Annotated in this window: 45 protein-coding genes and 3 tRNA genes (1 of these 48 running past the window's edge); 44 read left to right on the top strand and 4 right to left on the bottom strand. The window is 44.3% G+C overall.

Annotated elements, in window-relative coordinates:
* Positions 1-788, top strand: partial view of a gluconokinase gene (locus F9K33_07320; GenBank protein ID KAB2879970.1) — the 3' portion only. 745 nt of this gene lie to the left of the window's left edge; the window shows 788 of its 1,533 coding nt (coding positions 746-1,533); its start codon lies off the left edge, out of view; the stop codon is at positions 786-788.
* A gap of 72 nt (positions 789-860) precedes the next feature.
* Here the strand turns inward: F9K33_07320 and F9K33_07315 are convergent, their stop codons facing one another.
* Complete coding sequence (locus tag F9K33_07315; GenBank protein ID KAB2879969.1) at positions 861-1,199, bottom strand: DUF4234 domain-containing protein; 339 nt, start codon at positions 1,197-1,199, stop codon at positions 861-863.
* Between the two features lie 163 nt (positions 1,200-1,362).
* On the opposite strand from F9K33_07315, the gene F9K33_07310 reads away from it, so the two are divergent.
* Positions 1,363-1,788 (top strand): hypothetical protein, encoded by a 426-nt coding sequence (locus tag F9K33_07310; GenBank protein ID KAB2879968.1) that lies wholly within the window; start codon positions 1,363-1,365, stop codon positions 1,786-1,788.
* A gap of 53 nt (positions 1,789-1,841) precedes the next feature.
* Here F9K33_07310 and F9K33_07305 read toward each other — a convergent pair.
* Positions 1,842-1,915, bottom strand: a tRNA-Arg gene (locus F9K33_07305).
* 44 nt (positions 1,916-1,959) lie between these two features.
* Positions 1,960-2,033, bottom strand: a tRNA-Arg gene (locus tag F9K33_07300).
* 174 nt (positions 2,034-2,207) lie between these two features.
* On the opposite strand from F9K33_07300, the gene F9K33_07295 reads away from it, so the two are divergent.
* A complete protein-coding gene (locus tag F9K33_07295) occupies positions 2,208-4,109 on the top strand; it encodes an acyl-CoA dehydrogenase (GenBank protein KAB2879967.1) in 1,902 nt (633 codons plus the stop codon).
* A 136-nt stretch (positions 4,110-4,245) separates the two neighbouring features.
* Here the strand turns inward: F9K33_07295 and fdhD are convergent, their stop codons facing one another.
* Positions 4,246-5,064: a formate dehydrogenase accessory sulfurtransferase FdhD gene (fdhD, locus tag F9K33_07290; GenBank protein KAB2879966.1), complete on the bottom strand. Its 819-nt coding sequence runs from the start codon at positions 5,062-5,064 to the stop codon at positions 4,246-4,248.
* Between the two features lie 233 nt (positions 5,065-5,297).
* On the opposite strand from fdhD, the gene typA reads away from it, so the two are divergent.
* The 41 genes from typA to F9K33_07085 all read left to right on the top strand — a co-directional run bounded on the left by typA (position 5,298) and on the right by F9K33_07085 (position 57,547).
* Positions 5,298-7,169 carry a translational GTPase TypA gene (gene typA / locus F9K33_07285; protein KAB2879965.1) on the top strand — a complete coding sequence of 624 codons (1,872 nt, stop codon included), beginning with the start codon at positions 5,298-5,300 and terminating at the stop codon, positions 7,167-7,169.
* Positions 7,170-7,181: 12 nt separating this feature from the next.
* Entirely contained in the window at positions 7,182-8,519 is a 1,338-nt protein-coding gene (locus F9K33_07280) for a signal recognition particle protein (protein KAB2879964.1), read from the top strand.
* A gap of 9 nt (positions 8,520-8,528) precedes the next feature.
* Positions 8,529-10,109 (top strand): hypothetical protein, encoded by a 1,581-nt coding sequence (locus tag F9K33_07275; GenBank protein KAB2879963.1) that lies wholly within the window; start codon positions 8,529-8,531, stop codon positions 10,107-10,109.
* A gap of 120 nt (positions 10,110-10,229) precedes the next feature.
* Positions 10,230-10,652, top strand: a complete 423-nt coding sequence (gene rpsP / locus F9K33_07270) for a 30S ribosomal protein S16 (GenBank protein KAB2879962.1) — start codon at positions 10,230-10,232, stop codon at positions 10,650-10,652.
* A gap of 80 nt (positions 10,653-10,732) precedes the next feature.
* Positions 10,733-10,963, top strand: coding sequence for a KH domain-containing protein (locus tag F9K33_07265; GenBank protein ID KAB2879961.1), 231 nt, complete (start codon positions 10,733-10,735; stop codon positions 10,961-10,963).
* Between the two features lie 12 nt (positions 10,964-10,975).
* Positions 10,976-11,491: a 16S rRNA processing protein RimM gene (gene rimM, locus F9K33_07260; protein KAB2879960.1), complete on the top strand. Its 516-nt coding sequence runs from the start codon at positions 10,976-10,978 to the stop codon at positions 11,489-11,491.
* Positions 11,492-11,530: 39 nt separating this feature from the next.
* On the top strand, positions 11,531-12,265 hold the full coding sequence (trmD, locus tag F9K33_07255; GenBank protein KAB2879959.1) for a tRNA (guanosine(37)-N1)-methyltransferase TrmD: 735 nt from the start codon (positions 11,531-11,533) through the stop codon (positions 12,263-12,265).
* A 38-nt stretch (positions 12,266-12,303) separates the two neighbouring features.
* On the top strand, positions 12,304-12,693 hold the full coding sequence (locus tag F9K33_07250) for a 50S ribosomal protein L19 (protein ID KAB2879958.1): 390 nt from the start codon (positions 12,304-12,306) through the stop codon (positions 12,691-12,693).
* 69 nt (positions 12,694-12,762) lie between these two features.
* Positions 12,763-13,605, top strand: coding sequence for a hypothetical protein (locus F9K33_07245; protein ID KAB2879957.1), 843 nt, complete (start codon positions 12,763-12,765; stop codon positions 13,603-13,605).
* A 27-nt stretch (positions 13,606-13,632) separates the two neighbouring features.
* Positions 13,633-13,944 carry a hypothetical protein gene (locus F9K33_07240; GenBank protein ID KAB2879956.1) on the top strand — a complete coding sequence of 104 codons (312 nt, stop codon included), beginning with the start codon at positions 13,633-13,635 and terminating at the stop codon, positions 13,942-13,944.
* 92 nt (positions 13,945-14,036) lie between these two features.
* Positions 14,037-14,738, top strand: coding sequence for an SDR family oxidoreductase (locus tag F9K33_07235; protein ID KAB2879955.1), 702 nt, complete (start codon positions 14,037-14,039; stop codon positions 14,736-14,738).
* Between the two features lie 16 nt (positions 14,739-14,754).
* A complete protein-coding gene (locus F9K33_07230) occupies positions 14,755-15,759 on the top strand; it encodes a diguanylate cyclase (protein ID KAB2879954.1) in 1,005 nt (334 codons plus the stop codon).
* Positions 15,756-16,031 (top strand): acylphosphatase, encoded by a 276-nt coding sequence (locus tag F9K33_07225; GenBank protein KAB2879953.1) that lies wholly within the window; start codon positions 15,756-15,758, stop codon positions 16,029-16,031. The genes F9K33_07230 and F9K33_07225 overlap by 4 nt, the downstream gene beginning before the upstream one ends.
* Before the next feature lie 2 nt (positions 16,032-16,033).
* Positions 16,034-16,555, top strand: coding sequence for an adenine phosphoribosyltransferase (locus F9K33_07220; protein ID KAB2879952.1), 522 nt, complete (start codon positions 16,034-16,036; stop codon positions 16,553-16,555).
* Between the two features lie 9 nt (positions 16,556-16,564).
* Positions 16,565-17,200: a hypothetical protein gene (locus F9K33_07215; protein KAB2879951.1), complete on the top strand. Its 636-nt coding sequence runs from the start codon at positions 16,565-16,567 to the stop codon at positions 17,198-17,200.
* A gap of 3 nt (positions 17,201-17,203) precedes the next feature.
* Positions 17,204-17,746: a hypothetical protein gene (locus F9K33_07210; GenBank protein KAB2879950.1), complete on the top strand. Its 543-nt coding sequence runs from the start codon at positions 17,204-17,206 to the stop codon at positions 17,744-17,746.
* Positions 17,747-17,952: 206 nt separating this feature from the next.
* Entirely contained in the window at positions 17,953-19,794 is a 1,842-nt protein-coding gene (locus tag F9K33_07205; protein KAB2879949.1) for a 2-oxoacid:acceptor oxidoreductase subunit alpha, read from the top strand.
* Between the two features lie 40 nt (positions 19,795-19,834).
* Positions 19,835-20,869: a 2-oxoacid:ferredoxin oxidoreductase subunit beta gene (locus F9K33_07200; GenBank protein KAB2879948.1), complete on the top strand. Its 1,035-nt coding sequence runs from the start codon at positions 19,835-19,837 to the stop codon at positions 20,867-20,869.
* Between the two features lie 98 nt (positions 20,870-20,967).
* Complete coding sequence (locus F9K33_07195) at positions 20,968-21,936, top strand: hypothetical protein (GenBank protein ID KAB2879947.1); 969 nt, start codon at positions 20,968-20,970, stop codon at positions 21,934-21,936.
* Positions 21,937-22,000: 64 nt separating this feature from the next.
* A complete protein-coding gene (gene hrcA, locus F9K33_07190; protein ID KAB2879946.1) occupies positions 22,001-23,062 on the top strand; it encodes a heat-inducible transcription repressor HrcA in 1,062 nt (353 codons plus the stop codon).
* A gap of 21 nt (positions 23,063-23,083) precedes the next feature.
* Positions 23,084-23,647, top strand: coding sequence for a nucleotide exchange factor GrpE (locus tag F9K33_07185; protein KAB2879945.1), 564 nt, complete (start codon positions 23,084-23,086; stop codon positions 23,645-23,647).
* A gap of 63 nt (positions 23,648-23,710) precedes the next feature.
* Positions 23,711-23,784, top strand: a tRNA-Arg gene (locus F9K33_07180).
* Between the two features lie 45 nt (positions 23,785-23,829).
* Complete coding sequence (locus F9K33_07175; GenBank protein KAB2879944.1) at positions 23,830-24,504, top strand: tetratricopeptide repeat protein; 675 nt, start codon at positions 23,830-23,832, stop codon at positions 24,502-24,504.
* An 82-nt stretch (positions 24,505-24,586) separates the two neighbouring features.
* Complete coding sequence (locus F9K33_07170; GenBank protein KAB2879943.1) at positions 24,587-26,725, top strand: glycoside hydrolase; 2,139 nt, start codon at positions 24,587-24,589, stop codon at positions 26,723-26,725.
* 21 nt (positions 26,726-26,746) lie between these two features.
* A complete protein-coding gene (speB, locus tag F9K33_07165; protein ID KAB2879942.1) occupies positions 26,747-27,634 on the top strand; it encodes an agmatinase in 888 nt (295 codons plus the stop codon).
* Complete coding sequence (locus tag F9K33_07160; GenBank protein KAB2879941.1) at positions 27,627-28,208, top strand: TIGR00730 family Rossman fold protein; 582 nt, start codon at positions 27,627-27,629, stop codon at positions 28,206-28,208. Before speB ends, F9K33_07160 begins: the two co-directional genes overlap by 8 nt.
* Before the next feature lie 199 nt (positions 28,209-28,407).
* Complete coding sequence (locus tag F9K33_07155; protein ID KAB2879940.1) at positions 28,408-31,239, top strand: tetratricopeptide repeat protein; 2,832 nt, start codon at positions 28,408-28,410, stop codon at positions 31,237-31,239.
* The gene (locus F9K33_07150) at positions 31,239-36,473 is read left to right on the top strand and encodes a tetratricopeptide repeat protein (GenBank protein ID KAB2879939.1); all 5,235 of its coding nucleotides are present in this window, start codon (positions 31,239-31,241) and stop codon (positions 36,471-36,473) included. Before F9K33_07155 ends, F9K33_07150 begins: the two co-directional genes overlap by 1 nt.
* 13 nt (positions 36,474-36,486) lie before the next feature.
* Complete coding sequence (locus tag F9K33_07145; protein KAB2879938.1) at positions 36,487-36,972, top strand: hypothetical protein; 486 nt, start codon at positions 36,487-36,489, stop codon at positions 36,970-36,972.
* A 219-nt stretch (positions 36,973-37,191) separates the two neighbouring features.
* On the top strand, positions 37,192-37,986 hold the full coding sequence (locus F9K33_07140; GenBank protein KAB2879937.1) for a MotA/TolQ/ExbB proton channel family protein: 795 nt from the start codon (positions 37,192-37,194) through the stop codon (positions 37,984-37,986).
* Positions 37,987-38,073: 87 nt separating this feature from the next.
* Positions 38,074-38,652, top strand: coding sequence for a hypothetical protein (locus F9K33_07135; protein ID KAB2879936.1), 579 nt, complete (start codon positions 38,074-38,076; stop codon positions 38,650-38,652).
* 23 nt (positions 38,653-38,675) lie between these two features.
* Positions 38,676-39,188, top strand: a complete 513-nt coding sequence (locus F9K33_07130; GenBank protein KAB2879935.1) for a biopolymer transporter ExbD — start codon at positions 38,676-38,678, stop codon at positions 39,186-39,188.
* A 74-nt stretch (positions 39,189-39,262) separates the two neighbouring features.
* Entirely contained in the window at positions 39,263-40,318 is a 1,056-nt protein-coding gene (locus tag F9K33_07125; protein ID KAB2879934.1) for an AgmX/PglI C-terminal domain-containing protein, read from the top strand.
* An 85-nt stretch (positions 40,319-40,403) separates the two neighbouring features.
* Positions 40,404-42,191, top strand: coding sequence for an aspartate--tRNA ligase (gene aspS / locus F9K33_07120; GenBank protein KAB2879933.1), 1,788 nt, complete (start codon positions 40,404-40,406; stop codon positions 42,189-42,191).
* Between the two features lie 118 nt (positions 42,192-42,309).
* Entirely contained in the window at positions 42,310-47,982 is a 5,673-nt protein-coding gene (locus F9K33_07115) for a hypothetical protein (protein KAB2879932.1), read from the top strand.
* A 13-nt stretch (positions 47,983-47,995) separates the two neighbouring features.
* Positions 47,996-48,241, top strand: a complete 246-nt coding sequence (gene moaD / locus F9K33_07110) for a molybdopterin converting factor subunit 1 (protein KAB2879931.1) — start codon at positions 47,996-47,998, stop codon at positions 48,239-48,241.
* 159 nt (positions 48,242-48,400) lie between these two features.
* Positions 48,401-48,856 (top strand): molybdenum cofactor biosynthesis protein MoaE, encoded by a 456-nt coding sequence (locus F9K33_07105; protein ID KAB2879930.1) that lies wholly within the window; start codon positions 48,401-48,403, stop codon positions 48,854-48,856.
* A 136-nt stretch (positions 48,857-48,992) separates the two neighbouring features.
* Positions 48,993-52,040: a T9SS type A sorting domain-containing protein gene (locus F9K33_07100; GenBank protein KAB2879929.1), complete on the top strand. Its 3,048-nt coding sequence runs from the start codon at positions 48,993-48,995 to the stop codon at positions 52,038-52,040.
* A 61-nt stretch (positions 52,041-52,101) separates the two neighbouring features.
* Positions 52,102-53,310 (top strand): hypothetical protein, encoded by a 1,209-nt coding sequence (locus F9K33_07095; protein KAB2879928.1) that lies wholly within the window; start codon positions 52,102-52,104, stop codon positions 53,308-53,310.
* Positions 53,311-53,598: 288 nt separating this feature from the next.
* Positions 53,599-54,219 (top strand): hypothetical protein, encoded by a 621-nt coding sequence (locus tag F9K33_07090; GenBank protein ID KAB2879927.1) that lies wholly within the window; start codon positions 53,599-53,601, stop codon positions 54,217-54,219.
* Positions 54,220-54,547: 328 nt separating this feature from the next.
* Complete coding sequence (locus tag F9K33_07085; protein ID KAB2879926.1) at positions 54,548-57,547, top strand: hypothetical protein; 3,000 nt, start codon at positions 54,548-54,550, stop codon at positions 57,545-57,547.
* Positions 57,548-57,671 lie beyond the last annotated feature (124 nt).

The raw sequence follows: 57,671 nt of genomic DNA, 5'->3' as shown, positions 1-57,671 counted from the left end.
TTCCCTGGTTTCCCGCAGTAGGTGACGGTGCGAGTTCCAACGTCGGCACGGGATGCGTTGCGAAAGATCAGCTTTGTATCGTGATGGGCACATCGGGCGCTTTGCGGGTGTGCTGGGAAGCTGACTCGGTAATTATTCCGCCGGAATTGTGGGTTTATCGCGTAGACAAAAAAAGATTTTTAATGGGCGGTGCCTTAAGCGACGGCGGGAATTTGAGGAAATGGATCGTGTCCCATCTCGGAGTTGAGGGAGGGAAAAAAGGCGTGGATAAAGCTATGAACGAATGTAAACCGGATGGCCACGGACTTACCGTTCTGCCCTTTTGGGCGGGCGAGCGAAGCACCGGATGGCATGAAAATGCCCGTGGTATGATATATGGACTCAATCTGAACAGTTCAAGGGAGGAAATCGTCCGCGCAACAATGGAAAGCGTGAGTTATCGTTATGCGGCGGTGTATGATATTTTTAACCGTCAAAATATGCCTATCAAAAAAATTATTGCTTCAGGAGGAGGGTTCATTGATTCGGAAGTGCTGACGCAAATTATGTCCGATGTCATGGGATTACCTGTAACGCAATCAGGCGAGCAGGAAGGTTCTGCCCGTGGAGCTGCGATATTGGCTTTGGAAGGTATCGGATCAGTTCGGAACGCTGCAGAAATTCCGATGCCGCTGGGCCGCACCTTTAATCCTAACACGCAGAATCATGAAATTTATAAAGCAGCAAGAGAGCGGCAGAACAATATGTACAATCTCATCGCTCAGCGTTGGTGGGAAAAGGGAATGTAAGAGTTGCTTATTAGTATAAAATAAAAATCCCCGGTTCAATTGAAGCGGGGATTTTCAATTATATACAATTTATCAAACAGAAGTTGCAGGGATTTCAGCGCGCTTATTAAGATCCATCTGCACGAGAAACCAGACTGCCGGCGAAAAGACAAGCCATAACACAAAAAGTAACCAGCGGTTCATTTTTTCCGTGGACACCTTCTCATATAATTCGCCGTATTTATAGTAGGAATAAAAAGCGCCGAACGGAATAAATAGTAATACAGTCCACAATCCCGGAGACGCTTCAGGATCATTGGCAATTCCTTTTAGTTCACTCGCCGTTTGATAGAACCAGTAAATCGCGTAAATACCCAGCGTGATAATCACCAGGAACACCTGAGCTACCATATTTCTTTTTTTGACCTGCATAATTACTCCTCCTTTTGGGTGGGATATCAATTTAGAAATAATATGTATCTATAATTTAGACGTTTAGCGACGCAAAATCAAAAAATATTCATTATTTCCAATTTTTTTTGTAATTTTTATGAGGCTGCATGAACTATACTCCTTATAACAGAAGGAGGAATACATGAGACACTTAATCCTAACTCTTTTGGTTTCAGTTTTGTTTGGCTGCAGCCACGATAGGGCGCCTGTAGAAAACTCAACAGTATACGGGGTAACGGTATTTACGGACAAAACGGATTACATTCGTAATGAAAAAACCATTATTACAATCTATAACAATACGAATGAAAGCGTGGTTTTTCAGGGATGTTTGAGTAACGTATATTATTACCGGGACAAATGGGTGGAAGATCAATGGGTTCAGTGGACCAGTTTGGTGTGCCCGGATTCGCTTATGGAAGAAATGACAATTGATCCGTATACGAACATGTCTGATTCACTTGTCGTTCACAAGCCGGGAACGTACCGATTCCGATACCCTCTTTTTTGGAATGGCGACATAAATGATCCAGATACCATTACCTCAAATAGTTTTACGATCCATTAAGTAGAATCCGGCGCAAAAATAAAAAAGGACGAATCTTTTCTCGTCCTTTTTAGTACGCCCTACAGGATTTGAACCTGTAACCCTCGGTTCCGAAGACCGATGCTCTATCCAATTGAGCTAAGGGCGCATGCAATAAAAACCTCGGGGTAGTTCTTGAGGAATTTTCATTCGTAGGCCCGACAGGACTCGAACCTGTTACCCTCTGCTTAGAAGGCAGATGCTCTATCCAGATGAGCTACGGGCCCATAAATATATTCAGCGTCGCGAATATAACAGGAATGAGGTTTCAGTGCAAGGTTAATTTTTGATAATGGCCAATGATTTTGATTGAATTTCTGCTTACTATTTATCTATATTATTTAGTAACTTGCTATTAAAGCAATATCTTAGACCAAATCTATTTGCCGGAAGGATTTATTATGTCACAAGATATACCTGCCAATGGAAAGAAAAAACATCTGACTGAAGATGAAGCACGCGAAGTTGCCGAAGCTGCGCGTGAGAGTAAATGGGATCGCCCTAGTTTTCTTCGTGAAATTTTTCTCGGAAATTTAAGGTTAAACCTTGTTCATCCGTTCCCCCAAGCGGAAGGGATTAACCGGCCGGAATTCCAGGAATTCTACGCCAAGATGAAAAAGTTTCTTGAAGAAGACGTGGATTCCGACAAGATCGACCGGGATGGAAAAATTCCTGACGAGATTCGACATCGATTGGCGAAGCTGGGCGCCTTCGGTATGAAGATCAAAAAAGAATATGGCGGGTTGGAATTTACCCAGGCGGAATACAACAAGGTTATGCAACTGGTTGGAAGCCAGGACGGGAATGTAGCCGCACTTTTATCGGCGCATCAATCGATCGGTTTGCCTCAACCGCTTAAGACATTCGGCACTGAAGAACAAAAGAAAAAATACCTGCCCCGTGTTGCACGCGGTGAAGTGTCGGCATTTGCATTGACCGAAGCGGAAGTCGGCTCTGATCCGGCGAATTTGCATTCCACAGTTGAAGATACGGACAACGGCCAGGCGTTTATTCTCAACGGCGAAAAATTATGGTGCACTAACGGAACTATCGCTGACCTCATCGTGGTCATGGCAAAACATAAAGAAGACAATGCGATCAGCGCATTCATTATAGAAACAAGCTGGCCTGGCGTTAAAGTCGAACACCGTTGCCATTTTATGGGACTGAAAGCATTGGAGAACGGGGTAATTTCGTTTAAGAATGTCCGTGTGCCAAAAGAAAATTTGCTTTGGCAACGGGGTAAAGGCCTGAAACTTGCTCTCATTACTCTTAATACGGGACGACTGACTATTCCCGCCATTTGTGCCGGCACTGCAAAAGCGTGCGTCGAAGTGGTTCGTAAATGGGGACGGTCGCGCGTGCAATGGGGACAGCCGGTGGGCAAGCATGAAGCGATCGCGCAAAAGATTGCCGATATGGCGTCAATGACTTTCGCAATGGAATCCGTTTCAGATATTGCAACCGCGATGTCGGATAAGGGATATGATATTCGCCTTGAAGCGGCCGTTGCTAAAATGTATAACACGGAAGCCGGCTGGAAGATTGTTGACGATACCCTGCAGGTTCGCGGCGGACGGGGTTATGAAACAGCAGATTCTTTGCGCGCGCGCGGTGATGAACCGATTCCGATCGAGCGCGCCATGCGCGATTTTAGGATTAACTTGATCTTTGAAGGTTCCAGCGAGATCATGCGCCTTTTTATTGCGCGGGAAGCCGTCGATAAACATCTGGATGTCGCATGGAGCATGATCAATCCGAAATCGACCATGGGACAGCGGTTGGGCGCATTGCCTAAGGTCATAGCCTTCTACGCCGTATGGTATCCGTCGCGCTGGTTGGGCTGGTCTTTCTGGCCGAGATACAGTGAGTTTGGCAAATTGGCGCGTCACATGCGATTTGTTAATCGCACGACGCGAAAATTATCCCGAGAGATTTTTCACGGGATGATGCGTCATCAGGCTAAATTAGCTTATAAACAGGCCTTCTTATTTCGTGTAGTGGATATCGGAGCGGAACTTTTTGCGATGGCTTCAACCATGAGCCGCGCCCTTAAATTATCCAAAGAAGGGAATCATGACGCCTGCGAGCTGGCCGATCTTTTTTGCCGCAATGCCCGTCGACGCGTAAAGATTTTACTTAAAGGTCTGTGGAATAATGATGATGTTTTTAAATATGGAATTGCCAAGAATATATTGAACGATAAATATACCTGGATGGAAGAAGGTATTTCTGGATTTATAAAGCCGGAAAAAAAGACGGTCTCAGTCCAGGGGATGAAAGCGGAAAAAACGTTGGCGTGAGTTAAAAATAATAGGACACTCGAAAACCTCGTCAGCATTGTGCAGACGAGGCTTTTTTTATTCAGTGATTTCGCGGAAAGTTTTTCCTCGATTAGTAAGCATTAGCTTGGAAGAAAATCAGTTATAGTATTTCGATTCATCTTATTCGTTCCGCGTTTGTATAAACATTAAACCGGTCGTCTCGCAAAAATCCTATCAAAGTGATCCCAAATTCGTGCGCTACTTTTACCGCTAAATGGGAAGGCGCGGATACGGCTGCAAGAATAGGGATACGCGCGCTTAATGTCTTCTGAACAATTTCATAACTCAAACGGCCGCTGACCATAAGAATCTGTATAGGCAAAGGCAGAAGCTCTCGCAGCCAGGCATCTCCGATGATCTTATCTACGGCATTGTGCCGCCCGATGTCCTCTCGCAAACAAATGGATTCACCTCTTGCATCGAATAATCCCGCCGCATGTAAACCGCCCGTATAATGAAAAATTTTCTGCGCTGATCGCATTTGATTTGGGAGGTCAAGCAGGACATGCGGAGGAACGGTCATCGTGGACTCAATTCGTGTAAATCCCTTTGCGCGAAGATCCTCGATTGACGTTCTGCCGCAAATACCACAGCTGGCGTTAACAAAAGAATAACGGTTAAGGCTTTCTGAATGCTTGATCTTTGCAAAAGTTCCGGTATCGACCTGTATGAAAGTAGAGTTCGGAGTTCTTTGTTCAATGCTGCGAACCTGAGAATAATTAGTAATAAGTCCTTCTGAAAAAAGAAAACCAATACCGAGTTCATCGTCGTGGCCTGGTGTGCGCATAGTAGTCGCTAGCAGTCTAGTGGTTTCATCATCGTCTTGCCAGACATGAATCTCCAGCGGTTCTTCTACTGTGAGCGTATCTCCTGCCTCATGCCATTTACCGGAACGATAGGAGTGAATGACAAATTTTTCAGTAGACTTTTTCATCGGATTTGGAAAAATTACGTATATGTTTATAATTCAAAATAGGCAATCTAAATTAAAAATAAAAGGGAAGTATTCGCCCAGTCCTGCCTTATATTAAAGAAAGGATCACTGAATATTTGAATGGCGAAATAATTAAAAAACCTTGTTTTTATAGGTGTGTTGCTATATATTTGGCGCACTTTGGTAAAAACAGCTAATGTGTTGATTTTTTTACGTTATAAGAACGGAGAAGTATGATCGAAGATGCGGACGTTATTGAAAAAAAAGAAAGTGAATCGATTGTGGAATTAAGAAAGGATATTCGAAATATTGCGATCATCGCTCACGTCGATCATGGGAAAACCACATTGGTTGACAAGATGCTGCAGCAAACCGGCGCGTATCGTGACAATCAGAAAATTACCGACCGCGTGATGGATTCCAATGACCTCGAACGTGAGCGCGGCATAACGATTCTTGCAAAAAACACGTCCATTCGTTATAAAGATACTAAAATCAATATCGTTGATACGCCTGGTCACGCGGATTTCGGCGGCGAGGTGGAACGTATCCTGAAAATGGTCGACGGCGTATTACTGCTCGTAGACGCGTTTGACGGACCGATGCCGCAAACAAAATTTGTTTTGAAGAAATCGCTAGAACTGAATCTGACCCCGATCGTAGTGATCAATAAAATCGACCGTCCCGGCGCCCGTCCTCACGAGGTGTTGGACGAAGTGTTCAGCTTATTTCTTGAGCTTGGTGCCAACGACCATCAGTTGGATTTTACGACAGTCTATTCTTCCGCTAAATTAGGTTACGCAAAATATGAACTGGATCAGGATAGTGATAATTTAGATCCGCTTTTTGATTCCATAGTTTCTACCATTCCTCTGCCGCCGGGCGATAAAGAATCACCGTTTCAAATGTTGGTGACGAATATTGATTACTCGGATTTTCTCGGACGGATTTCAATTGGCCGTATCACGCGCGGTTTGGTCAAACTGGGCCAGCAAGTGACCGTGATCAAGAAAGACGGGAGTCAATACAACGGAAAAGTGGTTAAGTTGTATGCATTTGAAAAGCTAAAACGCGAAGAAGTGGATGAAGCGTATGCCGGCGAAATCGTATCCATTGCGGGGCTAGAAGAAATACAGATCGGCGAAACGATTGCCGATCCGAAAAACCCGGAGGCGCTCGAACCGATTCATATCGATGAGCCGACGATCTCGATGAACTTCATCGTAAATAATTCTCCGTTTGCCGGGCTGGATGGTAAGTTTGTCACTTCCCGCCATTTGCGCGAGAGATTGTACAAAGAACTGTTATCCAATTTGGCACTGAAAGTTGAAGACACCGAAAGCATGGATACGTTCAAAGTTTCCGGACGCGGTGAACTTCATTTATGCATCCTGATCGAAACTATGCGCCGCGAAGGGTATGAGTTTCAGGTTTCCCGTCCCGAAGTGATTTTGAAGAAGATGGACGGTCAGATGATGGAACCGATGGAGTATTTGGTCATTGATGTGCCTGAACAATATATGGGCGTCGTAATCGAGAAACTCGGAAAACGCAAAGCGGAAATGAAAAACCTCATTCATCTTGAAAACGGGCAGGTGAAAATCGAGTTCGTAATTCCGGCGCGCGGCTTGATCGGGTATCGCGGTGATTTTTTGACCGATACACGCGGAACGGGCGTGATCTATCATAATTTTCACGATTATCAGCCTTATAAAGGCGACATACCGGGACGCAGCAATGGGGTAATGATTTCAATGGAAAACACGGAAACGTCCGCGTTTGCATTATGGAATTTGCAGGAACGCGGCATGCTGATCGTGGGCCCGACGATAGCCGTATACGAAGGTATGATCATCGGTGAACATTCCCGCGACAATGATATTGTAGTGAATGTCGGGAAAGGAAAAAAATTAACGAATATGCGCGCATCGGGCACTGATGATGCCGTTCGACTCGATACGATCCATCCGTTGAGTCTTGAAGATTACATCGAATTTATCAATGACGATGAATTGGTCGAGATAACGCCGTTAAATTTGCGTCTGCGAAAGAAGTTGCTTAAAGAAACCGACCGCCGCAGAGATGAAAGAAGAAAAAGGGATTAAGAAAATCAGAGTATGTTCAACGATCTGTCACTAAAAATCGAAAGCGTCTTTCGCAAACTCGGCGGGCGCACTTCGATCAACGAGAAAAATATTTCCGATGCGTTGCGTGAAATTCGTGTTGCGCTCCTGGAAGCAGACGTTAATTTCAAAGTTGTCAAGGAATTTATCGAACAGGCGACAACCAAGGCATTAGGACAAGACGTTCTTCACAGCGTTAGTCCCGGCGAGCAATTTGTCAAAATTATCCATGACGAATTGGTCGCCATGCTGGGCGGCGAAAATGCTCCGATCCGGCATGCGGGGATGCCTCCGACTGTGATCATGATCGTCGGGCTTCAGGGTTCAGGTAAAACAACCTTCAGCGGAAAGTTGGCTCAGTATCTGATCAAACGAGGCAAACGGCCAATGCTCGTTGCCGCCGACGTATATCGTCCTGCTGCGGCGGAGCAACTCCAGGTGCTTGGGCAGTCGCTTGGCGTTTTGACTTTTACGCCGGAAGAAGCCAAAACAAACGATCCGGTAAAAATTTGTTTCGACTCCATTACGTATGCACGTCAGCACACAAAGGATGTGGTTATCCTCGATACCGCCGGCCGCCTCCACATTGACGACACGCTGATGAAAGAACTTGAGCATATCAAACTCAAGAGCAAGCCGAGTGAAATTCTCTTTGTTGCGGACGGTATGACCGGACAAGATGCGGTTAATACGGCGAAGGAATTTGTTAGCCGCCTGGATTTTGACGGCGTGGTGCTGACGAAACTTGACGGCGATACCCGCGGGGGCGCTGCGCTTTCCATTCGCAGCATTACGGGCAAGCCGATCAAGTTCATTAGTACCGGCGAAAAAATGGATGCGATGGAAGAATTTCATCCTGAGCGAATGGCATCGCGTATATTGGGAATGGGCGACATTGTAAGCCTCGTTGAAAAAGCTCAAGAAACCATTGATATCGAAAAAGCACAGCAACTGGAAGAAAAATTCCGTAAAAACGAATTTACGCTCGAAGATTTTGCCGACCAACTTAAACAGATAAAAAAATTAGGTTCACTTGAAAGTATTCTCGGTATGATCCCGGGTGTCGGCAACAAGATAAAAAATTTGAATATTGATGATAAAACGCTTGTTCGGATGGAAGCGATCGTGTCTTCCATGACGCCGAAAGAGCGCGTACGACCGCAAATTTTGGACGGGAGGAGACGCATGCGGGTTGCAAAGGGCAGCGGATCGTCAGTGCAGGATGTCAATCGGCTATTGAAACAATTTGGCGATATGCAGAAAATGATGAAAAAAATGGGCAAAATGAATCCAGCGGATATGATGAAAATGATGCCGTTCGGAAAAATGTAGGGATTTTCCATGAGAATTTTGTTTTTGACAATTGCTGTTTTGTCTGGTACCAACTTATTTTCTCAGGAACTTAATTATTCTTCGGATGAAGAAAAAACAATTCTAGTAAACAAAGCCTTCCGCGATTCAACGGACATTTGTAAATTGATAATGGTATCCGAGGGCATTAATGATTCGGTCAAGTGGGTTCATTGGCAGTCTAGTCTCAAAATGACAAATGATTACTTGAAGAGTGAAATAAAACCTAAATACAATATTGAGAAAAAGGCACGCATAATTTACGCATTCTTGCACAAAAACATTTTTAGAAAATATATTGAAAATACCCGTCTTTCGAAGATCTTTATAGACAGAACCTATAATTGCTTTACAGCGAGTGTTTTGTTTTATCAATTATGCGGATCCTTTTCAATTCCCGTAACCTTGTATGCTTCTCCAACTCATATTTATCCGGTTGTAACGACCGAAGACGGAAACCAAGTAAAAGTTGAAATGACAGATGCGGTTTCGGGATATGATTCGAAAGAAGATAAGGAAGAGACCATTAAATTTCTTTTACGTTATAAATTCATAACAACAGATGAACTCAAATCAAAAGGGATAGATGCGGTTTATAATGAATTCGTTGATCGTTCCGAGCCGGCTCACAAGGATAAAGTACTCGCTATATCATATTCAAATTTAGGAGTCTCTTATTTGGATGAACAAAAGAATTCAGATGCTCTGAGTTCTTTTGAAAAAGCAGTTTTTTTGGATTCTTCAAATCAAAAATTTAGTCAATTGTACAGGCTAACCTTCGGAGAATGGTGTGATCGATTGTCATACAAAAACCAATTTGTTGAACTCGAATCCGTGCTTACAAGAGGTTTAGAAATGATGCATCGTGATACTGTATTTGTTGCGGCTGTTTTACCATTGTTGGGCAACGTTATTAATTACTATGTTGCAGATCGTTTTGATTTTGTAAAAGGTCAAAAAGTGTTAGAAAAAACAAGGTTAACCATTCCGCAAGATTCAAGTCTTCTGAAGCAGTTAGCAAATTACGATAGAACTCTCTCTTATAATTGGGCAATTTCAGATTATAACAAAGGAAATTACAAGAAGGCCTTTGAAAAAATAGAATCACTTTATTTACAGAATGTTGAAGATTCAAAAGTAACCGAAACCTACGTGAATTTTGGTTGTCATTACGCAAATAGTTTATCACGCTCAGGTAACTCTAAATTTGCATTGTCGCTCATGGATTCGCTTCTTATGAAGTTTACTGAATATGCAATTGTTAAGGAAACTTTTTGCACAATAGTTACATTCAATGTACTGAATTCTGACCTAATGAAGACGAATGCTAAATTAGCAAAGGAGCAGTTGTTAAGAGCCTATGAAATTGATTCATCCAATGCATATATAAACAGAGCTTTGGCTTACGTTTACCACGAAACTGCCATGGCGAAAGTTAGAGAGTTCAATTTGTATGCAGCACGTGAGATAATTCTGGAAGGCCTGAAGCATTTACCTAACAGTGCAGAATTAAAAGAAGATTTATCAATAATTGAAAAACAAATAAGAAACAATAGGAGTAATAAAAAGTAATAAAAAGCAATAAAAATATTGATTATGAACGTTGAATTTAATAAAATTATGACCCTTAGAGAATATCTGGAAATTTGTTAACTTTATATATTTCATTATTTCAAACGGAGGATATCGAACTTGGTTAAATTAAGAATGCAAAGAGGCGGGAAGACGCACAGACCTTTTTACAAAATTGTTGCGACTCACGGCACGCGCAAACGCGACGGCGATTATATTGAACGTATCGGCAGTTATGATTCTATCGTGACGCCGCCCAAAGTCACCATCGATGAAGCAAAAGCGCTGAAGTGGTTGTCTCAGGGCGCGCAGCCCTCTGATACGGTCAAAAGCCTTCTTCGTAAAGCCGGTATTTTGCACAAGTGGAGATTGACGGCTAAAGGAATGGCAGCGGAAGAAATTCAGGCGGAAATGGAAAAGTGGCGCGCCAAGCAAGGCGAAAAAGCTGCGGCCAAACGCGTAAAAAAGACCAAAGCGTTGAAGAAGAAAACGGAAACAAAAGCAGAGGTTAAGACCGAACCGGCTGCACCGGCGGCCGAATAATAAATTGGGCGTCTCCCGCTCATCGGAACTATATCGAAGTGCGACAGAACTAGAAACTCTAACTTGAAGGAGGCATCGCGATGCAGAACTTTATTGAGTTCGTAGTCAAACACCTGGTTGACAAACCGGAAGAGGTAGTGGTATCGGAAATTGACGGAGAACGAGTAACGGTTTTCGAACTAAAAGTTGGACAAGGCGATCTCGGCAAAGTGATTGGGAAACGCGGTCAAAACGCCAAAGCGCTCAGGACACTTTTGGCTGCCGCTTCTGCCCGAGCCGGGAAACGCGCCGTTTTGGAAATATTAGAGTAAGTAAGACAGTTCGTGGATGATTTAAATCTGTATCGTATTGCAAAGATACTGCGCGGGCATGGAATAAAGGGCGAATTGAAGTTTACGCCGGTGAATAAGCACTTTGATAAGATGAACACCGGGATCAAATTATATCTGGCAGATCGGTTTAACAAAGTCCAGGAAGTTCAGATAGAGAAAATTCGGATTACGCAAACGGAGGGAATTGTAAAGTTTAAAGAGATTGCGGACCGTACGGAAGCCGATAAGTTTTCCGGCGGTTATTTGCTCATTGACAAATCGGATTTGCCCAAGTTACCGAAGAATGAATTTTATGTGGAAGATCTCATCGGCATGGATATCGTTGATGAGACCGGAAGAAAAAGAGGCGTTTTGAATGATATCTATTCGCAGTCGGCTTATGATATCTACGAAGTGCTTCACGACGGGAAAAAAAGCCTTATTCCGGCGGTAGAGGAATTTGTCACGTTTATTGACAAGAAGAAAAGGACAATAACTGTTCATGTTATTGACGGGTTGATAGAATAGTCCCATATGGGACAAATGTTCATTTAAAATAATAAGACTATGGCGCTCCGGATCGACATCATTACCGCATTCCCAACGATGATGGAAGAAGCATTTTCTTACAGCATGGTCGGACGGGCGATGAAGCGTGAATGTGCTGCAGTGGTCAATCACGATCTGCGGAAATACGCAACGGACAAACACCGAACGATCGATGATACGCCCTACGGCGGAGGCGGCGGAATGATACTTCAGGCCGAGCCGATATTTCGATGCGTGGAGGATCTGTTTCAGATACCGCCGATCACGGGCGATGGACACATCCGCCAACATCTCGACGATTCGACTGAAGTGATCATGTTATCGCCGCAAGGTGAAGTTTTCACCCAGAAAAAAGCGGTGGAACTTTCCCTGAAATCGCGGATCGTGTTTATCAGCGGACATTATAAAGGTATTGACGAACGCGTGCATGAGAAACTGGTTACGCAGAGTATCTCGATGGGTGATTTTGTCTGCAGCGGCGGCGAATATCCGGTCATGGCCATGGTGGACGCAATCGTGAGGCTTATTCCGGGCGTGCTCAGCGATGCCGCGTCGGCGCTGTCGGATTCGTTTCAGGACGATCTTTTGGATTGTCCATATTACACAAAGCCGGAGGAATTTCGCGGCATGAAGGTTCCGAATATACTGCTGTCAGGCAATCATGCGGATATTCAGGATTGGCGTGAAAAAAAAAAGAAGGAAATAACGCAAAAATTAAGACCCGATTTGTGGAATCGGAATAACCAAACTTAAAAAATAATAATTCATTTATATTATCGGAGGTAAGTTACATGAACAAGGTTGATGCAGTCACGGCATTCCAGATACGGAATGATATCCCGGAATTCAGTCCAGGGGATACTGTTGCCGTGCAGGTCAAAGTTATCGAAGGCGACAAAGAACGTGTTCAGACATTTGAAGGCGTTGTCATTCAAAAACGCGGCAGCGGTATTCACGCCAGTTTTACAGTTCGCAAAATTTCAAACGGCGTAGGCGTTGAGCGTATTTTTTTGAAGAATTCGCCCCGCATTTCTGCGGTTAGTCTGGTTCGAAGAGGCCGAGTCCGGCGAGCCAAACTTTTCTATCTCAGAGGACGAACAGGGAAAAGCGCGCGAGTGAATGAACAATTGGATGCGGCAGCCACGCCTGCGGTTAAAACGGCTGAAGTTGCTCCTAACTAAGTATCAATTCTTAAGAATCAAAAAGGGTATGCAGCGCATGCCCTTTTTTTTTAGCTGCCGAAGCGATATATGTGGAAGAAATTATATTCTTATATCAATATTCTTCGACCTGTCAATGTGATCATTTCCTTTTTAGCGGTATATCTCGTTCTCTTCATCTCGGGAGGCCAGCAAAATCCCGGATTGTGGCTCCTCGCGCTGTATGCCGCATTGTCCGCAAGTTTGATCTGCGGCGGTTCGAATATTATCAATGATCTATTCGATATTGAGATTGACAGGATCAATAGGCCGGAACGGGCTCTGCCGCAGGGGCACATTTCCACACGCGGCGCATGGGCGTATTGGGCGGTCATTAATATAATTGGACTGTATTTTAGCAGTTTGATCGGGATAGCGTGTTTTTTGATAGCGCTTTTTTCCACTGCCTTATTATTTGTTTACAGTTGGCATCTCAAGCGAACCTCGTTCATGGGAAATATTACGGTGAGTTTTTTTACCGGACTGGCTTTTATTTATGGGGGAGTTGCTGTTGGCCAGTGGAAACTGGCAGTGGTTCCCGCGGTATTCGCTTTCTTGTTTCATTGGGGCCGTGAGATTTTGAAAGATATAGAAGATATTGAAGGTGACCGGCGGATGTCAGCCCGAACCTTCCCGATCGAGTACGGCATTCGCAACGCATTAATTTTGACCACGTTTATTTTTCTGGTTTTAATCGCCGTTACGCTTTGGGTTTTTCTGGTTGATTTTTATAATCTGATTTACTTCTTGATCATAGTGGTTGGTATGTATCCTGCCATCTTATTTACGTTAATTTCGATGTGGCGTGACCATTCAAAAAATAACATAAGCCGCTTGAGTTTTTTGTTAAAAATTGAGATGTTTATCGGATTGCTTGCGATTTATTTTGGATAGGGGCGCAACATAAACCAATATGATACTATGAGCATTATTTTTGATGACAGCGAATTAATCTCTTTTCTGGATGCAGGTGAAGAAACTCATGTTCAAGAAAATGTGCCCTCCCAGGGTGTAGTAGACGGTAAGGAATCATCGGATAATGAAAAACTTTTATTGTCGCTGTACCGTCAGCTCTCTGCAGATCAACAACGAAAGATTTTAAGCCACCTACGCCATGTTTTGGAATCCGTGCAATGCACAAAAAAAGTCAACCTACTGAAGGCAATTGAGGACTCAAAACATTCGGCGGCCCAGGAGGCTCTTGCAGATATTATCAAAGATATCGTAAAATAGACTGATATCAATTAACAGAAAAAAATATTGAAAATACGGCTGTTTTTTATTACAATGCTAACCACCGGCCGGTACATTAAACACCTATCCAGATGAAAACCGTTGTGTTAGTTACCGGTGCCAGCAAGGGAATAGGTGCCGCGAATGTTGATCGTTGGATACGTGACGGCGCTTTTGTGATTGCATTATCGCGGATAAAAAAAACCTTAGAATTATCAGTAAAAAAATATCCCAAAGGAAAAGTCTTCCCAATTGTCTGTGATGTAACGTCGCCGGCGTCGGTTGAGGAGTCATACCGCATTATTAAAACAAAATTTAAGCGGGTAGACGTTATTATAAACAATGCAGGAACCGGTTATTTTGAGCCGATCGAAAAAACTTCGCTGGAACATTGGCAAACGACGATTAATACTATTTTGACCGGCACATTTCTGATGACCAAAGCAATGTTGCCTTTGCTCAAGAAAAGTAAGAAAGCGCATATTTTCAATATTTGTTCCACCGCGAGCAGGAAGGGATTTATTAACTGCGGCTCTTATGCTGCAGCCAAGTTTGGCCAACTCGGTTTTACTGAAGTGTTGCGGGATGAACTAAGGCCGATGCGCATTAAAGTAACGGCCATAATTCCCGGTGCCGTGAATACACCGTTTTGGGAAAAGCAGGCATCCGGTTTTGATCTTTCCAAAATGCTTCATGCAAGCGATGTAGCCGATGCCATTGTTTATGCTTACACGCAATCGAAAAATAATTTAATTGAAGAGATAGTTCTTAAACCGGCTTGCGGTGATCTATAACATTAAAGAGGTTATAATGACAGAACCCATCACTACGACAAAAACGACGGAAGTGATCGACGACGACGCGCCGAGACGCCAGACGCGCGTATTGGTTGTGGATGACGATGACGACGGGCTTTATATCCTCAAGCTTCTGTTATCAAAGATGAAATATGAGGTGCATACGGCCAAAGACGGCGAAGAGGCGCTTCAAAAGGCGGAAGCGTTGGTTCCTGATATTATTTTGCTCGACGTGATGATGCCGAAACTAAACGGTTTTGAAGTGTGCAAGCGGGTCAAAGCCACGCCGGAAGGCCAGTATATTCCGATCATTCTGCTCACCGCGAAAAGCGAACTCATGAGTAAAATAGAAGGTTTAGACTGCGGTGCGGATGAATATTTGACCAAGCCGTATGACATGAGCGAACTCACGGCACGAATACGCTCGATGCTTCGCATCAAAAACTTGAACGATTCGTTACGCAATGCCAATAAACAATTGGAAGAATTATCCGTAACCGATGAATTGACCCGCTTATACAATCGCCGCTATATTAACAAAAAGCTCGAGGATGAATTTCGCCGCGCGCAGCGTTATAAGCGCCCGTTGTCATGTCTCATGTTCGACGCCGACCACTTCAAAGCTGTGAATGACACCTACGGCCATAAGTTTGGCGACCTTGTGCTCAAGGAAATTTCCGCGATCATTCAGGAAACCGTACGACTTGTTGATATTTGCGGCCGTTTTGGCGGGGAAGAATTTATAGCGCTTCTTCCCGATACGGACGTAGATAACGCTTTGATTCTAGGCGAACGTATCCGCAAGAAAGTGGAAATGCACGAATTTAAAGATGAGAATCACTCCATCCACAAAACGATCAGTATTGGTATTTCCTCTGTGCCGGACGATCTGATTAAAGATGAATTCCAGATGGTCGAATGGTCAGACAAGGCATTATACCACGCCAAAAACTCCGGCAGGAATAAAGTAATATTGTATTCCGAATTGGACGAATTTAAAGAATTCAAAGCGCGATGAATACTGCGGCCGAGATCACGGTCTCCGGATTGGTTCAAGGCGTAGGTTTTCGGTGGTTCACTCAAAAACGTGCGACCGAGTTGAATCTAAACGGGTTCGTTAGAAATTCGGAAGATGGCAATGTACTGGTTGAAGTGGAAGGAGATCGCCGGCAGATTGAAATTCTGATCGAAAAGCTGCACAAGGGCCCTGCTTTTTCCCGCGTCAAAGACCTCAATATCGTCTGGAAAGAATGTGAAAGCCGGTTTGAAAATTTCTATATAAAAGATTGAATATGGATTATAAAAAAATTATACGCAGTGTTCCGGATTTTCCGAAGGCGGGGATCAATTTTAAAGATATTACAACGTTGGTCAGAAACGCCGAAGCGCTCAAGAAATCGTGCATGGAATTGGCAGAAAGGTTTCGTGATAGAAAAATAGACGCTGTGGCCGGAATCGAATCGCGCGGTTTTATTTTCGGTTCTATGATCGCTGGCGAATTAGGCGTAGGCTTTATTCCCGTTAGAAAACCTGGAAAATTACCGGCAAAAACCATTTCTGCATCGTATGAACTCGAATACGGACAGAATGTTCTTCACATGCATACCGATGCGATTGTAGAAGGACAGACGATTCTCATTGTGGATGACCTGCTTGCAACGGGCGGAACGGTGCGTGCAACGTGCGATCTGGTCGAGCAATTGGGCGGCATTGTTGGCGGTATCGCTGTAGTGGTTGAACTGACATTTCTATCCGGGCGCGATAAGCTGAAACCCTATGATCTCGTTTCTTTAGTTACCTACGATCAGGAATAGTATTATATAATGCCCATCTACGAAGAGAGATATCCTGCAGAATTTTGGTTTAGCTGTTATTCGCATTTTGAGTTGGCCGGAACAGCTGAATTATCCTCTGAAAGACTCACCGATAATAAACGAATGGTTTTCTACGACGTCGAGACGCAAAAACGCGCCGACGAAGTTGGCGGCTGGGATCGCGCCGACCTGATGCTCATTTCCATTGCCGTCAGCTATACGGAAGACGACGGTTACAAGGTATGGTATGAAAAGGACACGCGCGAGATGATCCGCTATATGTCGGACTTTGATATGGTTGTTTCGTTTAATGGGAATAATTTTGACAGCAAAGTATTATCGCATTACGGCGATGTGTCGGCCCTTCACCAGAAATCTTTTGATGTGGCGGAATACCTGAGCGGAAAACTGAAACACCGTATTCGCCTGGAGAGTATTGCCATGGCAACGCTTGGCGCCGGGAAAAGTGCCGACGGTTTGCTTGCCCTGCAGTGGTGGAAAGAAGGACGGGTGGATGAAATCATTGAATATTGTAAACAGGATGTAAAAGTTTTGCGTGACGTCGTTATGTATGGAAAGGAAAACGGCTATATCGCGTATAATGACGTAGAACAGAATATGGTCAAAGTTGCTGTAGATTGGTAACCCATGGTAAACGAAAAAGATAAATTTCTAATAATAGTCAAGAGCGGGACTGTCAAGCCGCAACAGAAGACGATCTCGCTGGGCGGTCAGGCGTGGGAACTCGAATGGAGTACTTCATCGGACGTCCCGATGAGCATTGACTTTTTTAATTTAACTGTCGGAAAATATTCACGAACGACAAATGACCGGCAAGAGCAGGTTAAGAAAATCGAGGAATATTGGCGTATTACCGGTATTCCGGGACACGCGCGAAAAATACGCTATGGATTTAATGCTTCGGAATCAACATCCACTCCTGCTAAGAAAATAGAAGATGGAATCTATGTAGTCAAGATCACGGGTATGTCCACGATCACTGAAGGATTACATGCAGAGACGGGTGTCGGAATGGCCGTGATAAAATTAGCTCTGGGATCGATCGAACCCGCAGAACCCTCGGCAACCCATGCTGCAGAAAAATCTTCGGCATCCGGTACCGATTCCGACCGGCCTGTAACTATAACGAATGAGGTTTTGATGAATCTTCTGAAACTCACCGAAGAGTGACCGTTTTCAATGAAGGCGTAAGGCACATTCTTTTTTATTTCAAAAATCTGCATACCCGCTTGATACTTACATCAGATGTCCATATATTTACTCGATTTATTTCGAGTGATATCAGTGTCGGTATAGTTGTGTTGTTCCGGACATATCCATAACGCTGTGATTATTTTTTTGTTTTATATACGATCATGGGAAAGGAAGAATTTTAAATGGCTTCGGATGCTGTAAAGAGTTTAGAGGAGGTCACGATTCGTTTTGCCGGTGATTCCGGAGACGGTATGCAGCTAGTCGGAACGGAGTTAACCAACACCTCTGCGTTGTTTGGTAATGATGTCGGCACGTTACCGGACTATCCGGCGGAAATACGCGCCCCGATCGGTACGCTGGCCGGTGTTAGCGGTTTTCAATTGCACATCGGCAGTTTTGATATCCATACGCCTGGCGATGAAGTTGACGTTTTGGTTGCGATGAATCCCGCGGCATTGAAGGCCAATATCAAAGCCCTCAAACCCAATGGTGTCTTAATAGTCAATGCGGAAAGTTTCGATGAAAAAGGATTAAAACTTGCCGCCTTAACAAGCAATCCGTTGGAAGACGGGTCGGTGGATGGATATCAAACTTTCAAAGTCCAAATGTCGTCGCACACCAAAGCGGCGCTTAAAGAGACAGGGCTTGACTTTCGTGAAATGGAGCGAAGTAAAAACTTTTTTGCGCTCGGCATGATCTATTGGTTGTTCAACCGTCCGATGGAGACCACTATCAAATTCCTGCAGGACAAGTTTGCTAAAAAGCCAAAATTAGCCGAAGCTAATATTCTCGCATTGCGCGCGGGACATTCTTATTGCGATGCCACCGAAGCATTTGTGAATTCTTATGAAGTTAATCCTGCAAAACTGCCTCCAGGAAAATATCGTAATCTCGGCGGTAACGAAGCGACGGCTTTAGGGCTTATTGCAGCTTCTCAAAAATCAGGGTTGGAATTATTTTTAGGCTCGTACCCGATTACTCCCGCCAGCGATATTTTACATACATTGGCTAAATACAAGAATTTCGGAGTCAAGACCTTTCAGGCTGAGGACGAAATCGCAGCAGTTGCATCCGCCATCGGGGCGTCGTTTGCCGGCGATCTTGCGATTACCAGCACGTCCGGTCCCGGGTTGTGTCTAAAAAGCGAAGCGATCAATCTCGCCGTGATGGCGGAATTACCTCTTATCATCATTGATGTGCAACGTGCGGGCCCCAGTACGGGATTGCCAACGAAAACGGAACAAGCCGATTTGCTTCAGGCGATGTACGGAAGAAACGGCGAATCGCCGGTGCCGATCATTGCCGCATCGAGGCCCGGAGATTGTTTCGAAACGGCGTACGAAGCTTCCCGCATCGCCGTTAAATATATGACGCCGGTCTTACTGCTGACAGATGGGTATATAGGTAATGGGGCCGAACCGTGGCGTATTCCCGATCCTGATAGTCTGCCGGAATTTAATGTAAAGTATGCGACGAATAAAGAAGGGTTTGCTCCCTATGCGCGCGATCAAAAGACCCTGGCAAGGCCGTGGGTTATTCCGGGTACACCGGGAATGGAACATCGAATCGGCGGACTTGAGAAAAAAAATATAGAAGGTACCGTTAATTATGAACCTGACAATCACGATTACATGTGCCGCATTAGAGCGGCGAAAATTGAAAGCATAGTTAACGATATCAAGCCAACCGAGATCTTCGGGCCAAAATCAGGCGAATTGCTTATTGTCGGTTGGGGCGGAACGTACGGCGCGATTCGCACAGCGGTGGAAAGATGTCAGAAAAAAAATATGAAAGTATCCAGATTACATTTGCACTGGATCAATCCATTTCCAAAAGATTTAGGCGATATTCTGAAACGATTTAAATATGTATTGGTCCCGGAAGTAAATCTGGGGCAGCTAGTTAAACTCATTCGAGCGGAATATTTGGTCGATGCGCACGGTTTAAGTAAAATAACAGGGCAGCCGTTTACCGCAGGAGAAATCGAAAGAAAGATCGCGGAAATATTGACTTCGAAAAAATAAACTGAGAACGTTTGAAGAATTATTATAGATAGGAGTATGCATGAGTACCGTAACTGAGACGCCGGTAATCAAACTTGCAAAAAAAGATTTCGAATCCGACCAGGATATACGATGGTGTCCGGGATGCGGCGACTATTCGATATTAGCGACGGTTCAGCGCACGCTGCCGGAGTTTTCTTTAAATAAGGAAAAATATGTCTTTGTTTCCGGGATCGGCTGTTCCAGCCGGTTCCCATATTATATGAATACCTATGGTTTTCATACGATTCACGGGCGGGCTCCGGCGATCGCTACCGGAATAAAAATTGCCAATCCCGACCTCAACGTATGGGTTGTGAGCGGCGACGGCGACTCGCTCAGCATTGGCGGTAATCATTTTATTCATGTTTTGCGCCGCAATTTGGATCTGAAATATCTTTTGTTCAATAACCGTATTTACGGATTAACGAAAGGACAGTATTCACCGACGTCGGAACACGGTAAAGTGACCAAATCCTCTCCGATGGGTTCGCTGGAACATTCGTTCAATCCGATTGCTGTTGCATTGGGAACCGGCGCTACTTTTGTTGCACGGGCGATGGATCGCGATCCAAAAAACATGCAGGAAGTCATTCGCGCGGCGCATAATCATCGTGGGACGGCCTTTGTGGAGATCTATCAGAACTGTAATATCTTCAATGACGGTGCGTTTGAATCGTTAACTAATAAAGAAACAAAACTCGATAATACGCTTTTGCTGGAACATGGTAAGCCGCTCGTGTTTGGCAAAGCACGCAACAAAGGCATACATTTGAAAGGTTTTAAACCTGAAGCTGTGAATCTGGATGAAGGTAAATATTCCGTCAGCGATCTTTTAGTGCACGACGTGTCGGTCAACGACCCGACGCTGGCATTCATATACAGCCAGATGACGGAAGATCCCGGACTGCCCACGCCGACCGGCGTGTTTCGTGCAATAACAAAGGGATGTTACGATCAGGATATGAAAACGCAGATTGCTTTTGCAAAAGACAGATTAGGTGCTGGAAATATAGCATCTCTTCTCAACAAGGGCGACACATGGGTTGTAGAATAGATAAACTCTGGGCCCTTGAATTATTCACGGTTTCTTAAGATTGTCACAGAAATGGGGTTAATGCACCTAACCATGAACCCAAACCCACAGGAGGACTTATGAAAAAATCACTCACTTTTGCGCTTGTGATAGTTGCAAGCGTAATGCTGTTGACAAGTTGTTCCGGTAAACCGGAATGGATTTATTACAGCAATACTAAAGGAGATAATATTTCCGCCATTTTGAATGAGAAAGACTTTGTTTGGTATGGTACGAAAAAAGGCTTGATCAAATTTGATTATAAAAATGAGAAACGTCTCATGTATAATGAAGCTTCCGGTCTGTCAGACGGCGACGTAAAATCGATTGTGACTGACAATAATGGAATAAAATGGATCGGTACGGCGATCGGATTGAGCACATTTGATGGTGCAGACATCTGGAATTCCTACGATATTTCCAATCCAGGTTTCCCATCCAACTTAATCAACGAGGTGACAATTGATGAGAAAGGTATTGTCTGGATTGCATCCGGAGCCGGCGTAGGTCAATATGACGGAACAAACTGGAAAACGTTCAATTCCACCAATGGCATTATGGATGCAATAGTAAATGCCGTCACACATGACGGCAAAGGAAAGATTTGGATAGGAACGGCGTCTACCGTGGAATGCTATGATGGACAAAAGTGGACGGCATACGATACTTCAAATTCCAAAACCGCATCGATGAATGTTCGCAACATACATGTTTCGAAAAAAGGTAATGTTTGGATCGGATCTTCACGGGGCTTGCTTAAATTTGACGGTAAGAATTGGACCAACTATACTACGTCCAATTCCGGACTACCGGATAATATCGTTAAGGGATTTACGATCGATGCCGATGACAATAAATGGATTGGCACTACTAAAGGTCTTGCAAAGTTTGACGGAACGAATTGGACGATTTATAATACCAATAATTCCAAGATTCCATCCGATCGCATTAATGCTGTTGCCGTCGATGAAAACGGCAATATTTGGATCGGAACTGAGGGAGACGGTTTGTGCGTGTTTAAAGAAGGCGGAGTTATCCTGGAGGAATAAACCGGAATCCATAAAACCTATCGAATTTTGGCGGCAGTATTTTGTTATTTTTTGAAAAAATTTCATGAGCCAGAACAAAAAAGACAGAGAAAAACTTATTCTGAAATATGTGGTGCGGTTATTTATTGACACGGGCAACCCCATTGGTTCCGGATTTATTTCCAAACAATTGCCTATGGATATTAGCGCTGCGACCATTCGGAATATTATGAGTGAGTTGGAAGAACAAGGGTATCTCCGGCATCCGCACACGTCCGCCGGCCGCGTTCCGACGGATAAGGGTTATCGTGCCTATGTCAACGACATGGTTGATCTGGAGGAGTTATCGGTTCAGGAAAAAACAATTCTGTCATCCGCTATTCGCGAGATCACGCACAAAATATCACAGATAGCCAAAGGCGTTGACGATGTTTTATTTTTTTCATCCAAAGCGCTCGCAGATATTTCTAATGAATTAGGAATCATTCTTTCGCCGCGTTTTAATCTTTGTATTTTTGAAAAATTGAATCTGATTCCGATCGCAGTTGGCCGGATATTGATCGAACTCAGTTTAAGGTCCGGCTTCGTAAAAAACGTGATTCTGGAAGTAGAATCGAATCTCGAGCACGGAGAATTGCCCAAGATCGAACAGGTACTGAATGAGCGCCTGAGCGGATTGACCGTCGCGGAAATTCGTAAGACCATCGCTGATCGCTTGAAGGATTTGTCATTTACCGATACGCAGCGGCGTCATTTTTATCGCGTTTTTTTAAGTTCATCGGATCAACTGTTCAATTTTGACGATAAGAACCTGCTGACGTTTGCCGGAGCAAATAATATTTTGTCGAAACCTGATTTTTCCGAGAGCAATGATCCGTTTGCGATTATACGGATGCTTGAAGAAAAGAGCAGATTTGTTGACCTGTTAAGCGAACAAATCGAAGGCGGCGGCGTGGCTGTAACGATCGGTGGTGAAAACGACATTAAGGATATGAACGGGTGCAGCATTGTCAAAGCCAATTACCGGCTTGGAGACGTGACGGGTACGGTAGGCGTGATCGGCCCTAAACGTATGCCCTATGGAAAAATTATTCCGCTGGTGCGGCACACGGCGAACTTGCTGGATGAAGCGTTAAATAACGATTAGAATAGATGAGGATATTGTATCATGACAGATGAAATGAACATCAATGAGAAGGAGAAAGAAATTACTACCGAGGAATTAGCTCTGACGGAAGAGAAGTTGGAAGGCGAAGAAAATTCAATTTCCATTGGCCAAAAATCGGAAACGCCATCGGAAGCGGATGCGCTTAAAGACCAGCTGCTGCGCACGTTGGCTGAATTTGACAATTATAAAAAACGATCGCAGCGCGACATGAGCCAGTTTATGCAAGCAGCCAATGAAAAATTAATATTGGAACTATTGCCGGTGATCGACGACATGGAACGCGCGATCAAAGTATCAAAAGAAATTACATCAGACGACGCGAAGGTGCAGCAATTTGTGCAGGGCGTTGAGTTTATCTATAAAAAAATCGTAAAAACGCTGGAGGCAAAAGGACTAAAAGCCATAGAGTCGATCGGTATGCCGTTGGATGTGAATCTTCACGATGCCCTGATACAGATAGATGCCCCGGACACGGAGCCCAATACGGTCGTAGACGAGCACGAAAAAGGCTATTATTTATACGATAAAGTCATACGCCACGCCAAAGTGATTGTGAGCAAATAATTTTTTATTTCTACTTGCATTTTCTTACTCGAAGGCCTACATTTGCCAGCATTTTTTATGAACGCCCTTGTAGCTCAGTTGGATAGAGCAGCAGTTTCCTAAACTGTTGGTCGTGCGTTCAAGTCGCGCCAAGGGCACAAGGTTATCGTCGACCATTTTTTATTGAAGGAGCATGAAGAGGAATGTTAACGCCCAGAAAAAAAATTTCGCGTAAAGAACTTCATCAGGATCCGCTATTGAACAAAATTGCAACGGTGTCGGACTTTACACAGGCTAACCGTCAAACCATTACGCGGATTGCTATGGCCGTTGTGGCTGTTGCCGTGATTATTTACGCGTATGTGACCTACCACAAGTCCCAAAATGAAGAATCCATTAATAAACTGGTATCCGCAGAGCAGATCTATTTCTCCGGAGATTATCGCGAAGCCATTCGCCGGCTTGAAAAATTTTGTACGGAATATGAGGGAACTACAGGAGGCAGTGCCGGAACGTATTACCTGGCCAATTCTTATTTTAATACCGATCAGTACGATTTTGCCTTGACGAATTATGAGAAATACATAGATGATTACAGCGATAACGAGGTATTCACCGTTTCTTCGATGCTTGGCATAGCGGCCTGCTACGAAGGATTAAATAAATATCAGGAAGCCGTTGATCAGTACGAAAAAACATTAAAAAAATATTCGGAAAATTATAATAAAGCCGAGATCATGATGAGCCTCGCGAGAGCCTATCGCGTGATGAATCAGTCGGATAATGCAAAAACGTGGTATGGACGCATTGTGAAAGAGTTTCCGGAGACCAGCCTGTCTCGTGAAGCCAAATCTGCATTGGAAGAGTTAGGCTCATAAACAGAAACAATTATTTTCACAAATATGGATTATTGAATACTTTGTATTTGATAATCCATTTTTTATTTGTAATTTTTTACCGATGGACTCCAAACTCAATATCTCTTTCCTCTGGCATCAACATCAGCCGTATTACAAGATCATTCAGGCGAACGGGAAAAGTATCTACCAGATGCCGTGGGTTCGATTGCATGCCGTAAAAGATTATTTTGATCTGCCGCGATGGATGGATGACTTCCCCAATCTAAAACAAAACTTTAATCTCGTTCCTTCCTTACTCGTGCAACTGGAGGATTACGTACACCAAAAGGCTGAGGATCGCGTAATTCAGTTAACGCGGATTAAATCGTCAGAACTTACGGAAACGGATAAAGAGAGTATACTTAAGACTTTTTTTCTTGCCAATCATAAACGACTGATTTTTCCGCACAAGCGATACCACGAACTTTTAACCAAAAAAGAAAAAAAAGAAATACTTTCTTTACAGGATTTTACCGACCTGCAGGTTTGGTACAATTTGTGTTGGGTCGGTGAATACTGGAAAAAGCAGGATCCTTTTAAGTCTCTTTTAAAAAAAGGGAGTCATTTTTCCGATAAGGATAAAAAGGACGTCATAGACGGGCATTACCGTATTATGGGAGAGGTCATACCCCTGTATCAAAGATTGGTAAAGGAAAACAAGATCGAGTTATCGGTTACGCCGTTTTATCATCCCATTCTTCCTCTATTATGTAATTCGGACGTTGCAAACCATTCTGTGAAAGAGAGCCCGGATTCCTCTTTTCTCTTCAAACACCCGGAAGACGCTGAAAAACAAATACAGAAATCGGTGTCTTATTTTGATAAACTATTCGGATTTAAGCCAACCGGCATGTGGCCTTCCGAAGGCGGCGTGAGCGACGAGGCATTGCAAAGGGTCGCCGCATCAGATTTTGAATGGTTAGCTACCGATCAGGAGATACTAGAAAATTCCGATGTGGACGATCCCGAAAAAAATATTTGTTTGCCCCACGTGTGGGAACGGGATGGAAAGAAACTGTTTTTAGTTTTTCGTGATCACGGGTTATCCGACGCGATCGGGTTTGCATATTCGGAAATGAAATCCGAAGATGCGGCTAATGATTTTATTTCACGCGTTGATAAAGTCCGCAAAAAACTCCTGGAAAAAAATATAAACCCCGGCGGTTGTTTATTAAATGTTATTTTAGACGGAGAAAATTGCTGGGAGTTCTACCGGGATAACGGAGCCGACTTTCTCAAGCACTTGTATAGTAAATTATCCGAAAGCCGTACCATTCGGTCTGTGGCAATCGGCGATTTTTTAAAACGGGCGGATACGGAGAATATTCATTTCCCGCTTGTTACACGTTTACACCCGGGCTCCTGGATCAGCCACAATTTCGACATCTGGATCGGAAGCCATAAAGAAAAAAATACGGCATGGAAATATGTTAAAGCAACGCGTGATTTTTTAGTTGAAAAATCCAAAGCAAATTTTTCAAAAGAAACGATCGAGGCGGCATGGGAAGAAATATATCTCGCGGAGGGAAGCGACTGGTTTTGGTGGTTCGGGGACGATCATCAGGCAGATAATAAGTTTGAATTTGACGCGTTGTTTCGATATCATTTGATGCGCGTATATGACCTCCTGCATGTTTCTCCGCCGTCGTACCTGGCCATGCCTATTATGGCGCTGCAGTCGGCTGGAGCCGTGATGACACTGCCTACTTCCTATATCAAACCGAAAATTGACGGACGTGTCAGCCACTTTTACGAATGGATTGATGCGGGGTTTTATGAGGCGCATTTGGACGGCGACACTATGCATGTTTCCGACCCCTGGTTCAAAAAAGTGTACTACGGATTTGATGAAAAGTCGGTTTATTTACGCGTCGATTTTTTTGACGAGGTAACTGAAAAATTCAAACGTGATGGCAGGTATTCTTTGCAATTTGAATTTGTATCCATTACGACATTGATTTTTTCAGCCGCATCTTTTGAGGCGGCAGATCATCGCCGGATCGAATGCCGGCACAAATTTGGCCGGATATTTGAATCGGAGATTTCCATGGAGAGTCTTGGCCTGAAGCCCGGCGACTCTTTTCAGTTATCCGTCTCAGTGTATGAAAACGACCGCGAGATCGTGCGGCGTCCGTCGCGTAAGCCTTTGGTCATACCCATTCCGGATGAGTCTTCGGATAAATATTTATGGTCTGTGTAATACAAAAAAGGAGAATCGAACGTGGAGAAAGTTCCGAACAATTTTTTGGGTATCGAAAAAAAATATTGCGATTATGCAACCTCTAATTTTGCGGTGCTTCCCGTGCCGTACGAGGCTACGACCAGCTACGGCAAAGGTACGCGTAAGGGGCCTTCCGCGATCATTGCGGCATCACAACTGGTGGAGTTTTATGACGAGGAATTGGATCAGGATTCGATTTATAATTTTGGTGTGGCTACATTGAAACCGATTTCGTTTAAATCTCTCAAGGGGTCCAAAGCGTTGCATTTGATCGAAAAATCGGTCGGCAAAATTCTCGATGATAAAAAGATTCCGGTTTGTTTTGGCGGCGAGCATACCGTGACCGGGCCGATAACGAGGGCGTTTCATGCTCGGTTGGGGGACGGCTTTTCAGTGCTGCAACTGGATGCCCATTCGGATCTGCGGGAAACCTATAGCGGAACGCCGTTCAGCCACGCTTGCGTTATGAAACGCATCTGGGATTTTAATAGAAACATCGTGCAAATTGGCATTCGTGCGCAGTGCATGGAAGAGCGGCAACTGATCTTGAAACATAATATTGATACGTTTTATGCAAAAGATATTTATAATCAAACCCATTGGATGGAAAAAGCAATCGGCAAACTGAAAGACAAAGTATATATCACGATCGACTGCGACGGATTTGATCCGAGCATAATCCCGGCGACGGGAACCCCTGAGCCGGGCGGTTTGGGATGGTTTGATACGCTGGAATTTCTTCGAAAGGTCAGCGAACAAAAAACGGTGATCGGTTTTGACATAGTTGAACTTGCTCCTACGAAAACGTCCCCGATATCCGATTACAATATGGCAAAGTTGGCTTACCGCCTTATGGGTTATATAATTAAGAAAAAACAAAGTGAATAAAAAGATAACGGTGTATTGTTCGTCCAGCGATGCGCTTGAAGACTCTTACTACAAGGCCGCCCATGACATGGGGGCGTTGATGGTAAAGAACGGTTACGATCTTGTATTCGGCGGAAGTAATGTCGGTATGATGGGAGCCATCGCGCGCGCCGTTCATTCCCATGGAGGTAAAGTCACAGGGGTCATACCGGAATTCATGCACAATAGAGGCATTGCCTATGAGGCGTCGAATGAACTGATCGTGACCACGGACCTGCGGGAGCGCAAGAAGATCATGGAAAATCGCGCGGATGCCTTTATTGCAATGCCGGGCGGGTTTGGAACTTTAGAAGAAATATTGGAAGTGCTAACCCTGAAGCAACTGCGGTCGCATACCAAACCGGTCATTTTGCTGAATATAAACGGCTTTTTTGATCCGCTCGCCGCTTTTTTTGAATTACTGTATGACGGGCGCTTTGCAAAGGAAGACCACCGCAATATGTATTTTGTTGCGGAATCATGTGAATCGGTATTTGAATTTCTGGGTTCTTACACCCCTGCTTTGGCAACGAGCAAATGGACAGAGATAAATTAAGCTTGGTTTGGCTATTTCCTCCGATAGTTAATTTTATACTAAACCTAAATTTAACTTGACTTCATATTTAAAAAAAACTAAATTCGTTTTGATTAAATAAACGACTTATCATATCTGTCTTTTTCATGCTCGGTGGGCTGCTGTCAGACTCCATGAAGTGTCTGTGTTTTCAACACAAAACGAATCTTTGAGGCTATCTATGCAAAAAACGAAAAACCCCGTCCATTGGATCTTCGCAATGTCGATGTTGATCGGGTTGGGACATATTTTCACAGCTAATACGTTCGCGCAGAAATCGGATAAAGAAATTCGCAAAGAATACCGTACAAGCGTCAGTCAGTACATTCAAAGTCTTGATGAGAGTTTTGCATACCGTTATCTCGATAATGAAGTTATTTTGCTCGACCTGATATCAAGTATTCGCGGTGAATTCAAATTCCGTAAAGATAAAAAAGCACTGAGGGCTTCATCCGAGTCCAAAATTATACTCCCCATGTCGAAGGATTCCATACGTGTGAGATTGAAAACGATACGGGATAATTTAGATCTGATGAAGAAAAAGAACTATCTCATGCCGGGTTATACCAATCAGTCGGGGCTTAACGAACTCCATATGGAGTACCAAAGATTGTACGGAATGGACTATGAACTTACCCGTGCCGAAGCTTTGGGGGTTCGTAACCATCTTCTAAAATCCGGCGAAAACGACCAGGTCAGAACATTGTTTGAGAGGCAATTACAACAAGCGTTTAAACGATTTAAAGAAGCCAGTTATACGGTTGCCGCTATAGAATTTCAGGACATCCTCACTACCTATAAGACTTATTTTACGGAACTGGATGATATTACATTTTATCTGGCCGAGAGTTATTTCCGCATGAAAGATTTCGGCAATGCGGAGGAAAATTATTATAAAGTCGTGACTGATTATCCGTCTTCACCGTTTGTCGAAAGATGCCTTTTTAATCTTGTTGTGATGAATTATATCCAGACAGACCGGAACCGGATGCAAAAATATTTTGCAGAATTTGAGTCAAAAGTTACGCCCAACAATAAGAATGATCTGCGTTATAATCAGCCCTTTTATCTGGCCGGTCTCACGCTCTTCAAAACATCCGATTATTCGGCGTCTATTGCCATTCTGAAAAAAATCCCGAATACGTCCCGGTATTATTATCCGGCTAAGTATGTTATGGGTCATGCCTATGCCAATTTGGAAACGTATCCTGAGGCGCTGGAACAATTTGAAGCGGTCGTCAAGCTGGAGGCGAATAACCGGGGTTTCAGTGTTGAACTGCAGAAACAACTGAAGGACATTGCGAAGCTGAAAATTGCATTTATCAAATTTGAATTAACTACGAACGGACAAAAACTCAAGGCAGTCTATCCGTATGTGAAAAATATTCCTGCTGCGTCGAATGTCCACGATGCCGCTTTGCTTGTTTTATCCTGGTCAGCCTTAAAAGATAACGATATCGATACCGCGCGTGTTTTTGTGGACTCATTATTACGCACCTATCCGGCATCGGATTATTATTACGAAGCAAAAACATTGCTTGGCAATATTCAGGTTTTGGACCCCACCTTGTCGGATAAAGATCGCGAGTTATTGGCCGTGGACGCTTTTAATTATGTTGCCGGAGCAACGGAAGCTAAATATCTAGCGGATCAGTTTGTTTCGGAACGTGATTCGTCGTTTAAAGTTCTGGGCCAGTTGGGCGAAGCGCGAACGATTGCCCGTCTTCGAAATGACAGTCTGGCTTTTGTGAATTACGACCGCCTATATGATAAACTGGCGAAGGCGACAACGAATAACGGCTTTATGAAAGCCATTACCACTGATACGCGTTCCGCGGGCTATTATCAAACCATGTCAAATCTAATCAGTAAGATCAGAGTTGCCGAAGGGCAACTGAAGAACGCCGAAGAAACAAAAGACCAAAAAGAAATTAATAAACTGAACAAAGAATTATCAGGCTATTTGAATGAATTCCAAGCGATCGGCGGCGAAAAGTTTTTGGATCAGGTGTACGTATCAAGCAAGGACTCCGTTAGCGGCGCTACTACCGACACGTATGCCGATGTGGAAACGCAAAGTTATTTCTCATTACACAAAGTCCCGCGCTCCCTCAGTGAGATTGACGCAAGAAACAAGTCGCTGAACGCGCTGAAAGATAAAATTTCCCGTGAAAAAGAACTCATTCAAAATCAATTGATCACGGTAGATAATATGATGGTGACCGCCAAAGAAAAGAATAAAGAATCTTCGCTGATCAAGCTGCAATATGAAAGAAAAAAATTAGCCGATCTCTATTACCGGTTAAGTGATTATGAAGTGTTGCTCTATACGGAAGATCCGATTGAAAATTACGTCGATCTGGACGTATGGGGTGATTTTGCCAGTTACGGGCGTAACAACATAACATACGTAATCAATACAACTAAGAATGAAACGATTAAAGATCTGGCCCGCGCCGCGTCTCAGATCGACAAGATTCTGTTAACACGAAAAAAGAATTACGAGAGCCGTATTGCGGCAATCGAAGAAGAAATTAAGCTGAAGGAACAGGAAATCAGGGATAAAGAAATGCAGGAAATGCGGGTTTCTCAAAAACAATTCTTTGAGAAAGAATATTTCCAGGCTAAAGCTTCAGAAAAACCGGAAATTGATCCGTTTGATTATAATGACCTTGTTCCTGAAGTGGTCGTAATTCCTCAGGACACTTTACCTGCGGAGCCGGTCAATATTCCTCAAGAGGAGGAAGAATCGACGGAAGAGCCGGCAGCAATCGACACGGCCGTTAAGAGCGGTACAGATGAAATGAATAATGAAATGCCGAGTGAAAAAATAGAGGCGGACAGCACGTCAAATAACGGCGGGGGTGGACAGAACGACGAAGGAGAATTTTCGCAATTCCGGGTTCAGTCCACGTTTGAAAATTTGTATGCCGTAGTATATTGGATAAACGGTATGACAGACTTTAACTCTTCTTATCTAACACGCAATCAGAGCAGCTTAATAGAATCATAATGGGATATTTTATGAAAAAAGTGTTACATACTACCGTTCTTTTTCTGAGCGTATTCACGATGGGCGTTGTGTCCGGAGGTTTTCTCTTGGCTCAGGACCATGTGACAAAGCATTATGATTCTTTAGCCCTGGAAAATGTTTCCAGTGAAGATTTATTGAAACTGAAGGAAGATATCGAAGGACAAAAATCAAAACTGGAAACGGAGAGACTGCAGTTATTGGATAAAGGCCTCAAACAAAGTAAAGAATATCTTGAAAAAGTTAGTGTAAGTTCTACGTCAACCGCATTGGTTCTTTTACAGCGCGCCGAGTATTTATTATATTCATTGAACGACAATTTCCAAACCATAGTCGATTCTATTTCCACTGAGAATGCCAAGCGGCTTGGTGAATGGGATCGCATGAGGGAAGAAAAACGTCAGCAATGGATTGCGCAAGGCAAGAAAGATAAGGAACTTGAAGAGTTGCTTGACGGTATTGAACCGCCCAACCAGTTTCCTGAACCGGAAATGGATTACTCCGACGTTTCAAAAACGTATCAGAAGCTGATAGAAAGTTATCCCGAGAGCCAGTATGTTGTCGATGCCATGTATAATATAGCGTATATTCGCGAACAGGAAGGCAATCAGTTACGAAGCCGCGCTTTGACATTTCCTGAACAGGAAACACGGTGGAAACAAGAGTCAGAGAAGAAACTGCGAGAAGCTTTAAAAATTTATCAGGATTTAGCCATTCGTTTTCCGGATAGCAAATATGCGCCGGAAGCGTATAATCGTATTGCTGAATTCTATTTCCTCAGAGGCGGCGACGCCGATCTTGAGAGAGCGATCAAGAATTACAGTAAAGTTATGGACTATCCGACGGCAGAACGATTTCCGGAAGCGGTATATAAATTGGCATGGACGCACTATCGCCTGGGAAACTATCCTCAGGCCATCAGCTATTTTACCTATTTGATAGACGATGTTGATTCGGCCAAGTATTATAATAATGAGACACAAGAATTGGATGTCGAAGCTTTGGTATATATCGGGATTAGTTTTAACCGTTGGGCGGAACAAATCGATTTGGCGCAAGGAACCAATGAAGGCGGCTACAGGTTGATCAAGTCGTACATCGACGAAGCTAAATTAAATGAAAAACGGTATGCGCCTGAAATTATGTGGCAATTAGGCGAGTCTTATAATCTGGAACAGAAGGATACTTTGGCTTTATATGCCTATAAGAGCCTGGTCCAGAATTACCCGCAGTTTTGGAGAGCGCCGGATGCCCAATACAAAATTGTTTCCACGTATGACCGGTTGTCCCGCGCGGTTACCGACAAGGCCATCGCTAAAACACTGTTAGACAGCGTATTGGAGAATCGATACAAATTATATAACGCGTATAAGCCCAATTCCGATTGGTCGAAAGCTCAAGAGGACAAAGAGATTGTCGCAAAAGGTAATCGAATGGCGCGCGACGTCTTGGTCGAAAATATCTACTATTTTTATGGCGAGGCTCAAGCGTCGAATGATCTCGGTGACTGGAAAATTGCGATGGATTTCAGCCGCGAATTCATCAAATATTTTCCTGTGGATACCAATGCATATTTTTTCCATTATAATCTTGCCTTCATTCAGTACCGGTTTTTTGGTCTGTTGGATTCCGCTTATGAAGATTACGTCAAAGTTGCCACGCTATATCCGCAGGATTTATATCGGTATAACGCGGCGATGACGGCCTATACTATTGCAGATTCATTGTACCGCAAGGCGCCATACAAAAAGCCGGTGAATGCGCCGGCCGACAGCATCATTCCTCTGTCATCCGGGGAGGAGAATCTGATCGATGCCATCAACAGCTATGCCCGTATTTTTTCCGATACCGTTACTCAATATCCGGTTGACTCACTTCAAAATCTAAAACCCGTTATGGGTGTTCCCGGGAAGAAGACGCCGGATTTTCTGGCCTATGCCGGGCAGATCTATTATAATCACAATAATTTCGGCAGATCAGGACAATATTTTAATACGATTGTTACACGGTATCCGAACAGCGATAAGGCGCAGATCTCGCAGCAGTACCTGATGCAGACGTATTATGACCGTAAGGATTACCGCAGTTCGGAAATTGTTGCAAAGCGGCTGCTGGAAAGCACGGTTTCGAGTAAGGAGCAAAAGGAACAAGCAACAAACGTTATTTTCTATTCGATCTATAAACGCGGCGAAGATTTCCAAACCAACAAAGAGCCCGCCAAAGCTGCGCGGGAATTCCAGCGTGCTTATGAGGAAGGTACTCGCATCGGTTATTCAAAACGAGACGACCGGGCTTTATCCCTTTTTAAATCGGGTATTGAATATAATAATTCAAAGGAACTAAAACGCTCAATTAGCGCCTATGAAATGTATGCCGATTCATTTCCTGACCTGAAGGATGCGCCGAACGCGTTATGGAACGTACAGGCAACCTACGCCGATTTAAAAGAGATGAAGTCTGCTGCAAAGACAGCGGAACGGTTGGCGGACACCTATCCGAATTACTCCGTAAATAAAGGCGCCGTGACGGCTGAGATTGCCTTATATAATGCGGAATATTATGTGGAACAGGCTGCCAAACGTGCGAACGCGCAAGGGGATTCGACAGAAGGAAAAGCCATGAATACCGAGGCAATCCGTATCAGCGAAAAATTTGTCAAACGGTATCCAAAATCAGAATATGCTTCCACCATGGATTTTGGCGTTGCGAACCTATACTTTTTGATTGGCGATGAAGAACGAGCCTACCAAAAATACCGTCAGTTTGCCGCCACTTTTCCCAATGACAAACGAAATGTCCAATCGCTTTACGACGTGGGTATGAACCATCTCCGTAAAAATCGTCGTACGGAAGCCACCTCAGCATTCAGAGACGCCCTAAAGAAAAGTGACGATCTGAAAAAGATCAATCTGGATTTTAATAAATATTTCTCTTCGGAAGCTGCGTATGAATTGGCCCGGATGCGTTATGAGGACTTTGCAAAAATTCACTTGAAGGAACCCGGCGTAGAACACAAAGAAGAAATGAAAATCTCGATTGTCAAAGAACTCATGACGTTATATGAGGCGGTGACGAGTTATGCGCAGATTCGTACTTATGAGGCCACCTACTATCGCGGTTTAGTCCGCGAAGAAGTCGGCGACGCTTTGGCCACCAAACAATTTCAGCAGGAAAAAGATCTGGTCAAGTATATCCAGGCTCAGAAAGATGCGTATTCCGTGGCATCCGGCGCTTATCGCGGCGCGGTTGAAGAATATAAGAACGCGTATGCTTTCTTAGATAAAGCGTATGAAAAATTTGCCGCAGACGAAAAAGAACTTCGTGACTCAATTAACGCATTGTATCCAAACAGCGCCGATTCTGCACAGATGGTTTTCAAATGGACGTGGGAAGGAAAAACGGCTAAAGAAAAGGAATTTTCTCTGTACCGCCAACAGCAGTTAGCTGTGCAATACCGCGATCTGGCGCGATCCAAAATATCAAGAATTCTGTATGCGGTAGCTAACTCGAAGAAATTAATTTTAGATACCTATTTGAGCGCGCCTCTGCCGAAAGAAATTCTGCCCGGCACGCTGGATTACATAAGTTATCAGCAGCAGATTCTGGTTAAAGCGGTTTTCCCGGCGGTCAACGATGCGATCCTTGCATTTGAAACCGCTGTCAGAGAAATGGACTCGCTGGGAATCAGCGACAAGTACACCAGCGAATGCCGTCGAAATATCGTGCGTTTTACCGGCATCGTACCTGGTGAATTGGCTAAACTTTCGTTTATCACCATGCAGCTTTATACGCAGAACTCAGATCATTATCGCGAGGTCGTGGCCGGCGGGGAAAACTACATTGATAAGAAAACTGGAAAAGATTTCTATACGATTTTCTATGAAATTCCATTGGATATGAATACGTTCATTTCCCAGTTTGCGAAACCAATTGCCGAACAAGCCATTAAGACCTACGCTTCAGCTGTCAAACAGGCGAAAGAAAAAAATCTTTTTGACGAGGATGCTCGCCAGATTCAGAGAGAAATGTTCGAATTTGCATATCAGTTCGCCAGACTCAACTATCAGGAAGCGGATACGGCGGATAAATACTATAAAGGGTATGAAGCGGAATATTTCAAAAATCAGTCCGATGAAGCATTCTTGTATTACAGTGAAGCCAGCGCAACGTACAGTCAGGTTCTCAGTTTCGCCAGGGAAAATGCGCGCAGCCTTTTAGAAGAGGCATTCAATTCAGCTACGACACTGGAACTGGTTAAACTGAAACAAGATCCAAACGGCCTTGAAGGCGATAATATTGCGGTCACCAATGATCAGGGCACTAAGAGAATATTATCGTTGTTAGGTAAATACGATCAGTATTATGCGAAATTATTGCAATTGAAATCTTTAACCCGCACTTATGCCTCTAATTATGATGACTGGCTGTCGAATAATAAATTTTTCGAATCCTGGCAGACCCCGGCATACAGCGATCTTGGCTGGTACAATGCCGCACCGCCGCCCAATACAGAAATTGCAGCGCACGCAATTCTAGATACCAATTTTGCTTATCCTCTGTGGATAGGATTGGGCCAGTCGGTAGTAAAGCCTCCATTGCCGAAATACGTACCTCCGAGCATCATAGTACCGGAAGACACTATGATAACCGAAACCTTGGCAGATTCAGCCGGAATAGCGCCTGTTACCACAGACACAGCGGCGGCTGTCGATTCCAATGAAACCCAATCGTACATCCGCGGTACACGCTTAATCGTAGACACATGGGTTCTGCAGGACACGTCTGTCAAGCCGGTATATACACAGGACATGATTAAGCGGCAACTTGATACGGCAAAAATTGTTTATTTCCGTAAGTCATTCAATATAGCAGGCAACCCGCAAGAAGGAAAAATGTACATTGCAGCGGACGGCGAATATGACTTTTATCTCAACGGCGTCTTAATCGGATCGCAACAACAGGAAAACCCGGATGTGAAAGGCGATTCACTTGATCTGCATTATCTCTTGCAGGAAAACTTTGTTCAGGGCACTAATATTCTGGCTATTGTATCAAAAGATTTAGAAACTCCCAAAGAACATTACGGTATACGTTTGTTTTTGGAAGTGAACGAAGTTGAAGATATTACAGCGCAATTTGCCGATCCGCCGCTGCCGCCGAACGACCAACTCAGAGAGTTGTTAATCCGCCGCTCACGCGTGGTTCGAAGCAGATAAAAGGAGTGATAGTATGAAAATATTTAAACTAACATGTGCCGGATTCATTGGATTGCTTCTGACGGGATTGGCCATGTCAGCGCAATCTTTTGCGCAGGAAGTCAAACATCCGGACATGGATGTCGTGGAAGACGAAACTGGTGAACAAGTGGTGATCGTCATTGCAACAGGCAATCCTCCTGATCCGAAATTATATACGGTAAAAGAAGAACAAGCTGGGGACAAGACCGTCATCGTGGTTTATTATAAGCCTACCGGTGAACAGATAAGCTTTTTTACTAAGTCCACCGTTAAAGGTAAAGTGGAAGGCCCCGGCGTTTCCTTATTTAACCGCCGCGTCGGGCCGGAAATCGAAAAAGTTGTAGGCCAGAAATCGTATGATAAGGAAATAAAACGGCGGTACCTCGACATGGTATTCATTGACAAAGCTGAGTTTTTGAACATAGATAACGTGGATTTGAAAGAGATCGACAAGCTCATCAAAAAACGGCGCAATTAAAGTCGCCTTTTCCGGTTAGTTTGAATAGGCTCTTGATCTGAACCAATAAAAAAACTTGCATTTAAATAAATAGTATGTATATTAATTGCGTTAATTTTCACTTCATTCAAGCCTGCATATCGGAAGTAACAGATTCCGACATAAACAGTTCGCAAGATTATTATAGTTAGAATAATATCAAATAAATTCATTCAATGAACTTAACAGGAGGTTTGTTTCATGAAAAAGAGTATTGAAAAAGTTATGGGTTTGGCACTGGTCGTGCTGATGAATGTAACCATGTTATTTTCGACCAACGCTCTGTTTGCACAGGAACCGGCAGCGGGCGAGGCCCAAGCATCAGGAACAGCAATTTTCTTTCAGAAATTTTTCCAGAGTTTTAAATGGTCTGAAGATGCAAGCTCCTATATGTGGATTATTGCCTTTTGCGCCGTTTTTGCTGTTGCAATGATATCCGAACGACTTTATTTTATATTTGTTCGTTCCAATGTAGATGCTAACAAATTTATGGCAGAAATTCGCAAGCTGGTTGCCGGCGGTAATTTGAAAAAAGCCATTGCTCTTTGTGAAACAGCAAAAGATAAAGCGCTGCCATCGGTTGTTTTAGCCGGTTTGAAGAGAGCAGTTGAAAAAGAAGGCGGGCCTCTTGATTTCCGCGCCATTCAGAATGCCGTTGACGAAGGTACGCTGGAAATAATTCCCAAGTTAACTGAACGTTCCGGTTATATTGCCATGCTTAGTAACGTCTCGACGCTCTTTGGTCTGATGGGTACGGTGTACGGTCTTATTATTTCATTCGCCGCAGTTGCTAATCCCTCACTCCCTGAAGATCAAAAAGCATTGTTACTCGCAGGCGGTATCTCGGCAGCTATGCAGACCACTATTTGGGGTCTATCTGTTGCTATTCCTTGTATTATTGCCTATACGATCATCACTACAAAGACCACCAAGATCATTGATGAGATGGATGAGCATATGGTAAAACTGATCAACTTAATGACCGGAAACAGATAATTTTCATAGTTTTTCGTAAGTGATTATTGTTTTGATTTCCACATAAGTATGAATTAAAGAAGCTGATCAAAAGATAAAGGTGAATATATGGCATTTAAACCATCTGCGCGAAGAAGTATAAAAGTTGAAAGCACGGAGCTTGATCTGCGCCCTATCATGAACATGATGTGTATTTTGATTCCCTTGCTTCTCAGTTGTTCGCAATTTGTAAAGAACAGTTGGCTTGAATTGAATCTGCCACCCGTTGGAGGTGGATCTTCATCAAGCTCGGAAGATAAACAAGATAAACCCAAAGAAGAACCCCGAAAAGTAGGATTGAAACTCGTTATCACGGAGAAGGGGTTTACGATAGCCGGTAACACGGTTGTATTGAGCGGCGCAGCAGGCGGCGGGCCTACGCTGCCGAAGTTGTCCGACGGGAATTATGATTTTGAAGGTCTGGATCAGAAACTAAAAGACGCAGTAAAAGCGATCGGCGGCAAGGGTTTTGAAGACGAGCGCGTGATCATTATTACAGCCGAAGACGTTATTGAATACCAAACCATTGTTACCACAATGGATATTATTGGCGCCTCGGCAGTAAAAGAACTGCAAGATCCGGATACTAAAAAGATTGTCAAACAGCCGTGGTTTATCAATATCGGCGTTGGTAAGATCGTGTTATAATTTTTTAGAAAAGGAAAAAAACAATGGCATTCAAACCATCAGCGGCCAAGAAAAACAGAGGAAGTACAGAAGGAACTCTTAATATGAATTCCATGATGGACATTCTTACCATTATGTTGCTCTTTTTGCTTATGAGTTTCAGTACCGAAGGTTCGCTGGCGACCAAATCCGACGGACTAAAACCTCCGAAGGTTTTGACAAAACAGAAACCGAAAAAAGTCTTAGCGATCAACGTCTCAACTCAGCATCTTTTTTTTAAGAAAGATGCTATCGTAGATGTGGATAAGATCATTGCACAGAAAAACAGTTTCGTTATACAGGAATTGGCTGATAAATTGGACGAAGAAGCGTCTAGGGCCATTGAATTGGAGTCTAAATTCGGCATCGAATTCAAGCGCGAGTTAGTTATCGTTGGCGATGAAAGGTTGCCTTTCAATGTCTTACTTAAAGTGATCATCACGTGCGGACGCAACGGTTTTGCTAATCTACGGCTCTTGGGCAATTTGTCCAATAAAGCGGATGTGCTCGGGATTTGATGATTTTAATATCGAAACGAAGAGATGAAATAGTGTCAGATTATACGGACGTATGATCTTTTAAGGAGGTTTCAATGAATCCGTTAGAGAACAATAAGAATTTACACGCCAGCGCTGCGCCTCCGGGAGGCAGAGCCTCTGCGGGCGCGCGGGAGATCAGGATTGTTTCTTTCCCGAAAGAGTTCCATAAGAATTATTGGGCGTCTTTCGATAAGAAGATACTAGTGATCTGGTTTGCTTCTTTGGTGATTGTGTATACGCCACTGCTTTACATGGCTGCGCAACCCAAGCCTCCGGTGAGCACGGTCATTTCGGACAGGCTCTTAAAGAAAATCGGCGTTATCAATAAGATTGATCCGAAACTTCTCGAAGAAATTGATAAACCCAAAGAAGAAGAAAAAACAGAAACAAGCACCGCAACAGGGCCGGCAACAGCTATAAAAGCTCCGACGGGTAACGTTGGTAAAGCAGGACGTGCGGCGGCGGCAAAGGCAGCTGCAGCGGCTCGCGCAGGGAAAGCGGCAGGGAAAGCGGCAGGCAAAGGCGTTCTAGCCGTTGCGGGAGCATCGGGAACCGGTTCTTCGGGAAAATATGCTTCAGTTGATTTTAGCGGTTCTTCCAGCGGTTTAGATGATGTTTTAGGACAGATTGGCGGTCTGGGTGAAGCCGGCGGCGGCGGCAGTGATCGAACAGTTTTAGGCGCCGGCGGCGGCGTTGGCGGTGAGGGCGGACTTGGTGATCTTACCGCATTATTGGGCGATCCGGGAGGCTTGTCTGTGTCGGCCGGAGAATCGGGCGGCGGCCTTATCGGCGTCGGTAAAGCGTCTATTGCCGGCGGTGCGGGAGCCGGAGCTTCTGCGGGCGAAATTCAGTCCGTAATTGATGCGAATGCAGCTGCGGTGAACTCATGCTACCAAAAAGAATTGAAGAAATCTCCGGATCTTAAAGGTAAGTTAAGCGTTGCAATCAAAGTGAATCAGGCAGGACGTGTTGCAGGTGTAAATGTTACCCAAAACACGGTCGGTAATGCAGTATCATCTTGCGTTACCAATAAGATTCGCGGATGGAGTTTTCCAAAAGGCAAAAAAGGCGTGATAACGATCAACCAGACCTTTGTGTTTACGAAGTAATTTTTAAGAAGACATAGTACGTTCTTAAAACCGTACGCCTGAGGCGTACGGTTTTTTTATATTTTTTAGGAGTAACTTTTACAATATGAATCCAGTGGTAAAAACAACTTTACGAACGCATACCTGCGGACAATTGAATAATAATTTTGTCAGACAAACCGTTTCCCTCATCGGATGGGTCCATCGACGTCGGGATATGGGTAAATTAATATTTATTGATCTCCGGGATCGCTACGGAATGACACAGATCGTATTTAATCCAGATAACAATGCAGCTATTCATGAAACGGCCAAAGAACTACGTACGGAATTTGTTGTTCGAGTCACCGGAAAAGTCATTGCGCGTGACGCAGGCAATATCAATAAAACTATTGTTACGGGCGCTATTGAGATTGCGGCAGACCAACTTGAAATACTGAGCCGCGCCAAAACCCCGCCGTTTGAACTTAATGATGAGAGATTAAAAGTCGACGAAGACCTGAGGCTGGAGTACCGATATCTAGACCTGAGGCGAAATTTTATGCAAGAGCCTTTGATCTTTCGGCACAAACTTGCTCAAGTGGTAAGAAATTACTTCACCGAGCAAGAGTTCATTGAAGTCGAAACGCCAATGCTGATGAAAAGTACACCTGAAGGCGCGCGTGATTATTTGGTTCCGAGCCGCGTCCATGCCGGAAAATTTTATGCTCTGCCGCAGTCGCCTCAGATATATAAACAGTTGCTCATGGTTTCGGGCTTTGACCGTTATTTTCAAATCGTAAAATGTTTTCGAGACGAAGATCTCAGGTCCGACCGCCAGCCGGAATTTACTCAAGTAGACGTGGAGATGTCCTTTGTGGATATGGACGATGTTCTACACACGATTGAGTCTCTGATGGAAAAAATTTTTAAAGAGTTAAAAGGCATTGACCTATCATTACCACTGAAGCGTATGAGTTACCTTGATGCGGTATCGTCATACGGGAGCGATAAGCCTGACTTGCGATTCGGGATGAAGATACATTATCTCGATGAATTGGTTAAAAATTCGGAATTCAAAGTTTTTACTGACGTGTTATCTCAGCAAGACGGATCGGTCGGCTGCATCAAAGTTGAAGGTCAAGCCGCGTCCTTTTCGAGAAAGAAAATAGACGAATTGACAGAACACATGAAAGAATTTGATGTTAAAGGTATCGCTACAATTAAAGTGGAAGCCAACGGCGTTACATCTTCAATTTCTAAATTTCTGACTCCAGAAATACTTTCGAATATAACACAACTTGTCGAAGCAAAAGTGGGCGATATTATTCTGATTGTTGCGCACCACAGAAAAATCGTTCAATCTGCCTTAGGAAGTTTACGTGTGAAATTAGCCGAAGAACTAAAATTGATAAACGAGAACGAATTCAATTTGTCATGGGTACTTGATTTCCCTTTGTTCGAATACGACGCGGAGGAGAAACGGTACATAGCCATGCATCATCCATTTACGGCTCCTATGGACCGGGATCTTGAAAAAATGGATTCGGATCCGGCTGGCGTTTACGCCAAGGCGTATGATCTTGTTCTTAACGGGAATGAAATCGGCGGAGGAAGTATCCGTATTCACAAGAAAGATATTCAGAATAAAATGTTTGACGCACTTAATATGTCGCAAGAAGAACGCGAACTCAAATTTGGATTTCTATTGAAGGCATTTGAATACGGTGTCCCGCCCCATGGGGGCATTGCGCTTGGATTTGACCGGTTGACTGCCGTTCTGACGGGTCGAAAATCCATTAGGGATGTGATCGCATTTCCAAAAACGAACAGCGCAGTTTCTCTTATGGATCACGCGCCGACAGAGGTTGATCCGCGTCAACTCAAGGATCTGCACATCGGTATTATTAAGTAAAGTATATAATCGTTACATTTGAAATTAGACCTATTAGTTTCAATCATGCTTAGTCAAATCGTAATTATTCTCACAGTCAAATAGGATAATTAAGAAAATATGAAAGAAGAGGCGTGTGATGATTAAAAGATTATTACCGCAAAAATCTATCACCCTTTATTTTGTTGGCTCTATATTTTTTCTGTTGCCTTCGGTTTTTCTTTTCTACTTTAGCGGGTGCAGTTTCAGCGACCCGTCGCACGCACAAGCTCCCATCGCACCGTCCGAGCAGGGGTTGACTGTCCTTTCGGCGACTCCGCAGGGATTGATCGAGGATGTTGATCAATTTTATTCTGTTGTTGTCGTGTTCAATCAACCGATGGTGCCGCTGGAGGCTTTGCCCGAAGGCGATGGCTCTGGACCTCTCACGATTACGCCTGCTCTAAAGGGTAAATACCGATGGATGGGTACCAATACTTTGGTCTTTACTCCTGCCGACGTTCTCACGTTATCGAGCCGCTATCAAGTTACCATTCCGGCAGGAACCAAGTCGCTGTCCGGCAGTCTTTTGTCCGCTCCTTATCATTTTTCATTTGAAACGATGAGGCCAAGATTCCTACACTCCAATATCTATGATGACGCAAAGGGCGTTACCATCTCGCCTAAAATATATTTGTTATTCAATCAGAATATTTTGCTTTCCAACGCAAAAGAAAAAATTTCACTTTCTAATGAACTATCAGGCCGCGCGGTGGAGTGCGTAGTACGCCTTGCGGACTCGAATGAGGCCAAAGACTATGTGCAGAACTATAATTACGAATACGCTAACTCCGCTATCGCAAAATTAGAAAAAAGATTATTGATTGTCATACCGTTAGACCAGTTATCGATGCTTACGCCGTATACTATTACTATAAAAGAAGGTCTGAAAGGCGAAGTTGGCAGCCTGGCCAGCAGGGAATCGAAAGCCATTTCATTTACAACGTACGGAACGCTGGAACTAGTACGTTTCTCTTCACCCGTATCACCAAGCCAGCCGGTTAAAATAAAATTGACAAACCGTGTTGATTATGAAGCCCTGCGTAATCACATCACTATTTCGCCGGAGGCTGAGATAAAATATCTGTATGACACCTATTGGGACGAAGAATATTCCACAATCATTTATATAGATCTTAAACCCCGGACGCATTACGAGATGCGTTTTGACAAAAATATAACGGATGATTTTGGCAACGATCTTGGCGTTGACATAGTGCACGAGTTTGAAACAGGGGATTACGAGCCGGGCGTATTTTTTCAAAGCGGCGAACACATCATCGAATCTTATTTGAGTCATAGTTTCAATGTTCCGGTATTGAATCCAAAATATGTAAATGTTCGTCTTGCATTATTATCCGAGAATGACCTGATCAGCGTATTAAATCAGGGTTTGTGGAAACGAGACCTGATTTTTGATAAATGGGGAAGTTCCCGCTCCGAGAAGCCCGACGTACCATTGAATCAGCAAGGCATCTACCCGGTTGATCTTGACGAAGTGTTGGGCGGTGGAAGAAACGGGAACATACTTATTGAATTTAAACACGGTTCGGAAGCCTATGCACAGCGGGCTATCGCGCAGGTGACGGCTATCGGAATTTCGGCTAAATTTTCCAGGCTAAATAATCTCGTTTATCTGACTTATTTGGAAGACGGGAGGCCTGTCGGGAGCGCAGCCGTTGAAATTCGTGATGATACCGGAAACATTGCGTGGATGGGACGCACCGATGAAAAAGGGTTTGTCAAAACGCCGGGATGGGAAGCCCTGGGGTTACGATCCAGAAATGAATGGAGTGAGCCAAGGCAATGGGTTTTTGTTTCCAAGGCAGGGCAAAAGGCGTACATAAATTCTGATAAAAACGTTGAACTCTATCGATTTAACATTCCCACAAACTGGCGTGTGAGCGATGCGGACCGTTTATCTGCGACGTTGTTTACAAATCAGGGCATGTATCGTCCCGGAGATAAAGTTCTTTTCAAAGGTATTACCAGAAAATTACAACAGGACTCCTGGTCGGTGAGTTCCGGACGGCGTGTGACGGTGTCGGTCGTCAACCCTTCATCTGAAGAAATTTTTACAAAAAATTGTACTACGAATACGATGGGCGCTTTTGACTTTGAGTATGATTTGGATGTGAACGCGCCGTTGGGATATTATTCTGTGAAAGCGTATGACGGCAAAGAAGAAGTATCGACGGAAAGCTTTCAGGTACAAGAGTTCAGGCCGGTTGAAACGGAAGTTACCATTCGAACAAAAAAGGACGAGTACGTATGGGGTGAAAAACTGGAAGCTTCATTAGACGCGCATTATTTATTCGGAGCTCCGATGAGCCATGCTGAGATTAAGTGGAGCGTTTCGCGCAGCAAGAGTTCGTTTGTTCCGGATGGCTATGATGATTATTATTTTGGAGCGATTTCGGATGACTATTACGGTTACCGGGGAAGTTACGCTACCGTATTGTCCAGTAAGACCGAACAATTAAATGAACGGGGCTTACTCGACGTATCATTAAGTTTGAACAACAGCGTCGGCGAATCGTCCACGCTGGTTATCGAAGGCGACGTGCGTGACAAAAACCGGCAGGAAGTGAGCGGCAGGAAAAGCGTTACCGTTCATGCAGGAAAATATTACATCGGCCTGAAGCCAACAACGACGTTTCATACCCTGGGTGACAAGCTGCATGTTGACTTAATAACGGTGGATCCAAAAGGAAGGAAACTACGGGGAAATTTAGTCCGGCTTGAACTTATTCGCCGGGAGTGGATTTCCGTCAGAGAAAAAACTGGCGAAGGGACGTTTCAATGGAATTCACAAGTCAAAGATACTCTTGAATCATCGTTTGAGGCGGTGTCAGCCGCGCAGCCCATTTCGCAATCTTTACGTCCGCAATCAACCGGTTATTATATCATTAAGGCAACCGGTTCAGATGATCTTCGCAATAAGATTGTATCATCCTGTTTTGTCTATGTGACAGGAGAAGGATACACGGGATGGAATTTACGCGACGACGATGCGATTGATTTAGTGGCTGACAAAAAAAGTTATAATCCGGGTGAAACCGCAAAAATTCTGGTGAAGTCGCCGTATGAAAAATGCAAGGCGCTGATTACTGTTGAACGTGAAGGGATACTGTCACATAAAGCGGTTGATCTCAACGGCAATGCTAGTTTTATTGAAATACCCGTGACTGCCGATTTGATCCCCAACGCTTACGTATCTGTAATCCTCTTACAGGGCCGGACGGCGCTTCCGACGGCTGATAAGTTTGAAGATTTAGGTAAACCGGCGTTTAAGATCGGTTACACTAAACTGTCGATAAATTCCGATGCAAATAAACTGAATGTTGCCCTTAAATTGAACAAGGAAAAATTTGCGCCCAACGAATGGGTTAACCTTGAACTTGACATAAGAGATAATGGCGGACAAGGTAAAATTTCTGAAGTAACGCTTTACGTCGAGGATATCGGCGTTTTAAATCTTGTGAATTACAAAACACCCGACCCATTCTCCTATTTTTATCAACACCGTGAGTTAGGCGTGACCACATCCGAAAGCAGAAAATATGTTTTAGATCAGATCGTGAACGCCAGCCTGAAAGACAAAGGCGGTGTAGGCGGCGGAGGGGGCGACGACATGTTTGCCGCCGTCAGCGTGCGTAAGAATTTCAAAGCATGTGTTTATTGGAATCCTTCGATCATGACCGATGCGTACGGTAAGGCGAAAATTCGTTTTCAATTGCCAGAAAACGTTACCGGATTCAAGATCATCGCAGTTGCTCATTCCGCGGATTCCAAGTTTGGGAGCGCGGATAAGAATATCACCGTTAGCAAGGAACTTATGATGCGCGCGGCTTTACCGAGATTTGCAAGAGTAGGGGACGAAGTTGAGGCCGGAGTGATCGTTCATAATTATTCTGATAAAGACGGGGCAGTGAAATTATTTACGGAAATGGATGGAGTCGAGCTGAAAGATTTACCGGCAAAGGATATTTTTTTGAATAGAGGCGCATCGCAGGAAGTTCGCTACAAATTTAATGTTCGAGACAACAAGGCCGGCAAGTTTACATTTAAGGCCGTCATGAATGACCTGACCGATGGCGTTGAAGTGTCCATTCCTCTTAAAATTCCAACGTATACTGAAACCGTTGCATTGTATGGCAGTACAACCGAAACCCATAAGGAAGAAATTAAGATCCCGAAGAATATATACGAAGATTTTGGCGGTCTTTCTGTAAAGACGGCTTCGACAGCACTGGTGGATTTGGACGGCAGTATTAAATACCTGTTTGAATATCCTTACGGCTGTCTCGAGCAAAAAACGTCGCGCGCGCTCCCGATTATCTTATTTGGCGATGTCGTAGAAGCGTTTAAATTGGACGCTTTCCCGGATAAGGCAAAAAACGTCGATGACGTGATCCGAGAATATCTGGATGACGTTCCGAAATTTCAGCAGTACAGCGGCGGATTTAGTTATTGGACGGGCGGTGAGTACGTTTCTCCGTACGTTTCTGTCTACACGATGTTTGCTCTCACTCATGCCAAAGCGAAAGGTTTTGAAGTTAATCAGGAATGTTATGCCAAAGGATTGGAATATCTCAAAAGCATGGTCAGGCAATCCGCTGCAATTGACAGATACGGATTATTTTATTGGCACACCACCCATGCATTCGCGCTGGCCACCCTGGCTGAAAACGGATACTACGATGCCTCAAGCGTTGAACTTTTGTTCCAGCGGCGGGATGAAATGCCGTTGTACGCGCGCGCGATGTTGTTGAAGGCCGTCGTCAAAGGAAAGGGAAACAGAGCCATCGCAGAGGAACTCCGGCGGAATTTATTAAACGCAATTAAAATGAATCCGACAACGGCGCATTTTGAAGAGCCGTTCAATACCGGACTTGAATGGACGTTTCACTCGAATATTAGAACTACGTCGGCGATTCTTCAAGTATTTTTAGAGATGGATAAGGAGGATGTTCCGTGGGCTGAAAAAACAGTAAAATATCTTCTACAGGATCGAAAGGACGGGCGCTGGAGAACGACGCAGGAAAATGTATATGTATTCTGGGCGCTGGGAAGTTATTTCAGAATATTCGAGAAAGAAATCCCTGATTTCAAATCTCAAGTACAAATAGACGGAAAACAAATCCTCAGTGAGATTTACAAAGGCCGCTCAACGGCAACGCACACATCCAATATCAAATTTAATCAACTGCAAAAGGACGTGTCACTGCCGATGGATTTTAATTTTTCAGGCACGGGACGACTGTATTATAACGTACGTATGACTTATGCTCCAAAGTCCGGTATAAAGATCAAATCCCGCGATGAAGGAATGAAAATAACGAAATCGTTCTTTGATGAAAAGGGCAAGGCTGTAACAAACGGTAAGTTCACAGCCGGCGCAATGTACCGGATCGAATTGAACGTCAGTTCTGCGCAGGATAGACAATTTGTTGTGGTTGATGACCCGCTTCCTGCGGGATTTGAAGCGGTTAATGTGAACCTGGCAACGAGCAATTCGTCTGCAAAAGCGATTGCCGGACCGGGTTCCCGTGGCGGCTGGTGGTCTTATGGTACTTTTAATCATTCAGAAATGCGGGACGACCGGGTATTGGTTTTTGCAGACTGGATGCCCCAGGGTAAGCACACGTTTACTTATCTCGCACGGGCAACAACATTCGGCCGATTTGAGCTGCCATCGACCAAAGCAGAAGAAATGTACTCTCCGGAAATTTTTGGGAACACGAGCAATCTGACGGTTATTGTCGAATAAGGAAAAACAGAAATTGAAGATCAGAGTTAAGTTTTTTGCCATGTGCCGTGAGATCGCGGGAACGGATGAGGTAACTTTGGAATTGCCTTTGTCTGCTACCGTTGATCTTTTTTGGAATGATATCATTAACATTTATCCTAAGCTTGAAAAATATAAGGCACACAGCAGGGTGGCATTGAATATGGAATACGTTTCACCGCAAGCGCTGCTGCACGAAGGAGATGAAGTGTGCATCATTCCTCCCGTGAGCGGCGGATGAGGCTATACATGCTGTTCTATAAGAAAAAAGGGTAACTGCTCAGTTTCTATTATTTTCTCCCGCAGATGCCGCTAATCTACGCAGATAAAAAATTCTGCGTGAATCCGTTAAATCTGCGGGAGATGAATTGGTAGTTATGCTTAAATAAGATGAGTAATTGTGAAAAATTATCGTATGGTCAGAGAAGAAAAATATTATGTCGAAGTAACCAAAAACGAAATTAGCGTTAAGAAACTGTATGATTTCTGCGTGACGGAAGGCACCGGCGCCGTCGATATTTTTGTAGGAACAGTTCGCGATCACTTCGACGGGAAAAAGGTTGAGTCTATCGATTACCACGGTTATCCTGAGATGGCAGAGAAGATAATGCTCAATATTTTGAAAAAAGCTTTCGGGTATTGGCCGGTCAACCGCGTTGCTATACAACACCGATTAGGATTGCTTCAGATCAAAGAACCCAGCGTGATCATAGTTGTCTCATCTGCGCATCGGGCGGAAGCCTTTTCAGCATGCCGGTATATTATCGAAGAAATTAAGAAGGAATTGCCGGTTTGGAAAAAAGAATATTTTCGTGACGGACAAGTTGCATGGCAGTCAGACGAACCGTCAGAATGACAAAAATTGCTTGATATGCAAAGTGAATTTGTATACCTTGACCCATACCAAAAATTTCCTGCACCATCGTTAATTTCAATATTTATTTAATTAATTTTCCTCAAAACCGGATCATACATAATATGAATGAGGTTTTATGAAAAAATGGGTAACCATTTATTTTTTCTTAGGGGCTGTCTCAAGCTCTTCGGCTTATTCACAGGTATCCTCCGGAGATTCCCTTGCGTTGGTTGATTTGTATAACAATACCGGCGGAGGAGCATGGACAAACAACACGAATTGGAAGAGCGCTAATCCTGTGGGAACATGGTTCGGTGTGACGGTGTCTAACGGCCGCGCAATCACGGTGAATTTATCAGGTAATAATCTTACAGGCACAATACCTTCTTCAATCGGAAATATGACTAATCTGACCCAGCTTCAACTTTTTGGCAATCAGCTTAGCGGAAGCATTCCGTCGAACATAGGCAATCTTATTAATTTAACCAGCCTTGGCTTGGAAAATAATTTATTATCCGGCACTATTCCAACGTCGATCAGTAGCATGTCAATTTTGAGTTCTTTGACGTTGTCGAATAATCTGCTGGCGGACTCCGTTCCTGTTGTATTCAAAAATCTCGCAAGCCTCCAACAGTTCGATATCCGCAATAACCGGTTTGACGTTTTACCGAATCTCTCCAGTATTGGCACGTTAAATACTTTACGAACTGAGAATAACCGCTTTACTTTTGAGGATTTGGAGACCAACACGGGAATTGGAACTTTTACCTATGCGCCGCAGGACAGCGTTGGGACATACAGCTCCGTTAATGCGGCAGAAGGAACTGTATTGCAACTCACGGTGACGGTTGGCGGTGTAAATAATACTTATCAATGGAAGAAAAACGGAGGCGTAATTCCCGGCGCGACGAATGCCACCTATCAAATTGATTCTGTAAAAATCAGCGATGCCGGTACATATACTTGTGATATTACTAATACTGCGGCAACGGCGCTGACGCTTAAAAGGCGCACCACTACGGTGACTGTCACCGGAGTCATGCCCGGCGCTCCGTCGGCTTTAACAGCGACGGCCGTATCGACTTCACGGATCAATTTGTCATGGGCTCCAGGTACCGGCATATTTTTACGATACAGAATTTATCGTTCGTTGTCGTCAGGTACAGGGTTTGTTCAGATTGATTCAACTGCCGATAACGCAACGACGGCCTATTCCAATACTTCGGGATTAAACTCCAAGACCATTTATTTTTACAGAGTATTTACGGTTGGTAATTTCGGAGTTTCCGTTGCGTCGAATACCGCGAGCGACACAACATTTAACGCCGCTCCGGTCAGAAATCTTGCCATTTCCGATACGTCGCTCACGGAAGGATTTCCAAAAATATTTTACAAAAAACTTTCGTTTATTTTTTCCGATTCCGACTATCCGTCGCTGATCTATTCAACGCAGGCCAATTCTGCAGAGATATTACCAACGGTATCCAATGACAGTTTGTATTTGCAAGGTGTTTTTAATTTTACGGGTACGGCTGCAGTCAGAGTATCGGGCAGCGACGGCGTTTCTTCAGCCGCAGATACGTTCAATGTGACCCTGCTTGCCGATAATCAGGCGCCTGTGATCTCGTCCATTCAGCAGCCGGCTTCAACACCGCTGAATGCGGCATTTAATGTGAGTTGTATCGTGACGGACAACGGTTCCATTACAAGTGTACGAATATTTCATAAAACAGGAACAGCCACAGCTTATGATTCGGTTACCATGGCCGCGTCCGGTTCAACGTATTCAACTCAAATCCCGGGCAGCGCTGCGACGATGGAAGGGGTCTCACTATTTATCAAAGCTACGGACAACGGCGGAAACATAGTGTACAGCGATACATCCAGTGTGCCGGTCGCGTTTACACAAATTACCAGTTCGATCAGCGGCTCAGAATACCTGGCAGGAATTGTCACGGATCGGTGGCGCTTAGTTTCCGTTCCGGTAAATCTCAATAACAAAAATCTGGCGCAGCTTTTTCCGAGCATTGGTTCGTCGCAGTGGATCGCATATAACGGAGCGGGAACAAAAATTACGACTATTTTGCCGGGACAGGCATTCTGGTTCTTTCAAAAAAGCGGTAACAACGGCTTAACTGCGGACGCATCGGGCGGCGTTACGAATCCGCCATCGGGTGTTCAGGTCACATTAAATCCGGGATGGAATTTGGTAGGCACGCCATTTACTACACCGATAACCGTTGCATTGGATCCGCTGCAATTTTCCGGTCCGTGGGCGTTTAGCGGAACGGGGACTGAAGTTGGCGGATGGAGTAAGGTGACTTCGATGAAGCCCTTCGGCGGATATGCGATATGGAACAAGAATTTGACAGCGACTACGTTGACCTTTACGCCAAACGGCGTATCGGTTGGAAAAGTATGGTCAACCCAAACGGAAGAATTTAAGTTGAACATTGCCGCAACTGCGGCCAAGAATGGATTAAAGTATACAGACCGTTCGAACGGCTATACGATTCTTCATGAAGCGAACGCGGGTTTGTATAATGATCCTGAGCCGCAAAGCTTGGGTAATTATATTTCCGCTTATTTTACTGAAGATGAGAAGAAACTAAGTTATATTTACCGGAATGCCGGAAATGAAGGGCAGTCAATAGATCTGGCGATCGAGTCAACTATGGATGATATTTCCATTCATCTGGAATTTGATGTTGAAAAAATTCGAAGCGACTGGCAAATGAAAATTTACGATTATGCGCAAAATGTTTTTTTGCCGGAGGGAGAACTGACTACGGTTTATCATAAACGTTCCGGAACGACCAAATATAAGATATTAGTTGGAACCGCCGGATACCTGAATGAAGCCGCCGCTTCATTCGATGATCTGCCGGCAAAATTTTCATTGTCACAAAACTATCCCAACCCGTTCAATCCGTCAACAAAGATCTCCTATGCTTTGGCAAAACGAAGCCGCGTAACTATGTCCATATACAATATTTTGGGCCAGAAAGTCAGGACCGTTTTAGATCGCAGAGATCAGGAAGTGGGAATTCATGCCTTGGAATGGAACGGAACGGATAATCTTGGGCGCGCGGTATCTTCCGGAATTTATTTGTACCGAATTCAGGCGGAATCGATCAACGGTGAAACATATACGCAAACCAAGAAGATGCTGATTGTCAAATGATAATTGAACAATCAGCATGGAAGAGCAAATCAAAAACCATTAATCTAAAATCAAAAGTATTATGAAAAACATTATTTATTTCTTAGCCGCCTTTTATTTGACATTTATTATTTCCTGCGGTGCATCGAGCGAGAAGTTGATCAAAGAAGACACCGATCTTATCGTGGCGTTGGGCGGAGCCGAATACGCGTCGCTTACGGACGCAGAAAAGTACGATGCCGCAGAATACCTTATGCGCAAAGCAGATGTTGAGACGGCGCGCGCGATTTATGAGGATATCGTGACGCACAACCGAAGGGCGGTAGCCGTCAAATATAAGCTGGCCGTAATTTATTTAAAAAGCGATCAGGTTGAGTTTTTGAAAAAGGATGAAAAGGGGCGAATCGAAAAATTTTCACTCAATGGAAAAGAATTAGGCGAAAAGGTGCTTCGGGAAATTGCGGAACAAGAGCCTTGGTATCTGCCGGTGTATTCCCAGCTTATGATCGTGGAGGCGGGGCACGGAAACATCGAAGCCGTAAAACAGTGGTATGATAAAGCAAGCGTTTTAAACGAAGACTATGCGACATCCGATTATCGAGGTGCGGTACTAACCATGTCCGATGCAACGAAAATTGATGAAGGAAAACAGCTGCTGATTAAAGGCCACGCTTCGTTCTCTGATCTTTATGAATCGTATAAGAACCTCGGTAATATTCAGAAAGTTCAGCATCAGGACACCATTGCTCTTGCAACCTTGGGTAAGGCGGCAAATACTAAAACCGAAGCGGTTGACCTATTCAGTATTTACTATAATATGGCGTCGGTATCGGCGCGGATTTACAAAACCCGAAATGATGAACATTATAAAACTCAAGCCATTCTCTACGGCTGTATGAGCGCTCAACATTTTCCGCTATATAAACCTGCGTTGATGCTGGTCAAAGATCTGGCCGGGCTGGAAGTTACAGGCGATTCGTCCGGCGTTTCCTTAGCGGCTTATCAGACGGCCGTGAGCGAATACGCAAAGACGGTGATTCCTGAAAAAGATCAGATACAAATGTCGGCAAGCGAGGAAACGGTCATTCCCGAAAGCCTCTTGATCGATGAATGGGCAGAACGCCAAAAAAAATCAGCCGGTCAGAAACCGGGATCGAAAAAATCCGCGCTTTACATTGGCGGAGGCATTATCGTAGGAGCCGGGGCGGCGGTGGTGGGGTTAAGTATGGTTGGAGGCAAATCCACCAAGAGCAGTTTTGGAAATCCTCCGGCGTTCCCGATACCGGATTAATAACAAAGCCACAGATTCGCAGATTAAACAAAACGCATTCTAAGATCATTCTTTAACGTGCATATCGGGTTCACTCACATTTAGCGAAATACCTGTCAGCCTGAACGTGTCGAAGGCTGAAAATTTAATCATTTGTCATGCTTCGACTGGCTCAGCATGACATTGTGAGTCAAACCGATAAGCAGGTTCTTTAATCTGTGAATCTGTGGCAATGGCATCTCAAATCAAAGTGAATCCTGATTTATAGTAACATTTCCCTTTTCAGTCAAACCAATAAGGAGTTTCCGTATGAATTCAAGAATTTTCGTTGTCCTAAGCTTCTTAATGTTCGCCCTGAGTTGCGGGGATGACAGCGGCGATCAAAGCAGGAACATCCGATGGGCTGATGCCGTGATTGCGTACAGCACGCAATATGATACGGTGGAATGGGCCGCATACCAGGTTCTGGGCGCTCCCGATACGTATCCCAATTATGGGGATATAGAAACCGCATGGACATCGGAGTATCAGGACCTTCAACGGGAATTTCTTGAACTAGGTTACTACGATAATCCGGAGCCGGTGAGATCGATCGCCATTTTTGAAACGTATAATCCCGGATTTGTTGATACGGTGTACGTGAAAAATCCTATGACCGGCCTTTGGGAAGTGGTTTATCAGGACTCAGCGAAGGATGCGGGGGACTCTTCGCGAATATTCATAATTAATTTTCCGGAAACAAACTTCAAAGTTTCTGAAATCCGGCTAGCTATGGATATGGTTGCCGTGCCGGGATGGAACGAAATTGACGCCGTCGGCCTGTCTTCAGAAACCATTCCGCCTTATACAGACACGACTTGGTGGGAACCGATCTTGAAAGACAATGAACCCATATTGGACAAGTTGATAATCAGCCGTAAGAAAAAATAGACATTCCAAAAAAAAATATTTGTACGACGTCCCGATCGTTGACTCGACCGGGACGTTTTTGTTTGTATGAACCGCAGAAGATTGTGAACGTTAGCACGAGTCAGGAATCAAAAAACTTGACATACGATCGGTATTGATTTACCTTTTATGCAATTACTGGTTCACTCACCTACTTTCCGACTTCGGGCATGCCCGCAATGTTCGCTTAGGGCAATACTTCAGTTGTACCGATAGCTCTCGTTCAATTTTTTGTTTGTTGGACATTCCTTAGATAATTTTTTTGTGTGATGATAGAATAAATATTAACGCACTAAACGGAGAGGTATATATGAAAACAACGCGACGAATTCTTTTTCTTTTGACGCTGCTGACGGCGCCGTCATGGGTGTCCGCGCAGATCAATAATTATGTCATGCTCGACGGAATAAACGATTATATCAATTTACCCGGTTCCTTGAGCAATTATACGACCTCATCCGCAGGCACGGTGTCAATGTGGATCAGACCGACCGGCGCTTCTCCGACCATGTTCTATGCGTATGAGGGAAATTCGATTTTTGCCGATCAAGGCGGATATATGGGCATTTCCAGAGGTATTATAGGCGGCCAAGACCGTATATGGTTTTACAATTGGAGCGGCGGCTATTCTCAAGTCGGTATTCCATATAATGCCGACGAATGGATTCATATTGCCTGGGTATTAGAAGGAAGTTATTTGAAAGCTTATAAGAATGGTGCTCTTGTTGACAGTATCGCAACAGGCCCTACCAGCTATTTGGGTTATGGGGCTAAAATCGGCTTGTATTATAATTATTTTTTAGGATTGCTGGATGAAGCGAATACGTGGAACCGCGCACTCACCCCTTCAGAAGTATTCAGTATTTATCAGAGCGGACTCGTGGGCAATGAATCAGGCCTTACCGCGTTGTGGCATTTGGATGAGGGAGGCGGCACCATTGTAGAGGATGCCACTGTAAATAACTATGATGGCACGCTGGTTGGCGGCGTTTCATTTGGCCCGCTGTCCGGCCTTCAAGCAAAAGTCGGCGATCAAAAAGTCACGCTTTTGTGGAATCATAGTACCGAAATCGACGTGCTTCGGTACAGAATTTTCAGAGATACATTACCAAATCCTGTTGTTCAGATCGACTCTACTACGGATTCAACGATCACCTATACCGGCCTTACCAACTTCAAAAAATATTATTTCAGAGTGACCATCGTCGATGTTTCGCTCAATGATACCGGGTATGCGGGAGTCAGCGCAACGCCTACTAATTTTTCGGAAGTTACCGGAACAGGCTTCATCAATGGAGCGGATGGTAATTTTATGTGGGGAGATTATGATAACGACGGCGATTACGATGTTGCTATTGTTGGGGCAACGGATGAATACTATCCCCCCTTTCAAAACGGCTTTGCCAAACTCTATCGACATGATAACGGCGATACGTTCACGGAAATCGATGCACAATTCCAGCAGGAGATTCACCGCAGTTCCGTAACATGGACGGATTTTAACAATGACGGCTTGCTTGACCTTGCATACGCAGGGAGTTCCGGCAGCGGTTCAAGAACCTTGAAATTGTACAAGAATAACGGTAATGGAACATTCTCCGATGTGTTGCATAACATGGCAGGAACGGCATTGTCGGCGATGGCATGGGGCGACTACGACAACGACGGCGATCAGGATCTCTTTCTGATGGGCAATGATGCGGGCTCGGGCTCGCAAGGATCGTTCTTATATCGAAACGATGGTAATGGCGAGTTTAATTTAGTGGACACAGGCATACCGGGCCATGCAAACGGTTCGTGCGCATGGGGCGATTATGACAACGACAATGATCTTGATTTGCTGGTTCTCGGTGACGGCGCCGTTGGTTTCGGTATATTTCTTTATAGAAACGACGGCAATGATTCGTTTGCCGATATTAGCGCCAATCTCCCTGTACTTAGTATATATCGCGGACAGGCCGTTTGGGGAGACTACGACAATGACGGCGATCTTGACATAGCGTTTAGCGGTTCGACCGGTGGTTCCGGGACACGTTACGCCTCCGTATATGAAAATAACGGTGATGACACATTTACGGATATAAATCCCGGCCTGACCGGCTTAGCGCGCGCTGCGGTTGTCTGGGGCGACTTTGACAATGACGGCGACCTGGACTTGTTCATGACCGGTACTCCGACCGATTACACCGGTAGACAATCCTATATAGCGCGAAACAACGGCGGAGGATCGTTTGTTATGATTGATATTGGCATAGAGCCGATATTTGGAGGTGATCAATACACCCCCGGGGCAGCGTTTATTGACTACGACAGAGATGGTGACCTGGATGTAATGGTTGAAGGTGTTGACATCAACAACAATTATGTTACAAAACTGTATAAGAACGGCGGTTCAGTATTAAACGTTCCGCCAAGCGATCCCACAAATTTGGCGACAACAACGTCCTTGGATACGGTTTCATTCAGTTGGAATAAATCAACGGACAACGAAACACCTCAAAACGGATTGACCTACAATCTACGTGTTGGTAAAACCCCTGCAGGTGTGCAGGTCATGCCGCCACTGGCCAAAGTGGTTGACAGCGGCAATACCGGCGGATTCAGGCTTATACAAGCGATGGGCAATACCGGCCATAGCAATAGCTGGAAACTATGGGACTTGGCTGACGGAACGTATTACTGGAGCGTGGAATCGATCGACCAGATCTACCGCAATTCGAAGTTTCAAGCCGAACAGAGCTTCACAATTGACGGCATACCTTCGGCTCCAATTGGCCTTGTGGCGGCATCCAATGTTAGTTCTGTGAATCTTCAGTGGAGCCCGGTTAACAAATCCGATGTAACCAAGTATTATATTTGGGCAAGCGATAACAATGACACCTATTATCTGGCGGATTCTACGGCGACTACCGGTAAGACTATCACGACGCTGGACGGCTCGACGCCTTTGCAAAACGGGGCGATCTATTATTTCTACATCATGGCTGTTGATAACAACGGATACGAAAGCCCATATTCGAGCACAGTAAGTGCTATCCCTTCGGCGACGCCTGGCAAATGGTTTGTAACGCATCCCGGGGACGACTCTGAAGGCGGAACGTTGCGGGAAATAATCGATTCGACGAACCTAAGTACACAATCAGATACTATTGTATTTAAAATTCCTCGCGGATCGGTCATCTCACTATACAGCTCCCTGCAGGCCATATCAACAGATTTTACGGTGATCGATGGCGATAGTAATGCGGACGGTATTCCGGATATCATGGTTGTCAACAGCAGTTTTGGAGATGTTATGACCGTCACCTAGCAGGATTATTGTTACTTGTGGTGATAAGCTGCGGGGATGAAACTTTGGTTCCGGCATTGGATGAAGGGTGGACGGCGTGGGAGAATGGATTATATGCCACCGCACATGAGAAGTTCACAGAGGC

The organism is bacterium, from assembly GCA_008933615.1.
Lineage (GTDB): Bacteria > CLD3 > CLD3 > SB21 > SB21 > SB21.
This window is presented reverse-complemented; position numbering and strand designations above follow the sequence as displayed.

What these genes read in the sequence shown, in the direction of transcription:
- F9K33_07195 (KAB2879947.1), top strand. Translation starts at nt 20,968, where the DNA reads ATGAAAAAATCACTCACTTTTGCGCTTGTGATAGTTGCAAGCGTAATG.
- F9K33_07145 (KAB2879938.1), top strand. Translation starts at nt 36,487, where the DNA reads ATGAAAATATTTAAACTAACATGTGCCGGATTCATTGGATTGCTTCTG.
- F9K33_07240 (KAB2879956.1), top strand. Translation starts at nt 13,633, where the DNA reads ATGAGCATTATTTTTGATGACAGCGAATTAATCTCTTTTCTGGATGCA.
- F9K33_07215 (KAB2879951.1), top strand. Translation starts at nt 16,565, where the DNA reads ATGCCCATCTACGAAGAGAGATATCCTGCAGAATTTTGGTTTAGCTGT.
- F9K33_07210 (KAB2879950.1), top strand. Translation starts at nt 17,204, where the DNA reads ATGGTAAACGAAAAAGATAAATTTCTAATAATAGTCAAGAGCGGGACT.
- F9K33_07175 (KAB2879944.1), top strand. Translation starts at nt 23,830, where the DNA reads ATGTTAACGCCCAGAAAAAAAATTTCGCGTAAAGAACTTCATCAGGAT.
- F9K33_07155 (KAB2879940.1), top strand. Translation starts at nt 28,408, where the DNA reads ATGCAAAAAACGAAAAACCCCGTCCATTGGATCTTCGCAATGTCGATG.
- typA (KAB2879965.1), top strand. Translation starts at nt 5,298, where the DNA reads ATGATCGAAGATGCGGACGTTATTGAAAAAAAAGAAAGTGAATCGATT.
- aspS (KAB2879933.1), top strand. Translation starts at nt 40,404, where the DNA reads ATGAATCCAGTGGTAAAAACAACTTTACGAACGCATACCTGCGGACAA.
- F9K33_07115 (KAB2879932.1), top strand. Translation starts at nt 42,310, where the DNA reads ATGATTAAAAGATTATTACCGCAAAAATCTATCACCCTTTATTTTGTT.
- F9K33_07090 (KAB2879927.1), top strand. Translation starts at nt 53,599, where the DNA reads ATGAATTCAAGAATTTTCGTTGTCCTAAGCTTCTTAATGTTCGCCCTG.
- F9K33_07230 (KAB2879954.1), top strand. Translation starts at nt 14,755, where the DNA reads ATGACAGAACCCATCACTACGACAAAAACGACGGAAGTGATCGACGAC.
- F9K33_07095 (KAB2879928.1), top strand. Translation starts at nt 52,102, where the DNA reads ATGAAAAACATTATTTATTTCTTAGCCGCCTTTTATTTGACATTTATT.
- F9K33_07185 (KAB2879945.1), top strand. Translation starts at nt 23,084, where the DNA reads ATGACAGATGAAATGAACATCAATGAGAAGGAGAAAGAAATTACTACC.
- F9K33_07205 (KAB2879949.1), top strand. Translation starts at nt 17,953, where the DNA reads ATGGCTTCGGATGCTGTAAAGAGTTTAGAGGAGGTCACGATTCGTTTT.
- F9K33_07085 (KAB2879926.1), top strand. Translation starts at nt 54,548, where the DNA reads ATGAAAACAACGCGACGAATTCTTTTTCTTTTGACGCTGCTGACGGCG.
- fdhD (KAB2879966.1), bottom strand. Translation starts at nt 5,064, where the DNA reads ATGAAAAAGTCTACTGAAAAATTTGTCATTCACTCCTATCGTTCCGGT.
- F9K33_07140 (KAB2879937.1), top strand. Translation starts at nt 37,192, where the DNA reads ATGAAAAAGAGTATTGAAAAAGTTATGGGTTTGGCACTGGTCGTGCTG.
- F9K33_07100 (KAB2879929.1), top strand. Translation starts at nt 48,993, where the DNA reads ATGAAAAAATGGGTAACCATTTATTTTTTCTTAGGGGCTGTCTCAAGC.
- F9K33_07200 (KAB2879948.1), top strand. Translation starts at nt 19,835, where the DNA reads ATGAGTACCGTAACTGAGACGCCGGTAATCAAACTTGCAAAAAAAGAT.
- hrcA (KAB2879946.1), top strand. Translation starts at nt 22,001, where the DNA reads ATGAGCCAGAACAAAAAAGACAGAGAAAAACTTATTCTGAAATATGTG.
- F9K33_07170 (KAB2879943.1), top strand. Translation starts at nt 24,587, where the DNA reads ATGGACTCCAAACTCAATATCTCTTTCCTCTGGCATCAACATCAGCCG.
- trmD (KAB2879959.1), top strand. Translation starts at nt 11,531, where the DNA reads ATGGCGCTCCGGATCGACATCATTACCGCATTCCCAACGATGATGGAA.
- F9K33_07295 (KAB2879967.1), top strand. Translation starts at nt 2,208, where the DNA reads ATGTCACAAGATATACCTGCCAATGGAAAGAAAAAACATCTGACTGAA.
- F9K33_07265 (KAB2879961.1), top strand. Translation starts at nt 10,733, where the DNA reads ATGCAGAACTTTATTGAGTTCGTAGTCAAACACCTGGTTGACAAACCG.
- F9K33_07135 (KAB2879936.1), top strand. Translation starts at nt 38,074, where the DNA reads ATGGCATTTAAACCATCTGCGCGAAGAAGTATAAAAGTTGAAAGCACG.
- F9K33_07315 (KAB2879969.1), bottom strand. Translation starts at nt 1,199, where the DNA reads ATGCAGGTCAAAAAAAGAAATATGGTAGCTCAGGTGTTCCTGGTGATT.
- F9K33_07225 (KAB2879953.1), top strand. Translation starts at nt 15,756, where the DNA reads ATGAATACTGCGGCCGAGATCACGGTCTCCGGATTGGTTCAAGGCGTA.
- F9K33_07130 (KAB2879935.1), top strand. Translation starts at nt 38,676, where the DNA reads ATGGCATTCAAACCATCAGCGGCCAAGAAAAACAGAGGAAGTACAGAA.
- F9K33_07220 (KAB2879952.1), top strand. Translation starts at nt 16,034, where the DNA reads ATGGATTATAAAAAAATTATACGCAGTGTTCCGGATTTTCCGAAGGCG.
- F9K33_07245 (KAB2879957.1), top strand. Translation starts at nt 12,763, where the DNA reads ATGTGGAAGAAATTATATTCTTATATCAATATTCTTCGACCTGTCAAT.
- F9K33_07125 (KAB2879934.1), top strand. Translation starts at nt 39,263, where the DNA reads ATGAATCCGTTAGAGAACAATAAGAATTTACACGCCAGCGCTGCGCCT.
- F9K33_07150 (KAB2879939.1), top strand. Translation starts at nt 31,239, where the DNA reads ATGGGATATTTTATGAAAAAAGTGTTACATACTACCGTTCTTTTTCTG.
- F9K33_07310 (KAB2879968.1), top strand. Translation starts at nt 1,363, where the DNA reads ATGAGACACTTAATCCTAACTCTTTTGGTTTCAGTTTTGTTTGGCTGC.
- F9K33_07275 (KAB2879963.1), top strand. Translation starts at nt 8,529, where the DNA reads ATGAGAATTTTGTTTTTGACAATTGCTGTTTTGTCTGGTACCAACTTA.
- F9K33_07280 (KAB2879964.1), top strand. Translation starts at nt 7,182, where the DNA reads ATGTTCAACGATCTGTCACTAAAAATCGAAAGCGTCTTTCGCAAACTC.
- F9K33_07250 (KAB2879958.1), top strand. Translation starts at nt 12,304, where the DNA reads ATGAACAAGGTTGATGCAGTCACGGCATTCCAGATACGGAATGATATC.
- F9K33_07235 (KAB2879955.1), top strand. Translation starts at nt 14,037, where the DNA reads ATGAAAACCGTTGTGTTAGTTACCGGTGCCAGCAAGGGAATAGGTGCC.